The following is a 57,519-nucleotide window of genomic DNA, read 5'->3' as shown; positions in this document are numbered from 1 at the left end:
TGAAGTCATCCCATTGCTGAGAGTATAACCCCAATGCCAGGACCATCAGACCAGAGCCAAGCGTACCTGCCTTAGACGCTGCGTGCATGCGCGTGTAGACATCCGGCAAGCGGTTTATGCCAAGAGCCGCACCTGCAGCAAAGATTGCACCAATGATCAACATGATCCCTGTCAGGATGGAGATAACTGCTGACATCATTCCTGCTCCTCCAGCCTTTCAGAATCTTTGATCTCTTGCATAATGATGAAGTCCTTGGCTTGTCCGCGGTTCAGAATGAAGCGCGCGAACGCGACAGTTGCCAGGAAGCCAACGAGGCCAAGAGCCAGTGAAATGTCGATGTAAAGCGTGTAGGTGGATCCTACCCCCACAGTCGCAATCAGCCCGATTGCGACGACGACCAGCAGATCTAGCCCCACGATGCGGTCAGGCAGCGTAGGCCCTTTGATAATACGATACACGATTAGCAGAAACGTCAGGCCCAGTATAAAGAGCGCGATGCTCACACAGGCGTAAAGAAAGTCTGCTGCAAAAGCTTCAAATCCGCTCATCGAAACGCCTCCAGAATCTGACGTTCAAAACCGTTCTTAATGCCATCAATCGTTTCTTCCGGGTCCGGCACATTGAGGCAATGTACAAACAGGACTTTACGATCTTCGGAGACATCAACCGAGAGTGTGCCCGGGGTCAGCGTGACCATGTTTGCCAGCAGAGTAATCTCAAAGTCCTCTGTAACTGATAGCGGTACAGCGATGATGCCCGGATGTAGTTTTATCTTCGGGCGGATGACGATCATCAGTACACGCCATGAAGACAGCACCAGTTCCTTGAAGAAACTGCCGGCGAGAATGACGACCTTCCCACCGCGCTGGAAGTAATCCCTGAATGCAATCTGCTCTCGGATCAGGAACAAGGCGATACTAGAGAGCACAAAACCGAAGATCAGGTTGAGCGGCGTAAATGAGCCTGTGACGGCACCCCATGCTGCAGCGAGCAGCAGGTTCATCAGAAAGACCCTGTTGTTCATCGGGAACCTCCAAATACGGAACCGATATAGGCTGTCGGATCAATCAGCGTTTTTGCTCCATAGTCTGCTACAGACATCATGCTTTCCGGAAGTATTCCAATCAGAACAATAAGTGTCGTCAGAAGGATCAACGGTAGCCAGATGCTCCAGGAGATTTCTGAGGCTTCTGCACTTCCTACGATTGGAAGGGCCTGAATACCGTCAACGGTATGTTCGTTCCCTCCCCGCCAGAAAGCGAAGATCCAGAGGCGACCAACTGCGATTGTGGTGAGCAGGCCGGACACCAGAATACCGGCAGCAACCCAGCCACGATCTGCTTCTAAAGCACCTGCTACGAGCAACAGTTTCGCCCAAAAGCCTGAGAACGGCGGCAAACCTGCGACTGCCAGCAGAAGGATCAAACCAATGACGGCTCCTAGCGGTGTGCGGACGTATAGCCCTCCGATTTCGCGCAGGGAGAACGTACCACTCATCTGGAACATAAATGCGACCAGAAGATACAGCGCAGTCATGATCAACACGGAGTGCATGGAATAGAAGATCGCACCAGATACAGCTACTTCGTTACCAACTGCGATACCAGCCAACATTGCACCGATACCCGCGATCACGAGGTATGCCATCAAACGGCGAATATCCGTTTGAGCCAGTGCGCCAAGAGAGCCTGTCAGCATGGTAGCGATTGCGACCAGACCAATCAGGGTAGCAAGCCAATCACGGCCTTCCGGCATCAGGAGCACCATCACTCTGAGCAATGCGTAAACACCGACCTTTGTGAGAAGGCCAGCGAAGATCGCTGCCACTACTAGACGCGGTGTGTGGTAAGACGCAGGAAGCCAGAAGTTGACCGGGAATGCTGCTGCCTTCATTGCGAATGCAAGGAAGTAGAGAGCAGCAAGGCCAAGAACAGGTCCTGAGCCATCAAAGGCTTTCAGCTTGCCTGCGATGTCCGCCATGTTCAGCGTGCCGACCAAGCCGTATAGCAAGCCAGTTGAGGCAAGGAACAGGGTGGTGGCAATCAGGTTCAGGACGGCATATTTAACAGCACCGTCGATCTGGACTTTTTCATTGCCTAGGATCTGCATACCGAAGGATGAGATCAACAGCACCTCGAACCAGACATAGAGGTTGAAGATATCACCTGTCAGGAATGAGCCGGTGACACCACACAGAAGCATCATCAAAAACGGATAGAAACCGTATCGGCGTTCACTCTCTGCAATGGAGTTCATCGCGAAGACGGCAACACACAGCGTTGCGATAGACGCTGTCAGAGCAAGCAGAGCTCCGAGAGGATCAGCCGTAAACGCGATACCGAATGGCGGCAACCAGCTGCCCATGACCATGGTGACAACACCATTGTTCAGAACATGGGTCAGCAGGCCAATATTCGAGAGGATAACCAGCGAAATGATCGAGATCGCGATCCAGGGCTGGGTCTGAGGTTTCTTGCGGAAGATGATAGAAATCGCACCGCCTGCCATGGTCAGCAGGACTGGCGCAACCAGAAGCCAATCTGCAAGCGGCACTGCCTCGGTCACCATCGCCGCTGTAATATCAACTGTAGTTTTCGTTGCAGCCATCTACTTAGTACCCCAGCGGCGGTTCATTGTGTTCTTTTGGTTCCGCGACGCGCATTTCCAGCAGATCATCTGTTCCCAACTCTTGATAGGCCCGATACCCGAGGACCAGAAAAAACGCGAGGAAAGAGAAGGAAATCACAATCGCAGTGAGCACCAATGCCTGAGGCAATGGGTTCGCCGTTGCTTCTACGGGGAGATAGCTATGGACCGGGATGATTGGCGGCACATCTCGTGTCAGTCGACCTGCGGTGAAAATCAACAGGTTCACTGCATTACCGAGAATAGCGATGCCCAGCAGGATTCTGACCAGCTTGCGAGAGAGCAGCAGATAGATTGAACCTGCGAAGAGTACGCCTACAAGTACAGCAAAAAGCGTTTCCATTAGTCTGCCCTTTCTTCCAGAGAAAGAGCGATAGAGGAGATCGCTCCTACAACAACCAGATACACGCCAATATCAAAGAACAGCGGCGTCGACAGATCGATCACCGTGCCCAGGAATGGTAGTGCCAACCATTGGCTGGTCATGGCTGGCTGACCGAAGAAGATGCTCGGCAACACAGACAGGACTGCCAGAAACAGGCCGGATGCCGCAATGGACATTGGATGGAACTTCATAGCGCGACGCACAGCCGACACGCCACAAGCGATACCGTAAATGGCGAATGCGGAAACTGCGATGAGGCCACCGATGAAACCACCGCCAGGCTCGTTATGGCCCCGCAGCAGCACAAAGACGGAGAACAACAGCATCAGTGCTGAAAGGTACGGAGCGACCGTTCTGAATATGAGCGTATTCATTAGCGATTTTTCTCCGAATTCGAGTTTCCATTTGATTTAGGACGAACTCTGATAAGTGCAAGCACTGCAAGGCCAGTTACCATCACAACGGAGATTTCACCAATGGTATCAAAACCACGGAAATCAACGAGAATGACGTTCACGATGTTGCGGCCATGCGCAATCGTGCGGCTGTACTGGGTGAAGAACTCAGAGAGTGTCGGATCAAATGGCAGCTGAACAATAGACATGAGAAGCATGCTGATGCCAGCACCGCACAACACAGCAATGCTGATGTCAAAGGCCTTGCCGCGGGACGAACGGGCATCCGTAGGCTTAAGATTCAGTCGTGTCATGACCAGTGCGAGGATGACCACCGAGAGCGTTTCAACCATGAACTGGGTGAAAGATAGATCTGGCGCGCCAAACAGCAGATAGATCAACGCAACTGCAAACCCCTGAATACCAAGCAGGACGATCGCGGTTACCCGATAGCGTGCGGTCAACACTGCGTAGACACCAATAACGGCTATGGCTGCGATGAACCACTCATAAACGTGGAGACTTCCTAAACCTTCTAGTTTTGGCCAGTTGCCTGTGAAGATCATTGGCACAAACAGCATCAACGCGATCACAGTGAACGTGGCTCGCATGTAGGTGACCATGCTCCCGGTCTGTACCATTTGTGTCAGTGTCGTTGCGAAGCGGATGATTGCTTCCAGAACTTGATCGAAGCCTTTGTCTGGTCCCCATCCGATTGTGCGCAGAACATCAGCAACGATGATACGGAGACGATCCATGTACATGAAGATGATAATACCCAAGCCGATGGTCGCCACAGACAAGTACAATGCTGGAGATAGGTAGGTTGGGAACAGATGCAGTTCCTTGTCAAACGGTTGGCCAAGGATTGCTGAGGTCATCGGCGATAAGAGCTGATGCCCCACAGAAGCCACAAAGGCACCCGCCACCAAGCCCAGAACAGCCAGAGTGATTGAACCGGCAATCAGCAGAACTGTCCCTTCATGAGCAGCTTTGGGGGTTTTCAACTTAGCGCCGAAGAACGGTTTGATAGCAACGGTGGCGGCCAATGCAAACATCATGGCGTTACCCAGCACAGCGAAGGCTGTCCATAACCCGCCATTGGTGGTGTACCAGGTGCCGTCGTAAAGGACTTCCTTGGCAACAAAGCCGATGAGTGGGGGCAGACCAGCCATAGAAAGGGCCGATAGAACTGCAGCAGTACCTGTGATCGGCATCGCAGAGAACAGTCCCCCTACTCTGTGCAGGTCTCGCGTGCCAGATTCATGGTCCACCGTACCAACGACCATGAAGAGCGAACCTTTGAAGAGAGAGTGCGCAAACAGATAGAGAACCGCACCCTGAATTGCGATCTGATCAGACGTGCCAGTCAGCATCACCAGAAGACCAAGAGACGCAACGGTGGTGTAGGCCAACACAAGCTTGAGGTCTGTCTGGCGAATACCGAGGATGGTACCAACCAGCAATGTGATACCGCCAAAGACTGGCAAAACTGTCATCCAAAGTTCGGTTCCTCCCAGAACCGGATGCATGCGCATCAGCAGGTAAACGCCAGCTTTCACCATGGTCGCGGAGTGCAAGTACGCGGAAACAGGCGTTGGCGCTTCCATTGCGTTAGGAAGCCAGAAATGGAATGGGAACTGAGCGGATTTCGTGAAGGCACCGAGTACGACCAGAATAAAGATCGCGGTGTAATATGGGCTCTCGCGCAGCACATCACCTGAGTTGAGCAGTTCGCTCATCTCGAAGCTGCCGCCTTGATAGCCTGCAAGAATAAGACCTGCCATCAGGGCAAGACCACCGCCGCCAGTCACAACAAGCGCCTGTACAGCAGAACGACGCGAAGCACGGCGCAGATGGTCAAAACCGATCAGCAGGAACGACGTGATAGACGTCAGCTCCCAATAGACGAACAGCGTGATGACGTTATCGGCCACGACAACACCAAGCATAGCACCCATAAACAGGAACAAGTAGGACAGGAACTGCCCAAGATTTTCATGCCCTTTCAGGTAACCACCGGCGTATAACGTAATGAATGTGCCGATACCTGAAATCAGAAGCGCGAAAACGACTGACAGGCCATCCAGATAAATCGAGAAGTTTACGTTAAAGGTGGGAACCCATTCCAAGCTTGCCTTGTAGGTTTGCCCTTCAGCAAGACCCGGCACGAATGAGAGAAACTGTAAGAAAGCCAATGCAGGGATAATAGCCAGAAGCCATGATGCATTGTGTTTCAGAGTCTTTGCCAGAATGGGACTAAGCGCAGCGGCAACAAACGGGCCTAATAACGCCCAGAACGTTGCCTCGACACCGAATAAAGGCATGTAGCACTCCGTGAATTATTTTCGTGGTTGAACCTATAAGACCGAGTCGAATTTGCCAAACACGCTCCCCCGACCACTCCAAAGACATAATCTGCCCACCCATGCGGGGCAAGTTCATCACATTCTAGTTTTGTCAGGTTTCAATAAACTCTAACCTCACCTATTTGTAACTTGCCTTTTAGACATCTGCTGTTTGTTTATGTCTTGGTAAACTTAACATGGCCCTACCATTGAGCCCGTTGAATAAGGATTTCTATCATGTTTAACAAAAAATCACCTAAGGACATGACCGAGGCGGAATGGCGGGAAAAACTGACCCCAGAGCAGTTTCGAATCTTACGCGAGAAAGGAACTGAACGCGCGTTTACCGGTCCTTATTGGAACACCTTTGAAACCGGCACTTACAGCTGCTCCGCATGTGGGTCTAAGTTATTCAAATCAGACACGAAATTTGATGCAGGTTGCGGCTGGCCAAGCTTCTTTGAAGCAGTCGCTCCTGACGTTGTAACCGAGCATAAAGACACGACCCTGGGCATGGTGCGTACGGAGATCTGCTGCGCAAGTTGTGGAGGACATCTCGGACACGTTTTCCCAGATGGTCCGCCACCAACAGGACTTCGCTACTGCATGAATGGTACTTCGATGACATTCACACCTGACGAGTAGTTTTGATAAAATCTAAGATAGGTGTTGTCGCGGAGCGAAAGAGCGACGTTTTGAAGCTGTGGAAGAACAACTGAATTTACACTGAAACAATATTATCAGCTCCACATCGATAGACATATGAGCATAAAAATAATCAGTGTAAAAAGCTTCGCCTTCAAATTTATACCTTCGATACGGCACATATCTTCTGATGGATAAGTTTTAATCGGGAACTGGCTTTATGTCAGTTCTCACTTAAAATGCAGAGCCAACAGAGCTTAGATCTCAAAATCATTTGCGAAAACTCAGTCAGGTATAATGAATAAACTAGTTCCACCACGCGCTCAGATGCGCACTCACGAAACCAGCCATCACGGTTTTACCCGCAACGAGCCTTATGCCTGGCTGCGCGCTGACAACTGGCAAGAGGTTATGCGCGATCCTGAGGTACTTGATCCAGAGATCCGCGCGTATCTGGAAGCCGAGAACGCTTACACAACAAGCGAAATGGCAGATACTGAAGAGCTGCAAAAAGCTCTGTTTGCAGAAATGAAGGGACGCATCAAGGAAGACGACAGCTCTGTTCCTTCCCCTGATGGCGAGTACGCCTATGCCACAAAGTTTGTTGAAGGCGGGCAGCATCCCAAGTTCGTCCGCAGCAAGCGCGATGGCAGCGACCCTATCGTGCTGGTAGACGGAGACCTTGAGGCAGAAGGAAAAGCTTACTTCAAGTTTGGCGGCGCGTCTCACAGCGACGACCACAAATACCTAGCCTGGGCTTATGACGATAAAGGCTCTGAATACTACACCCTCAAGATCCGCGATACCGCAACTGGCGAAGATCTGGAAGACACCATTCCAGATACCGGCGCTGGTGGTGTCTGGTCCAAAGACGGCCAGTATCTGTTTTATGTTGAGGTAGATGCAAACCACCGCCCATCGAAGCTCTTCCGCCACAAGCTTGGTACACCACGCTCCGAAGATGCGCTGGTTTATGAAGAGAAGGATACAAGCTTCTTCGTTGGGCTTGGCCGAACACAGTCTGGCCGCTTCATTTGCATTGGGTCAGGTGACCATGAGACTACCGAGGTCTGGCTGATCCCTGCTGATGATCCATTGGCAAAACCTACCCTGGTGGCTGAGCGTGAGACCGGTGTTGAGTACTCCGTTGAAGACAATGGTGATCGCCTGTTGATCCTCACCAACGCTGGTGAGGCGGAAGATTTCAAAATCGTGAGTGTGCCTCTTGTGGCGCAACTCGCAATGCCGGGCAAATCACATTGGGTAGATCTGATCGCCCATAAGCCGGGCCGTCTGATCCTGTCTCATGACGTATACAAAGACTACATGGTCTGGCTGGAGCGTGTTGATGGCTTGCCGCGTATTGTGGTACATCGCTTCATCGATGGCATTTCTCATGTGATCGAGTTTGATGAGGAAGCTTACAGCCTTGGTATGGCAAGCGGTTTTGAGTACGACACCAGCACCATTCGCTTTACCTACTCTTCTATGACCACACCAAGCGAGGTTTATGATTATGACCTTGCAACACGTGATCGCATTCTGCGCAAACGTCAGGAAGTGCCTTCCGGCCATGATGCTTCTGAGTACATCACCCGCCGCCTGATGGCTCCGTCCCACGATGGAACGTTAGTTCCGGTGTCCCTGCTTTATAAGCGATCTACAGTTCTGGATGGCAGCGCGCCTTGCCTGCTTTACGGGTATGGCTCCTACGGCATTTCCATTCCGGCCAGCTTCTCAACCAATGCGTTGTCTCTGGTAGATCGCGGCTTTGTGTATGCTATCGCTCACATCCGTGGTGGCAAAGACAAGGGTTATGCCTGGTACAAGAATGGTCGCCGTGAGTTCAAGAAGAACACCTTCTATGATTTCATTGCCTCCGCCAAGTTCCTTGCCAGTGAAGGCTTCACATCACATGATCGAATCGTTGCTCATGGTGGGTCTGCTGGTGGTATGCTGATGGGCGCCTGTGCGAACATGGCGCCAGAAGCTTTTGCTGCGATGATCGCTGAAGTGCCGTTCGTGGATGTGCTCACAACCATGCTGGACGATACTCTGCCATTGACCCCGATTGAGTGGCCGGAATGGGGTGACCCAATTCGCGATAAGAGTGCTTATGGCTATATCGCGTCCTACTCACCGATCGACAACGTGGACGCCAAAGACTATCCAGCCATCTTCGCGCTTGGCGGTTTGACTGACCCACGCGTGACTTATTGGGAGCCAGCCAAGTGGGTCGCGACTTTGCGCGAAAAGAAGACCAACGACAGCCTCACCATGCTGCGCACCAACATGGACGCTGGCCACGGCGGTGCTTCCGGTCGGTTTGATCGTCTGAAGGAGGTCGCACTGGTTTATGCCTTTGCCCTGAAACAGACCGGCAAAGCTTAAGAACAGCATGTTTTTCAGCAAAAAGGTGCCTCACTGCGAGGCGTCTTTTTTCTATTTAATAACGCTGCAAGTTTACCTTAACCTTGTTCTCAGTTCGAAAAGCTCTGTTAGGAATGCCGGAACCAAGAAAGAGCTAGAATTTGCAGGTCTAATGGGGAGTGAAAGCTCCTCTTGGCGCTCAATGTTAAAGACATAAACAACAATAAAAGTCTGGAACATCCTGTGCGTGCCGTTCTTGTCGTTCTACTCTTATTCGCCTTCCTACCTGCGCAAACATCCGCTCAGGTCAACAACAAGCTGTATCCTTTCAATCATTTGATCCCGAATGATCTGCGGTCGGCGCCGCGGATTTATGGGTCGCAGTATGACTGTCGGATACGGGTGAAGGAGGATGGGGCTGAAAATGTTTATCAGGCGTTTGTGACAGGATACTTCAGCGATCCGAGCCGGAACATTTCCAGCGTGGCGTGCTTCAGGACGATGGAGAAGTGTCAGGCTTATCTGAATTTTATGCGTGGCTATTTGGAGCTCACGCGCAGTGCCAGTTGCCAGCATGGCTATTACAAAGGACTTTTCAGCTGGTTTTAAAACAACATTGACAGAAGAGGCCGTTAAGGCCCGAAAGCGTTGAGTACATGAAGACGATTGCCCCCCTCGCCTGCTTTGCTGCAGCGTCTCTCTTTCTTGTAAGCTGCAGCCAACCACCCAGCACCAACTATCTGGAACGCCAGCTTATTCCTCGCACTGGACCGATCATGCCGCGCGTAAAGGGCACGCAATATGACTGCTCGATCGCCACTGCTGAGCATGGCGCTGCCAATGTTTGGCAGGCAAATGTAGGTGGGCGTGTTTTGAGTGACAACCAGCCTTACAACGTTTCGACAGAGGCTTGCTTCACAACTCAAAACGAGTGCGAAGCTTTCCTCTATCTGATGAACGGGGTTCTGGATCAGATCATCACCTCTCGTTGCCAAATGGGCTACGAGAAAAGCTTCTTTGATAAGCTCTTCGGTTCCTGACCTATCTGAAACTGACAGATAACTCTGGCGTTGTCGCATATGACTGACAGGTCAGGATTGCACCTTTGGCGACCTCAGCGTCTTCCAATGCCATTCTGGCCTGCATGTGCACGGACCCGCTCTTGATCTGTGCCTTACATGCGCCACAGATGCCGGACTGGCAGGAGTATGGTGGTTCCAAACCTGCAGCGCGAACTGCGTTCATTATGGACTGGCCTTCCGCGACTTCCAGCTCAATAGCCTCTCCATAATAATCGAGCTTGAGCAGTGCCGGAACACTCACAACCTCTGTTTGAGCTCCCGTTTCACCACCAAAGCTTTCTGCGTGGATGCGATCAGCCGGGACATCACAGTTCTGTAGAGCACCACGGACGTCGTTGTTCATCGAGCCCGGACCGCAAATGAAATACTGTGCGTCTTGAGCAATCGGGCGGCATTCAGAAAGGTACTCCAGAATAACATCCTTTGAGATCCGGCCTGATTTCCAGGGCGAGAACATGGACCACATGGACGGTTTTGAGAGAATATGCCTGACTTCAAGCTGAGATGGATAGCGCTCAGTCAACTTCTCCAGATGCTCTTTAAAGATGATGTCGTCAGCGGAGCGGTTTGCGTAGAGCAAGTATAGTTTTGAACGGGGCTCGTCTTCCAATGCAGCTTCAATCATTGCCATCACAGGCGTGATCCCACTGCCACCAGCAAAGAAGTAGAGCGTGCGCTGATGGTCTGAACGCGGCTCAAGCGTAAAGCCTCCAAACGGTGGCATCACATTGAGCTGCTGACCAGCCTTTACTGCAGAGCATAGGTGCTTGGAGACGATACCATCCGGATTTGGCTTCACTGTAATTTGCAGTGCCCTGCCATTGCCTTGTGCTGCTGAGATCGTGAAAGGGCGGCGTAGCTTCTCACCGTTTGCTTCCAGCTCAATGGTGATGTGCTGACCGGGTTGCCAATGAAACTCATCTCTCAGCTCAGTCGGCACGTCAAACCTGATGGTTTTCGCCTGTTTGGTTTCTGAGATAATCTCAGAAACCCTTAGCGGATAGACAACATTTCTCATTGATCGCTCTCCATCCACTTGGCGACCACGGACTGATGGTCTCTCACTGGCTTCTCGCCGTGCTTAGAGGACGGGCCATGCTCAAAGTATGGGCTTTGCAATGACTTTTGCTGTTGTTCGCAAGCATAGATATCTTCCAACATGAAGTCCCCGGAGGACATCGGGTCCACCTTCGGGTCACCATTGTATTTGGCTCCCAGATGTTTATCCCAGAACGATGCAGAGGCCATGGCCGCCTTCGTGAAGGCCCAAGTTGACTCATTTGCGAAACGCGTGCGGATCTCGACGATGGATCTGTCTGGGGCTACTGGTGTGATGTGGAAGGTAGACCAAGAGTTCTCAGATTCGCCCAGCCCAATGCCGGGAAACAGCATTGGCACCCAAGCACCCAACCTGTCTTTCGGGATGCCCGGGATAAGGGGCATCGGGGTTACCTTTTCCACCTCAGCTGCATAGAAGTCAGCCAGTGGCTCCCAGAAGGCAAAGTGCGGACCGATGAACTCACACTCGATCTTAGAATGATCGTACATATTGAGGGTGTGAGAATGGAGGTGAGCCAGATGATAGCCGTCGATGTAGTTCTCGACGATGATCTTCCAGTTGGCCTTAATCTCGTGTTTTGAGTATCCCTCCTCCGTCTCAATCAGACTTGCAGGATCATAAGGCGCAAGGTATGGCTCCACGTCACCAAACCAGTTGACGATGGACGGTGCATTTTCATCTGGATGGACCCAGAGCATGCCGCGCCAGATATCGACCGAAGCTTTCTTCAGGCCGTTGCACGACAGATCAATTCCGGGGAACTCTTTTTCCTGCTCCGGCACTGAGATCAGGTTGCCTTCGAGGTCATAAGTCCAGTCGTGGTAAGGACAAGTTATCGCCTTTTGCGCTTTTCCTTCTGCTCGCAGAAGCTGCGTGCCCCTGTGGCGGCAGATGTTGTGAAACGCGCGCAGGCGGTGGTCTCTGCCCATCACGATGAAGATGTTGTTCAGGCCTGCCTGAGTTGAAATGTATTGACCCGGCTCTGTGATATCTTCCTGAAACCCAGCAAGTGCCCAGGTTTTAGAGAAGATCAGTGCTTGCTCACGATCAAACCACTCCTGTGAGGTGTATGCCTCCTTCGGGAGGACTGGCATACCGTTGCTATGAGTAGACATGGGGAACGCCTCCTAGCATCATTATTAGATCTGCGAAGATGAGGTAGAGCGATAGCGTCGCCCACAGGATGATGATGATCCAGAACAGGAACGGATGGTCATCACGTGCGAGGGTCTCGACGACATAGACGGAATTGGTCCGCCACGCTCTAAACGTCCAGAGAAGGAAAAGCGCACCCCAGACCCATTGCCAGCCATAGTAAAGTGAGGCGGCAATCAGGATCAGAGCGAAAATGGTTCGCCACTTGCTGTAGCTGATTATCGTTCTAAGTAGCTCTTTGAGTGCTTGCATTCGTTTCCAAGGACCTCAGAAGCAGCAATGCTGCATTTTTTGCATATCGCCTCCACTCATGTGGCGGCTTTAATGGGGCCAAGGAATCAACGTTGAAGTAGATCGCCACGATGCCATGGGCAACGGTTTCGGCGGCTTCAGTTTCTACTTCAGGAAAGTCTCGTTTAATTGCCTCGACTATAACTGCTGTAAAGTCGCCCACCCATTTCAGGAGAGCCTCTGATTCCGCCGGAAACCTGTCTGCAGCTGCCACGATGGATTGGAACACCATCATCTCAGCTGGATCAGAATAGCCATGATCATCAAACAGATGATCAACAGCGGCGTAAGAGCCACGTTTTTCAGGCAATGCTTTGGCGAACATGGTTGTCACTTCGGCAAAGCCTGCAAGAACATGGGTTACAACAGCGTTTATTATCTCTTCCCGATTACCCGCATGGTGGCGGATAAGCGGTCGTTTCAGTCCTGTTTCTTCAGCAATGCGTTCCAACGTCACGCCTTCCAAACCATATTGAGCAACGCATTTTGCTGCTGCTTGTACGATCTCATTAAGTCTGGCGGATTGAACACTCGGACGCGGCATGGGTATGTGCTTTCACTCAACGGACGTGAATAGAGATAGGCAACGATCAATAAACTGTCAATAGTGACAATTTAAAAAATCGAAGCAGTCGAAACAAAAAAGGCGGCACGAGGCCGCCTTAATTATAATCTGTCTTTGGGATTAAACAGCTGCAGAGTACAGCTCTTCCACGTATTCCCAATTGATCAGGTTATCAACGAACGCTTCCAGGTACTTAGGACGCGCGTTACGGTAATCAATGTAGTAAGAATGTTCCCATACGTCGCAGCCAAGGATTGGGGTTGCGCCGTGTACGATTGGGTTTTCGCCGTTAGGGGTTTTCATCACTACGAGCTTGCCGTCTTTAACTGCAAGCCATGCCCAACCGGAACCGAACTGGGTTACACCAGCGTTGATGAAGTCAGCGCGGAACTTGTCGAAACCACCGAGATCTTCGTCAACTTTCTTTGCCAGAACGCCTGGGAGAGAAGAACCGCCACCATTTGGCTTCATCCACTTCCAGAAGTGAAGGTGGTTGAGGTGCTGACCAGCGTTATTGAACAGACCAGCGTTGGTGCCGTAGCTTTCTTTAACGATCTCTTCGAGGCTTTTGCCTTCAAGACCTGAACCTTCGAGCAACTTGTTGCCGTTGGTTACATAAGCCATATGGTGTTTGTCGTGGTGGAACTCGAGAGTTTCAGCAGACATGTAAGGGGCCAGAGCGTCGTATGCGTATGGCAGGTCTTCAAGAGCAAAAGACATGGTATACCTCCATGGGAAAGGAAACTTTAGGCGCAGTGCTTTTCAGTTTTACAACCAACCAGCGCTGCAACTCATGGTGCAAAATAGTGATGTTTTTGCGTATGAGCAACGGGGGAAGAGCATAATTTGCAAATATTTTTCTTGTTTTTTTGTAAGTAGAACTTCTAAGTTGAGAATTGCAGGAGCTTTTTCGCCTTATAAACGGCTGTTTTCTGCGGGTTATAAGGAATCAATTTGTGACAGATACCTCCGAAAAACTCATGAAAGCATCCACCAGTCCTGAAAAAGACCAGTTTGCGTTCCTTTCAGCGGTGGGCGGCTGCCTTGCCATGGCGGCCGTCATGGGCATCGGAAGATTTGTCTATACGCCAGTGCTCCCGTTTATGTTGCAGGACGGCACTTTGAACGAGGTGAATGCGGGGTTCGTAGCGTCCTCCAATTATCTCGGTTACTTGCTTGGCGCTTTGATGGCCGCACGCGCTCCCCTGCCCGGTGGTCCCTACCGGATCTTCATGGTGGCGTTGATCACCAGCACTGTTGTCACGTTCCTTATGGCGTTCAGCCTTGGTGTGTACTGGTTTGTTGTGATCCGCTTTCTGGCGGGTCTGGCAAGTGCCTATGCGTTTGTTCTGGTCGCGAATATTGTTATGCAGCGTCTTGCTGAGAAACACAGTCTGCATCTCTTCCCGATCCATTTCACCGGCGTCGGGATTGGCATTGCAGGCTCTTCGCTCATGATTGAGTGGCTTGGAACGAACTTAGAGACATCCTCTCAGCTTTGGATTGCCAGTGGGGTTTTAAGTCTGGTTCTTTCGCTCTGCATTCCCTTTCTGCTGCCGCCTCGCAAAGAGGTGCCACCACAAGCTTCGATGCAGTCCGTTCAAACTAAAAGAAAAACCAAACCGTTAAACTTGAGCGCTTGGCGGCTGATCTTTGCATATGGCTGTTTCGGTTTCGGTTATGTCATCACGGCAACGTTCCTTGGGGCATTGGCCAGCCTGACGCCAGAGCTTGCTCCCATGAAGTCACTTGGTTGGCTGCTGGTTGGTCTGGCAGTGATCCCATCCGTCTTCTTTTGGGAAAAGCTGGGTGTGCGCATCGGCTATGGCAGAGCGATTGCGGTAGCGTGTACGCTGGAAGCTGTTGGTGTAGCACTCAGTGTGTTGATGCCTACGATCGCAGGTCTTTCTGCTGCTGCAATTCTGCTGGGGGGAACCTTTGTCGGGATTACATCCATTGGATTGGTCGAGGCACGCCGGATTGCCAGCTCTAACCCACGCCAGATTGTTGGCTTGATGACAGCTGCTTTTGGTCTTGGGCAAATGTTCGGACCAAGTTTCGCAGGCTACCTTTACGAGCTCAACGGCGATTTCATGCTCGCCTCTCTCGTTGCAGCTGGTGCTCTTATCCTCGCAACGCTGCTGACCATCAAGCGCTTTACACCCGCATAAAAAAGGGAGGCGATTGCCTCCCTTCAAAAAGTGCTCTTGGGCTCTGGTTTAAGCAGGCACTTTGACGTGTGCGAACTCCCAGTAAAGCTCTCTCGCTTTGGCAGCTACCGGACCGTGATCCATAGTGCGATCATCCAGTTTATGGACTGGAACCACTTTACCGTAGTTACCGGTCGAGAAGATCTCGTCCGCCTCATAGAAGTCTTTATAGGTCAGCGTGGTTTCATGGACATTGTAGCCCGCACTGCTGAGCAGCTTGATGATACGCTGACGAGTAATGCCATTCAGGAAGGTGCCATTCCAGTAAGGAGTGAGCACTTCACCATCTTTGACCATGAAAATGTTCGCAGAGGTCAGTTCAGCAACATTGCCGAGGGCATCCAGCATGATCGCATTATCAAAACCGCGAGACTTTGCTTCGCGTGATGCACGAGCATTGTTTGGATAGAGACAACCTGCTTTTGCATTGACTGGCATGGACTCCATTGTTGGCCGACGGAATGGAGATAATGTCAGACTGTTGGACGCACCTTTTGGTGGCATCGGCGCTTCGAACAGGCACATGCAAAAACGGGTAGACTCTGGATCGCCATCAATGATGCCCGGACCATCATTTTCAGCCCAGTACATCGGACGAATGTAAACAGCTTCATCCGCTTCAAACTTCTTCATGCCCTCTGTGGCGAGCTCAACCATCTCTTCAAAGCGCATGGTTGGCTTCATGCCGAGGTTTACAGCAGAACGGTTCAAGCGGGCGCAGTGCAAATCAAGGTCAGGCATGACGCCTTCAAAACCGCGGGCTCCATCAAATACATTTGAGCCCAACCAAAAAGAATGCGTACGAGGACCGATCAGTGGCGGATTTCCCTCGTACCATTTGCCTTCAACCCATGTACGAGTCTTCGACATTTCGGCCATAATAAATCTCTCCTCAAAAGTCGGCTTATGAGCCAAACAGGCCCCGCCCTATTATCTTTTGTCAGTCGACCTGAGAATTCAAATGGGGTCAACCATACTCTCGACAAAGAAGACAAAGCACCTGAGTGCAGACATCATGCCCAATACGGAAGTCCTAAGAGTTATCGTGGGCGGCAAAATTAAGCTTGAAACGCAACTAAATGTCGTTGTAACCAGATATCAGGCAAGAATACGCAATTACATTGCGAGCCGGGACAAGCTTGTATTTTGCGGGCGTGAGGCCTCTTCATTGTTCTTTTGCACAGTTTTAACGCATTAACGTTTCAAGGACTTTTGAGATTGCCGCAACCTTCTGCAGAGCTGGCTAAAGATTCTGGAATTGTTTTGTGCGTGAACATGGGTTTTGAGAGTGAAATGTTGTTTTCAGGAGACAATTGTTAAATTTATGCACCCAAAGCATAGGGAACACGTATTTCCCATGCCTTGACGAAACCTTATCACATCGCTTTCTTAGGGGTATTGGAATTTGCCAATCTTGACGCTTGGTGTGGAGCCGGAGAGCAGAGATGAGCCACTCAGTTTATGTTTTTGATGCCTATGGAACCCTTTTTGACGTGCATGCCGCCGCCAGAAAGCATATGGGTGCCGTGGGTCCTGAAGGCAAAAAACTCTCATCCATCTGGCGTGAGAAGCAACTGGAGTATTCCTGGGTCCGCTCTTTGATGGGGCAATACGTTGATTTCTGGGAGTTGACTGTTCAGGCACTGGACACTGCATTTGCGCTGGTTCCTGAAGCCAACAAAGGTGCTCGCGACGAGCTTCTGGCTGCTTACTGGGAGTTGGATTGCTATCCGGAAGTTCCACAGTTGCTGAAGGATCTGCGTGAGCGCGGTTCCAAGCTGGCGATCCTTTCCAACGCACCTATGAAGATGATGGACGGTGCGCTTAAGAATGCAGGCATTACGGATTGTTTTGACGAGGTTTTCTCCGTTGATCCAGTACAGACCTACAAGCCACACCCTGACGTCTATGATCTGGTGACAACACATTTCCGTTTATATCCGGAAGCGATCTCCTTCCAGTCCAGCAACCGCTGGGATATTGCCGGTGCCACCAAGTATGGCATGCGTACAGTCTGGATCAATCGCTCACAGATGCCTGATGAGTATGCTGACCTTTCTCCATCAGCAGTTCTGAAAGATCTGAGCGGGTTGCCTGCTCTGGGGTAAACCTTGAGTGCAACTGACTTCCAGCTAGCATAATCAAGCATGCCATGCGGTTTTCTGTGGCCATCTGAACTCAAACACTGTTGGTCTGGCAAATAAACTTGCTCTTAGCTGCCTCAGGTTTCATATTTGTGGCGGCTTTAAGGCCAGCAGTTTTGAAAAAGCAGAAGCAGTCGACGTTACTTACACTTCATGTTTCATGGATTTAAAAGTGGAGGCACTGGCCACAGAGTTGTGAGCCTGATTGCTTTGGGTCTGGGCGCGGTTTGCTTTGGCAGCATTCCCTACTTTGCCAAGATCGGCTTTTCTGCTGGCATTTCTCCCGGTGCTGCTGTTCTTCTGCGTTATATTCTCCCTGCAGTATTGCTGGCTCCATATCTGCCTCAAGCGCTCAAATCCGGCCCAAGCAGCCGGCAGTATGTGCTTTTTGGGATGATCATGGGACTGGGAGCATGGAGTTACTTTTATGCTCTGAGTGTTCTGCCGATTTATCTCGCAGCAAGTCTATTCTTCTCCTACCCTGCTCTGCTCGTGATCTTGCGGGCTATTGGAGGGGCAAAACTGCGTGGCAGTGACAAGCTGACACTCGGATTGGTGTTTGGTGCACTGCTGATCATCATCGCTTCGACACCTTTGCCTGACGTAGACTTTGTTGCAGTGGCAATCGGACTGGTTGGGCCGCTGTGTTATGGCGGCCTGCAACTGGTTAGCCGCAAAACCCCAAGCTATCTGCCGTCCCTTTCCATCGCCGCCTGCATCTTTGCCGGGGCTGTTGTGACGGCTGTTCCATTCGCGCTGGTGGAATTGAAGCTTTGGCGGAGCGTGAGCACTGCTCCGAGTACATTGCCGATTTTGGGATTGGCGTTGATTGCGGGTTTGTTGCCGCAGCTTTTGCTTGCTTATGGAAGCTCAGATCGTTCTGGACGCAAGACAGCCTACACCACTGGCTTTATCGAGTTCGGCCTTGCCATTTTGACTGGCTACTTGCTGTTTTCAGAGCCACTGGGCATAGGGCAAGCCGTCGGCTTTGCATTCTTGTTGGGTGCTCTTTATCTGACCAACGAACCTTCACGCTTGCCAAGATATTTGCAGGACTAACGCTCGAAGATCAGCCCTGCAATCACTGTGCTTTTAGGTCTCAGCGCGGGTGATCCACTTGTGACTAACCGGAGCCTGATAGTTTTCAATCTGATCAAGAAGTTGCGTTGGATTGTCGCCAACCAACAACATATCGCGGTGGGCTTTCTTCATGAAAGCTTCTTCCTCCATGAAGTCTAGGAATGCCAGCATGCGTCCATAAAAACCGTTTGCGTTGTATAGACCGCACGGTTTGTTGTGATAACCCAGCTGCCCCCATGTCCAGACCTCAAAGAGTTCTTCCATGGTACCAATGCCACCAGGCAGCGCGACGAATGCGTCTGACAGGTCTGCCATCATGGCCTTGCGTTCATGCATGGAGCCGACGATGTGAAGGTCTGTTAGGGATCTGTGCGCCAGTTCTTTAGCAGCCAATGCTTCGGGCAGAACACCAACTACTTCTCCGCCCGCCTCCAGCGCTGCGTTTGCAACAACGCCCATCAAGCCAACTTCCGCACCACCATAGACCAAACGGTTGCCACGCTTAGCAATTTCGGTACCCAGCAGGCGCGCTGCTGCTTCATATTCCGGGCGTTTCCCGATTGATGATCCGCAAAATACGCAGATAGATGCCATTTCAATTCTCCAGTCGGCCGAGCCCAAAACACATATTCAATTATGAGGTATCAGCCCCGAACAGAGGATGTCCGGAGCTGAAAATGGTCAAAAGCAGATTACTTGGCCAGCTCTTCCAGAACGCGCGCCCAGGAACGGATGCCTTTGTGGAAGCTCTTCAGCTCATACTTCTCATTTGGTGAGTGGATCTGATCTTCGTCCAGACCAAAGCCGATGAGCAGGCTGTCCATATCCAAAGTGCGTTTGAAGCTGCCCACGATTGGAATGGAACCACCACAGCCAACCAGTGCTGCTGGTTTATCCCATTCAGCTGACAGAGCCGCACGGCCTTTTGCCAGAGCAGGTGCATCAAAATCCATGCGCAGAGCACGATCGCCGCCGTGTGGGTGCAGTTCCAGCTCAAAGTCTGCTGGTGTTTTGGACTTCAGATAAGAACGGAATGCTTCTCTGATTTTCTCAGGATCCTGATCACCAACAAGACGGAAAGACACTTTTGCGTGTGCTTCAGCAGGAATAACTGTTTTGAAGCCAGCGCCAGTGTAACCGCCCCAAAGGCCGTTTACTTCGCAAGTTGGACGCGCCCAGATCTGCTCCAGACCGGAGCGATCTTTTTCGCCGCCCAGATCCTTCAGACCGATACCGCCGAGGAACTCTTCGGTTGAGAAGCCGAGGTTCTGCCACATCTCTTTGACATCTTCCGGCAGTTCAGGAACATCATCATAAAAGCCTGGCAGTGTGATGCTGCCGTTTTCATCACGAAGGCCAGCAATCATATCAGACAGTACATGAAGCGGGTTGCGTGCAGCACCGCCGTACATGCCGGAGTGCAGGTCTTTGCTTGGGCCTTTAAGAGTGATTTCTTCGCCAACCAGACCACGCAGCATAACGGAGATCGCTGGTGTGTCCTTGTCCCACATGGAGGTGTCACACACGAGGGCCAGATCTTTGGACAGCTCTTCCTTGTTTGCGTCCAAGAATGGCTGCAAAGATGGGGAGCCGCTCTCTTCCTCGCCTTCCAGCAGAACGGAGATGTTGATAGGAACATCACCGGTTTCTTCAACCCAGGCACGGACAGCTTCCACAAAGGTCATCAACTGGCCTTTGTCATCGTTTGCTCCGCGGGCAACGATCATTTTGGAGCCGTCTTCGCGGGTCACGATCTGCGGATCAAAAGGGTCAGCGTTCCAGAGTTCAATCGGATCAACCGGCTGCACATCATAGTGGCCATAGAACAAAACGTGTGGTCCCGGCTTGCCATCTGCTACGCGGTGACCAACGACCATTGGATGGCCTGTGGTGTCTCTGACCTCAGAAGGAATGCCAATTGCAGTCAGCTCACGCGCCATCCACTCAGCTGCTTCGCGGCAGTCCCCCTTATATTCAAGATCGGTAGAAATGCTCTTGATGCGCAGGAGTTCAAACAACCGATCGAGACTTTGATCCAAATTTTGATCAATACGATCAAGGACTTTGTCGAGATTCGACATGATTCATTCCTTTGTAGTGCAGGCTCGTGTTTATCACCTGTAGGATGGGATAGTACGCAGGTCACTGCGTAGATATGAGGCTGTAAGAAGCTCTAACATAGTTTCCAAAGTCAAAGCTATGGCTTTGCCCTGGTAACCACTTGTAATTCGGCAGACTGTTTAAACAGGTCGGTTAAACTCTTTTAAGGTGCGTGGGCGATACTTTGAAGAACAAAGGCACGCAAGAGGCCAAGCAACGCAGAATCTTTTTGGAAACACACGGGATTAGGCCCGGATTTCGAACTTATGAAATCACCCAATGCTAACGAGCCTGTTCCGTTGTCCCTAACATTGGACCCAATCGTCACTATATTAGATTTATTGGGGGACTGGAGATCACGATGCATATACTTGTTGATCGCATTACCGAAAAAACCGGGTTAGATCCCGAAAAGGTAGAACCTGCTGTAGGGATCATGCTGAACTTCATTGCTAAGAACAGCACCAGAGAAGAAGTCGAGACCTTACTGGAAGCCTTTCCAGCTGCAGAAGGTTTTCTGGCCATCGACGAAGCCACCGAAAACAAAGGTCTCTTTGGCGGTCTGGCCAGTAAGATGAATGCCAGTGTTGGTGTGCTTGCTGCCTTGAACGAAATGACCAGCCTTGGGCTCACTGTTGAGGATATTCAGAAAGTCGCTAAAGAGACTGTTGAGTATACTCGCGAAAAGGCCGGACCGGAGTTCACGGATGAAATCGTTGCCCGTGTGCCGGGGCTTGCTGAAATCACCTAGCAAGGTGGTTACTGTTACTATTGGATCAAGATTTTGGGTGCTCGATAGTTGAGTGCCTAAAACGCAAAGAAGCAGGCCCATCGGGAATGAGCCTGCTTTTCTTATGCTTACGATAAGCTTTGTCAGATTTTGATCTGACCGTACCGCAACGCTTCAACCACCGTATGGGTTTTGTTGGATGCGTTGAGCTTGGCGCTTGCGTTCTGTAAGTGCGCGTGAACTGTTCTTTGAGAAATCTCCAGAAGCTCAGCGATTTCATGGGCTGTCTTGCCCAGCGCTGTCAGTTCTAGAACACGACGCTCACGGGCTGATAAATCGCCCGGTCTTTGATCCGAGATTACACCCAGCTCAAACAGACGGCGGAAAGCTGCGGAGCAGACTATTTCCAATGATGCCAGATCGTAAGGTTCAGCAGCGATCTGATGCCCAGCGCCGACTACCATTGCCTGGAATGGATGAAGCGCATCTACCGGGATCACCATGACCCGAGCGCCCTCGCCTATTGCGGCAAAAAGCTCAGAGTTACCGGTATCTGTGCCGGAAACTGACCAGACAACCGGACGGTTGCCGGACAGGCCGAGCATGAGAGCGCTATCACCAGCGCTCAGGGTTGTCCGCTCAACACCGCCATTTCTCTCATCCGGCCAACGGAACCTATGAACCAAACTGTCAATTGTTCGGTTTGGCATAGGAAGACCTGTGATGAGGATATGGGATGCACCCAATCGTCTTAGATAGGACTCCACAATGTCCAGAACGGGTTTCGCTGCCCGTGCTTCTGAAATCGCTTTTACCTTTGCTTCGATATCTGAAGTATCGTTCATTTGCCCTGCCTTCCCGTTTCTATCCGCGCAGCACTCGCTCTTGTGTCGCCGGATTGAAGACGCACTTGCCCACCTGACATACCGGAGGCATGCCAACTCACTTTCGCAAACCCATTGTTTGCGCAGGTAAATTCGAAAACTCTCAGTCTTGAATGGCGGCTCAGCGCAGGAGGGCGACTTTACGGAGCATGGCCTTGGCCAGTTCTCTCGTATTGAGTAGTTGTTCGCACGCCTGTTAAACGCTGTCTTTGTTCGTCGCGGGCAATTCTTAGAGTTGCCTCGCGCTGACAAGATGTCACCATCTCATGTATGCTTGTATTACTCTCAGACCACTTGTTCTTACAGCAATCTCGGCAATACCGTCATTCTCATTTTCGGAGGTAGATCAACTAACCTCTAAGTATTCAGAGCACCTGTAAATAGTGCCCCCACTGTTGCCCCATAAAACTCACTACTCCAACAGTTTTACCTAGGAGCTAATTGGCAGTAATTCCGAAAAATCTATAGTAAGAGTACGAAACTACTGCTTAGCTCTCGGCAATAGTAACAGCGTTACATGCCCTAGGGTCAATTGCGACAAGTTTAGGATAAATTAAGCTAATGCGAAATCTATCCAGCCTTTGTCACATCAGTAGTTCTGCAATTTACGCAGTGTTTGAGGCAGTTGTTTTCCAATCTCGTCCTAACGCATAGCTTGAAACCATCAAAGGTTCCTTCGTATAAAGTTACCAGAAGGACATGGGATGGACATGCAAAACATTGATTTTCCAAGCGATTTCCTAGAAGCAACACAAAGTGACTGGGAAGCATCTGCTCTGCGTGCCCTTAAAGGCGCCGCTCTGGATGCACTAAACACACCAATTGCAGGTGGCCTTGAGAACAAGCCGCTATACCAAGGACGCACCGACAGCGCTCCATTGCAATTGAGGGAGAGCTCTCGCCCTTGGAAGATCATTCAACGCAGTGATCATCCCGTCATTTCCGAGGCCAACACCCAGATGCTGGAAGACCTGGAAGGCGGGGCTGATGGCATCGAGCTGGTTTTGCCTGCTTCTCCGCGTATTCTTGGCGGTGGACTGAGCGTTCAGCGTATTGATGACATGCTGAAGCTGCTTGATGGTGTAAAGCCTGATCTCATCGATTTCCGCCTTGAATGTGGCTATGAAGGCAGCGCGACCCTTGCTTTGCTGGTTGAAACCTGCAAGCAGCTGGGCGTTCCTTCTGACCAACTGACTGTTCAAGGTGTCTCTGATCCTCTCAGTGTATTTGTCAGCTCCGGTCGGGTTCGCAACTCCTTTGAGCGCCTTGAGCAGCGCGCTCAGGACCTTGCGGGATACGCTCGCAACAACGGTATTCAGGGCAGCCTGCTTCGCGGTGATGGCCGTTGCTATCACGACACGGGCGCCAATAGCGTTCAGGAGCTGGGCCTAACCCTTTCCAGCCTGCTTTACTACATGCGCATACTGGAAAAGGGCGGCATTCCTGCAGAAGACCTGCCCAAACACGTTTCTGCCTGCCTGAGTGCGAGTGCGGACCAGTTTGGTACCATCGTTAAAGCGCGTGCAATGCGTCAGCTGTGGGCCCGACTGCTGGATGCTGCGCAGATGCCATCCCAAAAGCTGCACCTTCATATGGAGACCAGCTGGCGTATGATGAGCAAGCGTGATCCATGGGTGAACATGCTGCGCACCACAGTAGCTGCGTTTGCAGCCGGTATTGGCGGCGCTGACAGTGTGAGCGTGCTGCCATTCACCAGCGCTCTTGGTCTGCCAAATGCGTTTGCGCGTCGTATTGCCCGTAACACTCAGCTTATTCTGGTGGAAGAAAGCAATCTGGCGCAGGTGAGTGACCCAGCTGCCGGTAGCGGTCTTGTTGAAGAGCGCACAGAAGAGCTGGCCAATGCGGCCTGGGGTTACTTCCAGAAGATTGAGAAAGAAGGCGGTGTTCTTGAAGCTCTGCAATCTGGTTTGATCTATGCTGATGTTACCGCAGCGCGTGCGGAAGAGGATAAGTTGGTCGCCACTGGACGCCACCCTCTGACGGGCACAAGCGCCTTCCCGAACCTTGGCGAGGCAGATGTGGAAGTTCTGAAGGCAGATATGGATCAGATCGGTGAGATCGCGACCCGTAAGGACCTTCCGGAACCAAGCCCTGATGGACAGTTGATAGAAGCTGTTGCCAAAGCGCTGAGTGATGGTGCTGGGCTGGTCGATATTCAGGCAAGCCGTAAGCAGCTGGGTGACAATGATTGCCATGCCCTGAAGCTGACACGGCTGGCGACACCGTTTGAAAGCCTCCGGGACAAGGCAGAGGCCTTCAAGGAAACTCAGGGGAACTCACCAAAGGTGTTCTTGGCAACGTTGGGCCCTGTGGCTCAACATACCGCCCGTTCAACATTCACCAGCAACTTTTATGCTGCTGGCGGGTTCATCAGCGGTGGTGGCAAGCACTTTGAGAGCCTTGATGATCTGATCTCCTGTTTCCGCATCAGCGATGCGAAGATTGCGTGTATCTGTTCCTCTGACAAAGTTTACGAAGAACAGGCTGTTGCTGTTTTGAAAGAGCTTAAAGCAGCTGGCGCCAAGCGTGTGACACTGGCGGGTCGCCCGAAGGAGCTGATGGCGGAACTGACCGAGAATGGCCTTGATGGGACCATATACCAAGGCTGTGATATGCTTGCTGAACTGAAGACATGTTTTGAAGTGGTTGGCGTTTCGCTGGCTGATGAAGTGGAGGCAATTTGATGAGCTTGTTTCCTGACTACACCCAGGTTGATTACAAAGACAGCGCGGCCACCGCTTCCACTGACACGCAAGCGACTTGGGACACGCCGGAAGGCATTGCGGTGAAGCCAGCGTATGGTCCGCAGGATCTTGATGGCCTGACGTATCTGGACACTTGGCCGGGTTTGCCGCCTTTCATGCGCGGGCCGTATCCAACCATGTATGTTCAGCAGCCATGGACCGTGCGCCAGTACGCTGGTTTCTCGACTGCTGAAGATTCCAATGCTTTCTACCGCCGCAATCTGGCTGCCGGTCAAAAGGGTCTTTCCATCGCGTTCGATCTGGCAACCCACCGTGGGTATGATAGTGATCATCCGCGTGTTGCCGGTGATGTGGGCATGGCCGGTGTTGCCATTGACTCCATCTATGATATGCGCACGCTGTTCTCCGGCATTCCGCTGGACAAGATGAGCGTATCCATGACCATGAACGGCGCAGTGCTGCCGGTGATGGCGCTCTATATCGTGGCAGCAGAAGAGCAAGGTGTTTCTTCCGAGAAGCTTTCCGGAACCATTCAGAATGACATTCTGAAAGAGTTCATGGTTCGCAACACCTATATCTACCCACCTGCCCCATCCATGCGGATCATCTCGGATATCTTCGATTACACCTCGAAGAACATGCCGAAGTTCAACTCCATCTCCATTTCCGGCTACCACATGCAGGAAGCGGGTGCGACGGCGGATCTGGAGCTGGCATTCACGATTGCTGACGGCATTGAGTACGCTCGTGCAGGTGTGGCGGCTGGCCTTGATATTGATGCGTTTGCCCCTCGCCTTTCCTTCTTCTGGGCGATTGGCATGAACTTCTTTATGGAAGTTGCCAAGCTGCGGGCTGCTCGCCTGATCTGGGCGAAGCTGATGCAGGAGAACTTCCAGCCGAAGAACCCAAAGAGTCTGTCTCTGCGCACGCACTCGCAGACTTCCGGCTGGTCGTTGACTGCGCAGGATGTGTTCAACAATGTCATCCGCACCACTGTTGAGGCGATGGCAGCGACACAGGGGCACACGCAGTCTCTGCATACCAACGCATTGGATGAAGCGCTGGCGCTGCCGACTGACTTTTCTGCGCGCATTGCACGTAACACGCAGCTGTTCCTGCAGCAGGAAAGTGGGACGACGAAAACCATCGATCCATGGGGCGGTTCCTACTACGTTGAGCGCCTGACTGCGGATCTGGCAGCCAAGGCCCTAAAGCATATCGAAGAAATCGAAAGCCTTGGCGGTATGGCGAAGGCCATTGAAAAAGGTATTCCGAAGCTTCGTATTGAAGAAGCTGCTGCAAAAACACAGGCCCGCATCGATAGCAGACACCAGACAGTTGTAGGCGTGAACAAGTTCCGTCCTGATCGTGAAGATGAGCTTGAAGTGCTCAAGGTGGACAACGAAGAGGTTCGCGACAAGCAGATCAAGAAGCTGAAACGCCTGCGTGAAGAACGCAATGAAGACGAGACACAAGCAGCTTTGAAAGCTCTTGAAGATGCTGCTCGTTCTGGTGAAGGCAACTTGCTGGACCTTTGCGTGAAAGCAGCCCGCGTGAAGGCTTCTGTTGGCGAAATGTCTTTGGCCATGGAAAATGCGTTTGGTCGCCATAAGGCAGAAATCAAGTCCATTGCTGGCGTTTATAAGCGCGAGGTTGGTGAAATGTCTGAGAGCATCTCCAAAATTGAGCAACTGGTTGACACGTTTGAAGAAAACGATGGTCGCCGCCCGCGTATTCTTGTTGCCAAGATGGGACAGGATGGTCACGACCGCGGCCAGAAGGTGATCGCCTCAGCCTTCGCTGACCTTGGCTTTGACGTGGACATTGGACCGCTGTTTGCGACGCCTGAGGAAGCTGCTCGTCAGGCGGTTGAAAACGATGTGCACATCGTTGGCGTTTCCTCCCTTGCTGCAGGTCACCTGACCCTTGTGCCTGCGCTTAAGAAGGCGCTGGCAGATGAAGGCCGTGAGGACATCATGATCGTTGTGGGCGGTGTTGTGCCTCCGCAAGACTATGATGAGCTTTATGCGTCCGGCGCTTCTGCGATCTTCCCTCCGGGGACCGTGATCTCAGAAGCTGCTGAAGGGTTGATCCACGAACTGAACGAAAAGCTGGGCTACGAGCCGCAGCAGGCTGCTGAGTAATCACCTCTGCAGTTGATGATTGCGTTTAGCGAAGGCGGGATGCTTGTTCTCGCCTTCGCTTTTTTATTTCCGCGCTACTCGACAGGAGGATGGGCAAGACAGATTTGCTGCTCTCTCCTTCATCATTCGCTGGTCTCACGATGTTAGGCGGCTGTCTCTGACCAGCTGGCAAATGCCTGCAATCTAAGCTGCAATGAACCCTTAATGTTTCAAGCTCATATAGGTGAGGTGAAGGAAACAGGTCTCCTTCCATATCAGAACTCCCAGTCATCAGGCGAATAACAATGTTTAAAGAAGCTCTTGAACTCGGTGGTTTGGCAGTCGTTACAGGTGCGGCAAGTGGGGTGGGCAAAGTTGCCGCCCTTCGGTTTGCTCAGCGTGGGCTCGGCGTGATGCTTGCAGATCTTCCCGGTGCACGACTTGACGCGGCAGTTGATGAGGTTCGTTCTCTTGCGTCTGAGGGTGCCACTGTGATTGGCGTTCCGACGGATGTTTCCAATGAGAGCCAAGTGAACGCTTTGGCGGACAAAGCCTTTGAGACTGGTGAGATCGCCGTTCTCATGAACAATGCCGGGATCGAGATACCTTCTTCAAGCTGGGGGGAGATGGAGAACTGGAAGAAGCTCCTCTCCGTGAACCTGTTTGGCGTGATTTATGGTGTTCATGCTTTTCTACCGCGTATGTTGGAGGCAAATCGTCCAGCTGTTGTGATCAACACCGGCTCCAAACAAGGGATCACAACACCTCCCGGTAATCCAGCTTACAACACGACCAAGGCCGGGGTGAAAGTCATCAGTGAACAGCTCAGCCATGAGCTGCGAGAGGCGAATGCCCCGATCTCAGTTCACCTGTTCGTGCCGGGCTTTACTCATACAGGCATCAATATCGCCCAGTATCCGGAAAAACCAGCAGATGCATGGACCAGTGAGCAGACGGTTGATTACTTCCTTGAGCGTATGGCTGAGGGCGACTTTTACGTTCTGTGTCCTGACAACGCCGTAGATTCAAAGACCGATCACCTCCGGGTCTCCTGGGCAGCCGGTGATATCATCGGAAACCGCCCTGCTCTCTCCCGCTGGCATCCAGACTATGCCGAGCAGTTTATCAGCTATCAGAAAGCCGGGAAGATCTCTTAGTTTTGGGAAGTTATCTGGAGAAACGAGCATTGCAAACTCTGGTATTCTCCTAATCCATTCCTACATGAGTTAAGCGCTCATAAGTTTATGAGCTCGGGCACTTCGATCTAGGCTTGTTGCTGCGGATCGGGATTTTTGGCGTGTGTTCTGCGCAAGGGTGGAGCGCACATTTGAGGATGAAATATGCTTACTACGACCACGAACACCATCGAGGGCAAAGAGATTTCCGACTACAAGGGCATTGTTCACGGTGAAGCAATCCTGGGTGCGAACGTTTTTAAAGACCTGTTCGCTGGTATTCGCGATATTGTCGGTGGTCGTTCCGGCGCCTATGAGGATGAGCTGAAGAAAGCCCGTCAGATTGCATTGCATGAGATGACCGAGGAAGCGGCCCGTTATGGTGCAAACGCTGTGATCGGTATCGACATTGATTATGAGACTGTTGGCAGCAATGGTTCCATGCTGATGGTGACTGCGACCGGTACAGCAGTTACCTATCGCTAACGCGTTTTTCTCTGCGTTTTCTTTTCCTAAAACCGGAAACTCCTTTTCGGGAACACGCACTAAAGTGTGAGCAGGGTTCAGCCCTGCCCCACAACTTCTCCAAGTCGCTGACTTGCAAAGGGGCGCCATCTGTTCAAGGTTGGCAGAAGAGATTCTTCTGACCGGACTTATTTGAATGAATGCACGCCTTGCTTCTTCCAGAGACAACATTGATGATCTTGCCGAGCGGCTGCTGAATGGGCAGCGCGCAGCGCTTGCACGCGGCATTACGCTTGTTGAATCCAAGAAGCCTGCCCACCGGGAGCAAGCAGAAGCCCTGCTGACCAAGGTCATGGGCTCCACCGGAAATGCATTTCGTATTGGCGTGACCGGCGTTCCGGGCGTTGGTAAGTCCACCACCATCGATACGTTTGGCTCCAACCTGACAGCTGCCGGGCACAAAGTGGCTGTACTGGCAGTTGATCCTTCCTCCACGCGTACTGGCGGCTCCATTTTGGGTGACAAGACCCGGATGGCGCAGTTGGCTGTTGATCGTAATGCATACATCCGTCCTTCCCCGTCTGCTGGCACGCTGGGTGGTGTTGCTGCCAAAACCCGTGAAAGCATGCTTTTGTGTGAAGCTGCCGGATTTGATGTGATCCTCGTTGAGACTGTGGGCATCGGGCAATCTGAGACGACCGTTGCGCAGATGGTTGATTTCTTTCTCGTTCTGATGTTGCCGGGTGCTGGCGATGAGCTGCAGGGCATCAAGAAAGGCGTGCTGGAGATTGCGGACCTGATTGCCGTGAACAAGGCGGAAGGCGATGGGTTGATACGAGCACGTTCGGCAGCCTCCGAGTATCGGGCTGCTCTTAACATTCTGGCACCGCGTTCCAAGCACTGGTCACCTCCCGTTCTGACTATCTCCGGCCTTGCCAATGAGGGGCTGGATGATTTGTGGGGCCAGTTAGGTATTTTTAAAGAACGGATGCAGGCCAGTGGTGACTGGGAGAGCAAGCGCGCAGAACAGCAACTGGCGTGGATGTGGGGCCTGCTCAATGAGAAGCTACAGACTGCCCTGAAAGCGAACCCGGAAATCAAAGCAGCACTGCCGGACGTTGAGAGCGCAGTGAAGTCCGGCAATCTGCCAGCCACGGCTGCGGCGAGTAAATTGGCGGCCCTGTTCGGGATCTGATCAAGCACTGGGGGACGTGATGGCAGAAGATCAAGAGAAGCTTTCAAGACGTGCCCTGCTTGGTGCTGGCGTTGTGGCTAGTGCCGGAACGCTCGTTGCGGCACAGGAGGCGCAGGCTGCCGCTCCCATAAAGCCAGCTGTTGTTGAGTTCCCCGCTCCTTCTTTTCAACACGATGTGTCAGAAGAGCTGCAAGCGGCGATGACTGATGCTGCTGCTCAAGGGCATATCCTTCAACTGGGTGCTGGCGACTATCAGGTCTCCGGGCTTTCGCTGCCCAGTGGTTTGAACTTACACGGTGTATCCGGTCATACACGTCTGGTGTTCAATGGGCACGGCTTGCTGCTGCAAGGTGTGCAGGCAGATGACATTACTCTCAAAGACCTCATATTTGATGGCGGTGATCAGCCGCTTTCTGACGAGGCCTCCTCTCTGTTGTGGTTCTCTCAGTGTGCACGGCTCAGCCTGACGTCCTGTGAGATAACCAAGAGCAGCAAGTCGGGTGTGGTGCTGGAGCAGTGCTCTGGGTCCATCATCGGGAACCATATTCATACGCACAGCGATGTTGCTCTTCTCAGCTATAATGCTAGCGCACTGCACATCGAGGGGAACATCGTTTCGGATTGTGGCAATGGCGGCATACTGGTGCATCGGTGGTCCGAGGGACATGATGGGTCGATCATATCGGGCAACCAAGTCTCCAACATCCGTGCCAGTGGCGGTGGGACTGGGCAGAACGGCAACGGCATCAATGTGTTCCGCGCGGATAATGTCACCCTCTCCGGCAACAAGGTGAGTGACTGCACGTTCTCTGCAATCCGGGCTAATACTGCGTCTAATGTCCAGATCCTTGGCAACACCTGTCACCGCTCAGGCGAAGTGGCCTTATTTGTGGAATTCGGCTTCCAGGGGGCTATTGTCAGCAATAATCTGATTGAGACAGCCGCCAATGGGATTTCCATAACCAACTTCCGCGAGGGTGGGCGTTTGGCCGTGTGTTCCAACAATGTGCTGCGGGACATCACTGGTGCGGGACCTTATGAGAAGGACAATCCGACCTTTGGTGTTGGCATTGCGGTTGAGGCCGATACCAGTGTAACCAGCAACGTGGTGGAGGGTGCGCGGATTATTGGCATTAATCTGGGCTGGGGGCCGTATATGCGTAACCTGATTGCTGCTCAGAACACTATTCGCTCAGCTCCTATCGGCATTGCAATCAGCCTTGCAGCGGATGATCAGAGTGCTCTCATTTCCCAGAATATCATTGCAGGTTGCCCCGTGAATATCGCAGGCTTTAAATGGGATGAGCAGGCCAGTGGTGATCTAGCGTTTTCTGCGGAGGATCTGCCATGCTCCATTCGCGTGACAGACAATCTTGTAAGCCCAGTTTAGGGAGCTGGCAGGAAGAAACCTCCCTGCCCTTACCAAATCAAATGGTGTTCAGCAGACGTTTGAAGTCAGCAACCGGGCGGACTTCACCGACGAGGATATCGCGGCGGTTCTTCAGCTGCTGATGTTCCCAGGTGCGCAGGCCTTTTTCTTCTTCCTCGGAGAGGCCCAGCAGTGATCTGATGGTGGCTGCCATCATGACTTCCGCACCACGTACAGAACCGTCTTCACACTTCAGGGTCACACCAAAGCCGAGTTCCGGCAGGGCTGCACAGAAGACCCCTTCTGCGCCCACTTTCACGAAGACGCGGCCTTTGAAGATGTCCATGATCTCCGTGCAGAAGCGGTTCTTACCGGCGACCATGTAAGGCTCGTTTACGCAGGCCTCATACAGCACTTCCGCTGCATTGGCGCGGATCGGGTCAAGGCCAACACCGGTTGCGAAGCGGGCGAATGCCAGAGCGGTTTTCTGCTGGTCCATAGCGTAGGTCGGGATAGAGCAACCGTCTGTTCCGCAGACATCCAGGGCCAGAACTCCACCGCTCATCTGCTCCAGCACATTGCGGATTTCTGCCTGGACCGGGTGATCGAAGTCGATGTAGTTTTCGGTTGGGATGCCAAGGGTTTTGGCCATTGCCAGGAAGCCAGCGTGCTTACCAGAGCAGTTGTTGTGCAGCTGACATGGGCTGTCATCGGTTTTGACGATCTCGACACAATCATCCATGTGCTTTGGCCATTGCGGGCCGCACATGAGGTCTTGTTCAGTCAGACCAGCTTTGAACAGCATCATGCGGGCAGACTTGGCGTGGACGTCTTCGCCGTTGTGGGAGGCGCACGCCAGAGCCAGTTCGGCATCGTCAAAATTCAAAGCTTCTGCGGCACCGGATTCCACCATTGGGATTGCCTGAAGGGCTTTGATGGCGGAGCGCGCAAAGATGCCCTGCTCTACATCACCTGCACCAAACGCCAGTTTGCCATCAGCATCAACGATGGCGATTGAGCCACGGTGGCGGCTCTCGACAGTGTTGCCTCGCGTCACTTCGACGAGTACGGGATTATCCATTCACTCAAACTTCCAAGGATTGGCTCTCAGGCCCTATGATTGATCGCAGTAGCGGGCTGTCGTCCTTGCGTGGCAGGTCCGCTCCGGCTCTTTATGTCTGCATACTCTATTTTTCAGGGTAGAGCTACATTTGTGATTTTGCCCTTGTTGCACAGGTCGTTAACCGGGCATTCGCTGGTGTTGCCCAGTTTCAAAGCCTCAAGAGACGGCCATTTCGCCCATCCATACCTGCAGACGGCCGAGGGCTTCGTTCAGCACCTCATCTTTTTTGCAGAAGCAGAAACGAACGAAGGTTTGCGGGCCTTTAGTGCCGTAAAAGGCGGAGATCGGAACGGCGGCGACACCGGCTTCCTCAACCATCTTCTGGCAGAACTCGACGTCATTCCCTTTGAAACCAAGCGGCGCAAAATCGCAGGTGACGAAATATGTGCCTTCGCATGGAAGAACGCGGAAGCCCATGTCTTCCAGTGGTCCTGAAATCAGGTCGCGTTTGGCTTTCAGCTCGCTTTCAAGAGAGACGTAGTAGTCGTCATCCTTGTTCAGTCCGTAGGCCACTGCCTTTTGCAGGTTTGGTGGGGTGGTGAAGGTGACGAACTGGTGGGCTTTGGCGATTGGTTCCAGCAGGTTTGGAGCAGCAGTGATGTAACCGACTTTCCAGCCTGTCAGAGAAAACGTTTTGCCTGCGGAGCCAATGCGGATGCAGCGATCACGCATTCCCGGAAAGGTCATAAGCGGTGTGTGCTTCTCATCAGAAAACACGATGTGTTCATAAACTTCGTCGCAAATGGCGTAGCAGTCAAACTCAAGGCACAGGTCTGCAATCAGTTGCAGCTCGTCTTTGCTGAAGACCTTGGCGCTTGGGTTCATAGGGTTGTTGAGCAGGATGGCTTTGGTCTTGCTGGAGAAGGCCTTGCGCAGCTCGTCTTCGCGCAGCTCCCAGCTTGGCGGGGTGACTTCGACAAAAACCGGTGTGGCGCCTGCCCGTTTAACCAGTGAGAGATAACAGTCGTAGAGCGGCTCGATGAGGATGACTTCGTCGCCCGGCTCAACCAATGCGAAGATGCTGTCAGCGAGCGCTTCGGTGGCGCCGGAGGTGACGAGCACTTCGGTCTGCCAGTCCACATCCAGATCGTAAAAGCGCTTGTTGTTCTCAGCGACGGCCTGTCTCAGAGCTGGCACACCTAGCATAGGCGGGTACTGGTTTGGCCCTTCCAGAAGTGTATCGGCTGCAACCTGCCGAACATCCTGAGGGCCATCGACATCAGGAAACCCCTGGCCAAGATTGATGGCCTTATGCTCCATTGCCAGACGGGACATACGCTCAAAGACGGTCGTTTCCAGTCCCGTAAATATGGAGTTTGTTGGTTTCATCAGGTCTCTCCCTCACATGCCGCGGATCGCATCACGCCAAGCTAACGGCCCGGCTGCATCCTGCAAAGTCTGCAATAGATGCATTTTCTGCGTATTTCCACATAAAGGCACCGGCAATTCAGCTAAAATAGATGAACTGGCTGAACCCATGAGGCTGGTATGCCTGAGAAAACACCAGTAGCACCGCTCGGATTTTTCCGGCAGTGTTGAAGCTGGAGTTCCCGAGTTAATCGGGGTGAGCAAGGCGGCAGGCAATACCTGCGCTACTTGTTAGATATGTTTCTTCGGCATTGGCTACTCGCCTTGCCCGGGCTTTCTTTGGATGAACAACGTCGCCTCTTTTGCCTATAAGGCACGATAGCCGGTTTCCCGGAAAGACAATGGCTTGTCCAGTCAGGTTTCCCTGCCCAAACAGTTCCTCCGTCTTTGACAGACACATCAGCAAAAGCAGGTTGCCCTGCCGGTGCATCAACACCCGTCACCGCGTGATACCCTATATTCCCGGGCCCTTCCCCTCAAACCATGCGGCCACGTTTGAAGTTCGGTTCACCGGACCACCGAAAGCTGCGTTACCTCTTCCGATAGCCCCGCCCAGCCTACGACACACTGACGGTCGCTCCGCCAGCAGCCCGTTACGTAGGCATAGGTTTAGTATGGGCATGGTTTTGAGAGAGGGGGATAAGTTTTTTGAGCAACCCGCCATTCGCGCCGGTGTCATCCCGGCCATCGAGCCGGGATCCATACCCCCTTGTCTCGCTGTTTAACTAAGGCCTTAGCCAATCTCTGATACTGGGGTTATAGGTCCCGGGTCTACGCTGCGCTTCGCCCGGGATGACGGCGGGTGGAAGCTGCAATGGCTAAGATGGTTTCCAAAGCTGGTTAATCCGTCCCATCAAGTTCCGTCGAGAATCACTAAGCTGTTATTTTCAAAGGAAAATTGCTCTACCTCGCAGGGAGGTTATCAGCAAATAGCAAGAGATGTCCCGATCGCAAACTCCCACCTCGCGCATAGCTATTATGTGTGGGGGGACTGGTGTTTTTGGCGGGTTTCGCTTATAAGCGCGTCAAAAGGGAGACAAAAGCCGCTCAAATTTTAGCGGTGTCCTAGCTTGTAAGCTCTTGTCCTTGACCGAAAACACTTGGTTTCACACGGACTTCACAGTGCGTGCCTAGGATTCGCCCCGTATTCAAAAAAGTACCGATAACCCCATTGGAGGTGCTCCTTGCATTCGTCCACGGAGGCGCTCGCGCCCGCAAAGCCCGGCTTTTCAGCCAATACTGTCAAAGTAGAACTGCTTTCTGGTCTTACCGTTGCTCTTGCTCTGGTGCCGGAAGCGGTTGCATTCGCATTTGTTGCAAAGGTTGAGCCGCTTGTTGGTCTCTATGCAGCGTTTATTGTTGGCATCATCACCGCTGTGTTCGGAGGCCGTCCGGGCATGATTTCCGGCGCGACCGGCGCACTTGCTGTTGTGATGGTTTCTCTTGTTGTGCAGCACGGTGTTGAGTACCTGTTTGCCGCTGTTGTGCTGATGGGCATTCTGCAGGTTTTCTTTGGCATTATGCGCTGGGGTAAGTTTATCCGCATGGTGCCGCATCCGGTGATGCTAGGCTTTGTGAACGGTCTTGCGATCGTGATTTTCCTTGCCCAGATGGGTCAGTTCCAGACTGTTGATGCGACAACCGGCGCAACCAGCTGGCTGGCTGGCATGGATATGGCGCTGATGCTTGGCCTTGTGGTTCTGACCATGGCAGTGATCTGGTTCCTGCCAAAGATCACCAACGTCATTCCTGCACCTCTGGCTGGTATTTTGGTGGTTTCTGCTATTGTGATCGGCCTTGGTCTGAATGTGCAGACCGTGGGTGATCTGGCTCCTATCGCCGGTGGCCTGCCTGAGTTTCACATTCCAATGGTTCCGCTGACCATGGAAACTTTCATGATCATCCTGCCATACTCCGTTATTCTGGCAGCGATTGGTCTGATTGAGAGCCTTCTGACGCTGAACCTTGTTGCTGACATGACTGGTACACGTGGCGGTGCTTCCAAAGAGTGTGTGGCACAGGGTGCTGCAAACGTTGTGACCGGCTTCTTCGGCGGCATGGGTGGCTGTGCGATGATCGGTCAGTCCATGATCAACGTGAAGTCCGGTGGTCGTACCCGTCTTGCAGGTATTGCTGCAGCGCTTTTCCTGCTGAGCTTCATTCTGTTCGCTGCTCCGCTGATTGAGCAGATCCCACTGGCTGCGCTGGTTGGTGTGATGTTCATGGTGGTGATCGGCACCTTTGCATGGAACACCTTCAAGATCCTGCACAAGATCCCACGGACCGACGCCATCGTGATTGCGCTGGTGACCGGCGTGACCGTGTACTCTGACCTTGCTGTGGCAGTTGTGGTTGGCGTGATTGTTTCTGCGCTGGCTTATGCGTGGAACGCATCCAAGCGTATTGATGCACAGACAACAACCAACTCTGATGGCTGGAAGATCTACAAGCTGGAAGGCCCGCTGTTCTTCGGTTCTGCGGCTGGTTTCCAGGAAATCTTTGATCCTCAGTCTGATCCGGATGATGTGATTGTCGACTTCATCAACTCCCGCGTGGTGGACCATTCCGGTCTGGCAGCGATTGATGCACTGGCGACCCGTTATGAGCAGGCAGGCAAAACGCTGCATCTGCGTCACCTGTCTCCAGACTGTAAGGACCTGCTGCACAAGGCTGGCAGCATGGTTGAAGTCGCTGTTCTGGAAGATCCGCATTACGGTGTTGCGGTAGACTATGATGCTGAGATGCAAGAGACCAAACCAGCGACCAGCTGATCTTGCTGATACATGTTGAAAAAGAAAAGGCGGAGCTGTTGGCTCCGCCTTTTTTATTGGTCAACTGCGGGTGGACTTAACCGCGCTGACCATGACCGTGACCGTAGCCACCTTTGCGGTCCTTCTGACCTTTGCGCCAATCCTTCTTCATCTTTTTGAAGTCAGCTGATGTGATGACGCCGTCGTTGTTGCGGTCCATGCGTTTCATCATGGTTGCTGTTGGTGCGAAAAACTCTTCCTGAGTGACTTTCAGATCGCCATCAGCATCCAGACGCTGGAAGGAGCGGACGTACATTGGTTCTTTGAACTCAGCGGCAATTGTTCTGAAGCCTGCCAGATCAACCGGTCCGTTTGCGAAGAGCTTGTCGGCTAGTTTGCCCAGTTCTTCAGATGAGATCTTGCCGTTCTTGTCCAGATCCACCTTGGCGAACATTGCGCGCATCATTTCACCGCGCATGCCTTTGCCACCGTGCTTGCCAAAGCCCATCATGCCCTGCTCGCGTGGGCCATCGCCCCAGCTGCCTTTGCCTTGCATGCCGTCGCCCTGCTTGCCATCACGTGGACCTTTCTGCCAGCCATCCTTGCCTGGTTTGCCGTCACGAGGGCCATCGCCCCAGCCGCCTTTACCGCCTTTGCCGTCCTGCATCTTGGCCATGCGGTCGCCCATGCGCTTTTTCATCTTGTCCATGCGCGCGGTCATGCGTTCAGCCTGCGCGAGGAACTCTTCGCGGGTGACCTGACCATCGCCATTGACGTCAAAGCGCTGGAAGATGCGGACGGAGCGGTCTTTGCTGCGCTCAGCTGCACGATCTGCTGCGAAGACTTTCCATTCTTCCAGGGTGATCACGCCGTCGCCAGCGGTGTCTGCTTTTGCAAAGTCAGCTTTGCGCTTGGTTTCAATTTCGGCAGCAGTGACAGAGCCATCTTTGTTTGCATCAAAATTTGTAAAGAACTGGGAAGACATTTTCTTGCCGAAGCCACCACCGAAACCCGGAGCAGCCATGGCAGGAGACAGAGCGGTACCAGCAATGATTGCAGCTACAGAACCAGCCAAAATAGTTTTAAAATTCATCATGTCGTGTTCTCCTAATCATCAAAGCCTAAAACGAGGGGAAGGTTTGTGTGAGTGTGCTTCGATGAACACAACGTAGGAGGCATCTGTCGCAAAACTACACCAGAAAACACGTTGTTTTGTCACAGGATTTACCAGAGTATCGGGTTGTGACAGTTTGATACATTTTTGAGTGCCAAGCCACTTTCGCTGGCTTTGGGATTGCGGCATAAGTTAGGCATCCCATAGTCTATTGTTTCTCACCGCGCATGAGAGGCGGGGCACAAAGCGAGGACGCATGTCTCAAAGTACAGCACATATTCTTATCGTCGACGATCATCGTGATATCCGGGAGAGCCTTGCCCGGTATCTGACGAAGAATAATATGCGTACCACTGTGGCTGAAAGCGCTGCTGCTGCCCGCAAGGTGCTCAAGAACTCTTCCATAGATCTGGTGGTGCTGGACATCATGATGCCGGGTGAAGACGGGCTTTCCCTGTGCCGCCATCTGGTGGAGACCAATCAGGCCCCAGTTATTCTGCTAACCGCCATGGCTGAGGACACGGACCGTGTTGTCGGCCTTGAGATTGGGGCAGATGACTATGTGACCAAGCCTTTCAACCCGCGTGAGCTGCTGGCCCGTATCCGCGCTGTTTTGCGCCGTGCAAGCAGTGTGCCGCGGGAACGTGATCCAATTGAGACTGAAAAACTGGCGTTCAACGGCTGGATGCTGGACACAGCACGCCGTGAGCTCATTGACCCGGAACAGGTTGCTGTGCCGCTGTCTTCCGGTGAGTTCCAATTGTTGCTGGCGTTTTTGAAGCGGCCTCGTGTGGTTCTTTCCCGCGAGCAGCTGCTGGACCTGACCTCAGGCCGTTCTCTGGGCGTGTTTGACCGGTCCATCGACAATCAGGTTTCTCGCTTGCGCCGCAAGATCGAGATTGATCCTAAGAATCCGGAATTGATCAAGACTGTCTGGGGGGGCGGTTACACCTTTACGGGTGAAGTCAAAGAAGTCACCGCATGAAGTTTTTGAAATACCTTATCCCTCGCCGCCTTGCACCTCAGCTGATCCTGCTGCTGCTGGCTGCGCTGATCTTTTCGCAGGTTGTCAGCTTTGTGCTGCTTGGCCGGGAACGTCAGTTCGCACTGGCTAATCTGGCCCGTGACAATGCACTGTGGCGGACGGCCAATGTGGTCAAGCTGCTGGAGGCGACCCCTCCCCGTTTGCAAAAGCAGATTTTGCGTACTGTTTCCAACACACGGACCCGCTTCAGCATAGGTGATACGCCCGTTGTGGCGGATACCGGTGGTGACGAGCGTATGGAAGAGTTGCTTGCCAACTATCTGAAACGCCGGCTGGACCATGACAGGCAGACCCGCGTTGCGGTGGTCTACAATGACCGTGCGCAGCCGGACTTCAAGGATAAGTTTCGTGATAACGGGCGTCCTCCTCCACCGGAAGGACGGGAGCGATCGCCGCATGGCAGTATGCAGGCGATGCATGACCGGCGGGATGACTTCTTCAAGAAGTATCGCTGGTTCTCGCTCAAAGGCGTGCAGCTGTTTGCTGCTATTGAGCTGATGAACGGCAAGTGGCTGAACATCGAGAGCAACTTCCGTCTGCCGAAAGCTTCCATTGTGCCGATCATGCTACCGATCTTTATCATGGCAGCGCTGACCATTCTGATCGTCTGGGTCTCTGTCTATCGCCTGACCAAGCCGCTCAGGACGCTGGAAACTGCGGCTAATGATCTGGGGCGTGGTGCGGATGCCAAACCGCTGAAAGAGGCTGGCCCTGCGGAGGTGCGGGCTGTGACCCGCTCCTTCAATCAGATGCAGGAGCGACTGACACGCTTCATCTCTGACCGGACCCGTATGCTGGCGGCGATCAGTCATGACTTGCGCACACCGATCACCTCTTTGCGGATCCGTGCTGAGTTCATTGAGGATGATGAAGACCGCGAGCGCATGATCGCCACGCTGGATGAAATGCAGGCGATGGTGGAAGAAACGCTTGCCTTTACTCGCGAAGATTCCAAACAGGAAGAACTGCGCTCTGTTGATCTGGGTGGTTTGCTGGAAAGCATCGCCAATGATCAGGAGGACATGGGCAACCATGTGAATGTGGAAGCGCAGAGCCGCGTAGTGCTGAAGTGTCGTCCGATAGCCTTGAAGCGTGCATTCCAGAACCTGATCGGCAATGCGATCCGGTATGGTGAAGAAGCTGAGGTGAGCTTCCGCGTTGATGAAGCTCATGCTGAGATCCGGATCTCTGACAGAGGCCCAGGCATTCCGCAGAACCGGCTAGAAGATGTGTTTGAGCCATTCGTGCGCCTTGAAGAATCCCGCAATGAGGAAACCGGCGGTATCGGGCTTGGCCTTGCGATCACCCGTAGCATCATCCATGCTCAGGGTGGTACCATTCGTCTTGAAAACGGCGAAGAAAAAGGTCTCATTGCTATTGTGAGACTTCCGCTTTAAGGGCTCTGTCCCCCAATACATTGTAAGTGAGATTAAAGCTTCTGTTACTCTAGCAGAACGCTTTGTCTCACATGTCTGCTGGCCGCTTCGTCACTGCTCTGCATAACAACAAAAAGCAGAGCACATGACAGATAAAATCTCCCCCAAACTCTTAGTCCCAGCACTTGATACAGCCTCAAATGCCGGTACTTCCGCCACAACACTGGCACAAGCCGGATACAAAGCCGTTGGGCGTTATTACTCCCGGTACAGCTGGAAACAACTGACCAGATCCGAAGCTTCAGAGCTCTTCACCGCAGATATGGACATCTTTGTAGTCTACGAAGACAACAATGATGCTCCCTCTTATTTCTCAGCTGACATTGGAAACCAGCAAGCGTTGCGGGCGCTTTATCAGGCAGATGCAGTTATCCAACAGCCCCGGCAAACCGGCATCTATTTTGCTGTCGATTATGATGCCTCAAGTTACGACTACACGCATTACATCAGGCCATATCTGAGAGCGATCAACGAGGTGTTTGCCTCCTTTGGTTACCCATATCATGTCGGTATTTATGGCAATGGAATCGTTTGCTCCTGTGCCAAAGATGATGGCCTTGCGAAGCTGACGTGGCTTTCTCAATCAACCGGTTACTATGGCTATCAGGAATACAAAGAGTCTGGTGACTGGAACATCCTGCAAGGTCCCTATGTGACAATTGCCGGTACTCAGTACGATCAGGACACGCTTAATCTAAATCGAGGCTCCTATGGTGGCTTTGGCAGTTTTGCAACTCCCTCCTGCTCCAACTGAGGCGTAAACCACCTCTCCGCCCATCCTTTCATGCGCAGCGTATAACTTCGCTAACCATTGGAACTGATGGGCTTTCACGGCCCTTCTCTCACGTTCGTCATCACTCTGCATAACAATAAGAAGCAGAGAAGCCATGACTGACGATAAAGGCATCAAGACCGAACCTGCCGTTGATACAGCTACAATTGTGGAAGTGCTGGCGAATGCAATCGCCAAGAAAGGGTATAAGGCCGTTGGGCGTTACTACTCCTTTTCCAAATGGAAGCAACTGAAACCAACTGAGGCCCAGCAGCTGATTGCTGCGGGCCTTTCTATCATCACCGTTTACGAGGATAGCAACGACAGGCCCTCGTCCTTCACCGGAGCGACGGGCTCACAGCAGGCACATCAGGCGCTGCATCTTGCGCAGGAGGTGATCAGACAGCCCAAAGGCTCCGGCATCTACTTTGCCGTCGATTACGATGCCTCTTATTACGACTATGTCCACTACATCAAACCCTATTTTCAGGCGATCCAGTCCGTCTTTAAGGAGGCAGGCGATCCTTATCGAATAGGTGTTTATGGGAATGGGTTGGTCAGCGACCATGCACTGAAAGATGGTCTTGTTGAGCTGACGTGGCTCAGTCAATCCACAGGCTTTCGGGATTATGAGAAATTTCGCAAGAGCAGGAAGTGGAACATCCTGCAAGGCGATAGTGTCAAGATCAATGGCACTGACTTTGACAGTGACACGATCAATCTGAGCAATGGAGACTTTGGCGGCTTCACAAACCTTACGCCCAAGGCTGACAGCTAATCTCTGCCAATATAGGGAAGAAGCCTGCGCAGCCTTACAGAACTGCGCAGGTGGTGTTTATCAGGCTGATGCGGCGAACTTCGCCTTGGCTTCAAGGCGGCGTTTATGCAGCACTGGTTCTGTGTAACCGCTTGGCTGGATGCGGCCTTTGAAGACCAGATCACATGCAGCCTGGAAGGCGACGGAGTTGTCAAAGTCAGGCGCCATGTTGTGATAGGCCGGGTCGCCTGCATTCTGCTCATCCACCACAGCAGCCATGCGCTTCATGATCTCCAGCACCTGCTCTTCAGAGCAGACATTGTGGTGCAGCCAGTTGGCGATGTGCTGCGAGGAGATGCGGCAGGTTGCGCGGTCTTCCATCAAAGCCACATTATGGATGTCCGGCACTTTGGAGCAGCCGACACCGTGCTCTACCCAGCGCACAACGTATCCAAGGATGCCTTGCGCGTTGTTCTCAACTTCTGCCTGAATGTCTTCCGGTGTCCAGTTTGGATTGGTGGCAACCGGAATGGACAGGATATCATCCAGCTTTGCAGGTTCACGGGTCGACAGTTCTTCCTGAACGGCTGGTACACAGACCTGATGGTAGTGCATGGCATGCAGGGTTGCTGCGGTTGGCGATGGCACCCATGCGGTGTTAGCGCCCGCTTTTGGATGGCTGATCTTCTGCTCCAGCATGGTGTGCATCAGGTCTGGCATGGCCCACATGCCTTTGCCGATTTGCGCATGCTCACGCAGACCACAGGCAAGGCCGGTGTCTACATTGTGGTTCTCATAAGCGCTGATCCATGTGGCCTGCTTCATGTCCGCCTTGCGGATCATTGGGCCAGCTTCCATGGAGGTGTGGATCTCGTCACCAGTGCGGTCAAGGAAGCCGGTGTTGATGAAGCATACACGAGACTTGGCGGCACGGATGCACTCTTTGAGGTTGACCGTGGTGCGGCGTTCCTCATCCATGATACCCATTTTCAAGGTGTTGCGTGGCAGCTCCAAAACATGTTCCACGCGGCCAAACAGCTCGTCCGCGAAAGCAACTTCTTCCGGGCCGTGCATCTTTGGCTTCACGATGTAAACGGAGCCGGTTACGGAGTTCATGTTGCGGGCAGTTGCACCTTCACGCAGGCCGATATCGTGGATCGCGCAGAGGGAGGTCACCATAGCGTCCATGATGCCTTCAAAGACCTCATTGCCATCCTCATCAAGGATCGCCGGGTTGGTCATGAGATGACCGACGTTCCGCACCAGCATGAGGGAGCGGCCCTTCAGCGCCAGAGCATCGCCCTGCGCATCGGTGTAGTGACGGTCACCATTCAAGGCACGGGTGAAGGTTTTGCCGCCTTTGCTAACTTCTTCTTTCAGGTCGCCATTCATCAGGCCCAGCCAGTTACAGTAGGCCAGTGCTTTGTCTTCACCGTCTACAGCTGCAACAGAGTCTTCGCAGTCCATGATGGTGGAGATGGCAGATTCCAGAATGATATCGCTGATGCCTGCTTTATCAGCTGCACCGATCGGGCTGGAGCGGTCAAACAGTACATCAAAATGCAGGCCGTTTTTCTGCAGCAGGATGGACTTTGGCTCGTCCTTGTTACCAGCATAGCCAACAAACCCGAGTGGGTCCTGCAGGCCTGCCATGTCGCCGTTTTCCAGCGTCAGAGCCAGTGAGCCACCCATAATGGCAAACTCGGTGACGTCAGCCCAGCTGCCCTCATCCAGAGGCAGAGCCTCATCCAGCTTCTTGCGGGCATAGGCGATGACTTCTGCGCCGCGCGCTTCGTCGTATCCGCCTGCCTGAGGGGTGGAGCCCATGGCGTCGGTGCCGTAAAGCGCATCATACAGGGAACCCCAACGCGCATTGGCAGCGTTGAGGGCGTAGCGCGCATTCATGACAGGCACAACGAGCTGAGGACCGGCGATCTCTGCGATTTCCGGGTCGACGTTGGCTGTATCAACGTCGAAGCTTTCACCTTCAGGCAGCAGGTAGCCAAGTTCTTTGAGGAAGGTTTTGTAGGTTTCCAGATCAATCGTGTCCGGGTTGGCTTTGTGCCAGTCGTCGATCTTGGTCTGGATGTCTTCACGGATCTGGAGCAGTTCGCGGTTGCGTGGTGTCAGATCCTTGATGATCTGCGCGAAGCCTTCCCAAAACTGGTCGGATGTCACTCCGGTGCCCGGAAGAGCCTCCTTCTCTACGAAATTGTAGAGTTCCGGTGAAACCTGAAGTGATGCAACACTTACTCTTTGCGACATGGGTCCCCCTCGTTTTGTCATTTTTAGCAGGATATGCCGTCACTTCCTGCCGCTGAGTTTTCCAGACCAGACCCTTGCAAATTCAATCTCAAGTTTCAATGCATCAATTCGTTACCGTACTGCTCAAAACACAGGTGATTGATTGGGTTGGCTGAGATTTCATAGGTAAGGCTTTGATTTTGGTGGTATTTCGGCTGGTTTTGCAAGCAGCTATGGAAGGCTGGTACATACTTGACGAAACCTCTACAGCCCTTGCGGAAAATAGCCTTGCATTTATTTGGGGCAAGGTGAAGTCTGTTTGTACCTTTCCTGCGGGTACTCCCACCCGCCTTTTGACAGTGAGTTTACATGCCTATCCTTAGCTCCCTCTACAGCAGACCGATGCTGCTTCTGGTGTTGACCACTCTCATGTGGAGCGGCAACGCAGTGGCGGGTCAGCTTGCGGTGGGACACGTGTCACCCATGGTGATCGTGTTTTTAAGATGGGCGATTGTGGCCGGGCTGATGAGCATGATTGCTTGGCGTGATCTTGTGGCTTCATGGGCGCAGATCCGCCCTCACCTGATCAGCATTGCCCTGATGGCTGCCTTCGGCTTTTCCGGTTTTAATGGCTTGTTCTATCTGGCTGCTCACAACACCACCGCGGTGAACATGGGTATTTTGCAGGGTTCTATTCCGATGATCGTTGTGGTGGGGGCTTACTTCCTGTTTGGGTCGAAAGTGACGCTGATCCAGTTCATCGGTATTTTGCTGACCTTGCTGGGCGTTTTTGTTGTGGCCAGTCAGGGAAGTCTTGAGGTTCTGTTGAACCTGCACATCAATCCGGGTGACGCTCTGATGCTGGTGGCTGCCGTGTTTTATGCTGGCTATACGCTTGCACTGCGCAACAGACCCAAGGTGCCTGCACTCGCCTTTTTTGCGGTGATGGCGTTTGTTGCGGCTTTGGTTTCCGTGCCGATGCTGGCGATTGAGTACAGTCAGGAGACGCTGGCGTGGCCAACATTCCAAGGCTGGCTGGTTATTCTTTACATCTCCTTCTGTCCGTCCTTCCTCGCACAGATTTTCTATATGCGGGGCGTGGAATTGATTGGGCCAAACCGGGCGGGCGTGTTCGTCAATCTAGTGCCTGTGTTTGCCTCTGTGATGGCGATTATTCTGCTGGGCGAAGTGTTTGCATTCTACAACGGTGCGGCTTTGGCACTGGTGCTGGGTGGCATCTGGATTGCGGAGAAGTTCGCCTGGGAGAAACGGTTCACAAAAGCCAAAGCCTGATCCTCGACAAGAGGATCGTTACAACATAACAGGTGCATTACTCACAGACTGCAAAGTCTACTGTTTTAGTAGACTTTGTTTTTGTGCTAAGTAACGCAAAAGTGTTGTTGTGTCGTGTTCAGCCACCTGTCAGCCAGACATGCACGCCTCGTAACTAAAAGTTCCATCGCGCTCTTTGCCTAAATCCGATTTTTCCGGTGCCTCAAAAGCGCAATTGTACATCCAGAGGTTTGCGTTGGCTGTGTCTACCGGTCTTCCACCTACAGATATTCCTGCCTCCGAGCATGCGGGCATCCCTGCGCGCTTTGCTGGGCTGATTGCTGCGGCCCATCCTGATGGGGGCAAGCTGGTTTCAGCGCGGGCAATCACTGCGCCAACCGAGCATGTGGTGGCAGCGGAACTGCGAGAGTTTTCTGGATTTGACAGCAACTTTGCTCTGGTTGCCAAGCATATGATCGACTTCATCAAGGAAGATCGTGGTGCACCAACCACCAAAATTGCAGCCAGTCTTGCGCTGAAGACCATGTGTCAGACACTGCTCAACCGGATCTCGGTGACCTATCTGCTGACCGGGCGAGCTCCACGCATTGATGAGCTGCGGTTTGTACTGCATGGCAAAGGGCCGTGGGTTGAGGTGTTCTTTGATCCGCGTCTTTCAGAAGAAGATTTTGAGCTGAACCCGGATCAGGGGCCTGCGGAGCTGTTTGCGCTTTCCATCTGCCTTGAGGAGATCATTCAGGTCTTCCACCGCGAGCTAGGGCGGCGGAAAGTGGCACCATCAGTGTTCTATTCCACCGTTGCCATCTCGATCACCTCTCCGTTTCTGGTGCTGCGTCGCCATGGGGCCAAGCCGACTGAGGTGGCCAGCCTCATGCGGGCTTATCTGGCGAGCCTTGGGAAGAAGATCAATGGCGGGGTTGTCTGGCGGCAACGTGAGCATGAAGGGCGGATAGAATATGCGCCCCGACGCAAGGCGTGCTGCCTGAAGTATGTTCTCCCCTCCAAACCGCATTTGTGCTCAACATGCTCGCGCAGCACTGAGACCACGTTCTTTGATGAGGTCGAAGGCCCGGTGGGCGGCCATTCCTTGCCGGATGGCCGCTAGACCCAGCTTACTTCGTTGCGGTTTGCTTGCCGATATCCGGCAGTGTCACAATACGGTTTCCGCGCAGATCACTTGCACAGATGATAAAGCCCTGCTCTTCCATATGGGTGAGCAGCCAACGGGCGCGGCCCGGTGATCGGGTGCCGTAGGCTTTTGCAATCTCCAGATCTTCCGGGCATGGCTCATCTGCGAACGCGGCTTTTGCCAGCAGAAGGTATACACCGCGCATTTCTTCAGGCAGCTGTCCTGCAATCACTTCTGCCTGCTGCCAATCCCCTTCCTCGACTTCCTTCTTATCGACACCTGCGCGGGCCACGGAAAGGAGTTTGCGGAACTTGGCGAGATCCTGCGACTTTAAGCGCTCAATACGGCAACGGACCTGGAAGTCCTGATAGAGCTGGGAAACTGGCGCGAAAGCAGCTTCAGGGTCTTCGAGGATTTTGCCGATGATTTCCTGATATTGCTGGTTCTTCTCTTCCAGATTGAAGAGATCTTCTGGCTCGGCTTCAACCACTTCCTTATGCTGCGCCTGCATGTTGCTGGCAGCGGTTTGGGAGAGCTGCAACATCACATCCTTTGCGGAAGGCGCAGCCACGCGGTTGTTGTGCAGCACCGGATCGTTTTCTGTCGCTGTGAAGATCAGTTCAGCCGCTGTTTCAACGGGCTGGTTCGGCATTGGCATCAGCTTTGGAGAACCACCACGGCTGCCGGTGACAACTTCACCGATCACCACTTTTTGCGGTCGGCGGGTCATGGCAGGGCCGAGGGAGATGAACTGTCCACGTTCCAAATTTCGGAACTGTTCTGCCTGACGGCGGTCCATACCTAACAAATCAGATGCGCGGGCCATGTCGATATCGAGGAAGGTACGACCCATCAGGAAGTTGGAGGCTTCCGCAGCCACGTTCTTGGCCAACTTCGCCAGACGCTGGGTTGCGATGATGCCTGCCAGACCACGCTTACGGCCACGACACATGAGGTTGGTCATGGCCATCAGGGACAGGCGGCGTGCTTCTTCTCCGTAATCACCTGACGCAGAAGGCGCGAAGAGCTGCGCTTCATCCACCACGACGAGGACAGGATACCAGTACTGGCGATCGGAATCGAACAGGCCGTTCATGAAAGCAGCGGCGGCTTTGAGCTGTTTGTCCGGCTCCAGATGTTCCAGATTAAGCACTACAGAGATGCGGTGCTGGCGCACGCGGGCCGCGATCATGGTGAGTTCGCGATCGTTCATGGTCGCTTCAATCACCACATGCCCGAACTCATCAGCCAGCGATACGAAATCCCCTTCCGGGTCGATCACAACCTGCTGAACCCAAGGCGCGCTCTGTTCCATAAGGCGACGCAGCAAGTGCGATTTACCCGATCCGGAGTTCCCCTGGACGAGCAGTCGCGTGGCAAGCAATTCTTCAAGATCGACAACACTGGAGGTACCATGGGGGGTGACACCCATTTCGATGCTGACCGTCATTCAAAATCTCTTGTTGTGCCGTTTCAAGGCAGTGATTAACCGTGGTTCCGGCAATATCGGAGTGCTGGGAGGCGCACCAAAATCCATGATTCTTGCGGAAATAGCAAAGCCCGCAGTAGCGTTCTTTTGCTTTCCCACAAGTGGTCGGTGCGGCCATCAGACCAGCGCAATATTGGCAGTAAAGTCCTGAGAGCCAATGCCACATCTGAAGGATGGAGGCAATTGGATATGCCCGATTTCCAAGGGGCAACCCGCCCTGCTCTGTCAAATGCCCATATATTGACCAGTTTGCACAGTAGTTTCAGTTGAGTTGAGATGCTAAGGGCGGCATTATGTAGTTCAACATAGTTCGGGTGCATTCGGGGGGACAGCCTGCGCATGAGAATAGAGACCTACGCGGAAAAAGTGGCTGATGGCGTGATCCATGTTTTGGGAATTGCCTTTGGCGCAGCTGCTACCACTGCCTTTGTGATGGTTTTGTGGGCGGCTGACGACTATGCCCGCCAGATCAGCATTTACGTTTACACAGCCACACTGCTGGCCATGCTGATCTGTTCTGCGACCTACAACATCCTTGAAAAAGACAACAAGCTGGGTCTGCTCCGCCGCCTGGACCACTCTGCGATTTACTTCCTGATTGCAGGGACTTACACGCCGCTGTGCCTGATGGTGCTGGGTGGGTGGCTTGGTATCTCCATGCTGATAGGTATCTGGGTCTGCGCCATTGCGGGAGCCGCCATCAAGATCCTGCATATGCGGCAGTTGGATAAGCTTGCGGTGCCGATCTATCTGGCGATGGGCTGGGTTGGCTTCTTTGCTGTTGTGCCGATTTACAACGAGCTTTCCGTTGCAGGCTTTACGCTGCTGGTGACCGGTGGTGGTCTCTACACTGTTGGGACGCTGTTTTACATTTGGAAGAACCTGCCATTCCAGAACGCCATCTGGCATGGTTTCGTGCTTTCAGCTGCGGCCTGTCACTTTGCCATGATCATGGTGGATGTGGCCCTGCCCGGACTGGCTTAACACCCAGTGATCCTTTGCGGGAGGGGCCATGCCCCTTCCCTGTCTGCTGGTTCAGACACTTCCCTCCGTCTCCACCACCAGCACACGCGCTTCGCCTTGCGGATGGGCGACATGTTCGGTGCCGATAGCGGCAAAAAAGATATCTCCCGGCTGCATCATTGCAGAGAGTTCTTCTCCCTCTTGCCGGTACTTCATCTCAACTGTACCATCCAGAACCACGAAGACCTCTTCCCCATCATTGATATGCCATTTGTATGGTTTATCGGTCCAATGCAGGCGCGTTGTAATGCCGTTCATGTTGGCGATGAGCTGTGCACTCCACGCCTTGTCTGCCGTAAAGTCAGAGCCTCTGATAATTGTCGCCATTGCGCCTTCCCCTCTCAACACCACTCAGAAAGTTGGAGTGATCCTATTGATTTTAAGGGTTTAATATTTAACAGTGTAGTTTCAAATTCCGCCAATGTGACCTAGCTTTCTGCCAGAAGCCCTGGGTTTGCGTAGATCCCAGCTGTGTTTCAGCATTGGTATTTTTCATAATGATATTTCATTTTCCCGGAGTTCTTCATGACAGATACTGCCCCGAACCTTGTTCCGGTCTTTGACGGCCACAACGATACGCTCCTCTCACTGGAGCGCCGGTCTCAGACGCCGAAGGAACGCAGTTTCTTTGAGGAGGCCAGCTACGATCACATTGATCTTCCGCGCGCGCGTAAAGGCGGGTTTGCCGGTGGTTTGTTTGCCATGTTCACCCCATCTGTCAGAGCCAAGCCGAAGGAAGGTGAAGAGGTCGACTTTAAGAGCCCTGAACACTTCAAAACGGTGCCGCAGAAGGATGCGCTGGACTATACGCTGAAGCTTTTGGATATCGCCGAAGACCTTGAAGCCAAGGGCGACGGTGCGGTGAAGATCTGCCGGTCTACCGGTGCTATCAAAGAGGCTATGGATGCAGATCAACTGGCCATGGTGCTTCATGTTGAAGGGGCTGAGTGCATCGATAAGGACTTTGAGGCTCTTGAGCTGCTTTACGAGCGTGGGCTTCGCTCTATTGGTCCTATGTGGAGCCGTGAGACGATATTCGGTTACGGCGTGCCGATGGAGTTTGAGCATAGCCCAGACATTGGTCCAGGCCTGACTGAAGTTGGCAAGGAGCTGGTGCGTCAGTGTAATCAGCGCGGCATTCAGCTGGACGTTTCTCACCTGAACGAAAAAGGCTTCTGGGATCTGGCGAAGATCACTGACAAGCCTATCGTGGCGAGCCACTCTAACGTGTTCAAGATCTGTCCGATGAGCCGTAACCTGACAGACAAGCAGCTGGATGCGATTGCGGAATCCAAAGGTCTGGTGGGGATCAACTTCGCCGTATTCTTCCTGCGTCCTGACGGTCAGCTCAATCCTGATATGCCACTGGATGTGATCCTGCGCCATGCGGACTATCTGATCAACAAACTGGGCGAAGACGGGGTTGCTCTTGGCTCTGATTATGACGGCTGTCTGGTTGCCAAGGACATTAAGGATGTGGCTGGCCTGCCCAACCTGATCAACACATTCCGTAAGGCTGATTTTGGTGAAGAGCTCATCGCCAAGATTGCTCACAAGAACTGGATCAGTGTGCTGGAGCGCGCTGGGATTTAAGCAAAACTCATAGTGGATGGCCTTTCTGACAAGCATGCGCTTAGATTGGCCATCCGGTGAGCGGTTTTAGTTCCTTCAGCACAAAGTTACTTTCCATAGCTTTGATGCCAGGCAAGCGCCGCAGAGTATTCATGGAGAACTCTGCATAAGCGTCCAGGTCCTCACAGACAACCTGAAGCACGAAGTCCACTCCGCCGCCGACAGAATAGCAGGCGATGACCTGCTCAAGCTTCAGCACTGCTTCTTCAAACTCGACGGCTTGTTCCACATTGTGTGCATCAATCTGGATGGTGACAATGACAAGCACACCAAAGCCGAGGGTTCGGCGATCCAACCGAGCTGAGTAGTCGCTGATCACCCCTTCCTGTTCCAGCCGTCTGACACGCCTCCAGCACGGCGATGTGGACATACCAACCTTTTCGGCGAGCTCTGTGTTGGAGAGACGCCCTTCCTTCTGAAGAACCCGCAGGATCTTCTTATCTGCGGCATCTAATTGAACAGCTTGCTTTTGCATTTCGCTCTTCGCCAACAACATTCCCCATTTCAGGTAAACCCTACCCAATTAGGCGCCAGTACTGGTAGACTCTACCCACTTGAAACTCATTACCGGTCAAAATAGATCAGATCGCCTCTGCTCGTCCAGATACTATCCTCTGAACAGGAGGTAGTATGTTTATGAGTCAAATCGAAAAGCAGCCATTGCGAGGTGAGCAGGATTTGCGGCTGGCTGTTGTGGTAGATCCAGATTTGCCAGTTGGCTTACTTGCCAACACTGTAGGTGCCATATCTATCGGGATCGGAACTGAGAATGCAGGACTTGGTGGTGTCACTCTCACAGACGGTGATGGTGCGTCTTTCAAGAGCAGTGCAGATCGGCCTGTCCCCATTCTACAGGCCAATAGTGATCAGATGCGCGTCGTCCTGGAGAAGTCTGCTGCACGCCTTGATCAGATGACACTGGTTGTCTTTCCTGCCTTTGCAAGATCCATTCATACATTCGCGGACTATGAAGCGCTGGTACCGACACAGGCCCTTAAGAGCGAGAAGATCGATGGGATAGGGCTTTGCGGTCCCAGCAAACTAGTGCGCTCTCTGGTGGGGTCTTTGAAGCTGCTGAGGTAGTCCTCAGAGCATCAAAGCAAAAAACCCCGGCGCATAACACCGGGGTTTTCTCATTTCAGAAGATCTGATTGCCTGGCTTATGCTGGCTTCAGAGCCGCCGCTGCAAGCAGTTCTTTGGTGTAGTCTTCTTTCGGGCTGGAGAAGATCTCTTCTGCCAATCCCTTTTCAACCACTTCACCTTTCTGCATCACCATCACGGTATCGGACATGGCGCGAACCACTGCCAGATCGTGTGAGATGAAGAGATAGGTCAGACCATGTTCTTTCTGCAGGTTACGCAGCAGCTCCACCACCTGCTTCTGTACGGTACGGTCCAACGCGGAGGTTGGTTCGTCCAGCACAACAAGCTTCGGATTAAGGATCATGGTGCGTGCAATCGCAATACGCTGACGCTGACCACCAGAGAACTCGTGTGGATAGCGGTTGCGCATTGCCGGATCCATAGACACTTCTTCAAGCGCCTGGATCGCCCGCTGATCACGCTCTTTCGCTGAGAGCTGAGGCTCATGCACCAGCAGACCTTCGGTGATGATCTGGCCCACGGTCATACGTGGAGACAGAGAACCGAATGGATCCTGGAAGATCAGCTGCATTTCTTTACGAAGCGGCTGCATCTTCTTTTTGGTTGCACCGGTGATGTCGTTACCGAGGTAAACCACACGACCACCTGCGGTTGGCAGAAGCTGAAGGACTGCACGGCCCAGAGTGGACTTACCGGAACCGGATTCACCCACGATGCCGAGGGTCTGGCCTTCACGCACTTCCATGGAAATGTCGTTTACAGCGCGCAGAACGTGGTTTGGCTTGAGGAAACCTGTTTCGGTTTCAAACTCAACCCGCACGTCCTTTGCATCCAGAACAATCGGGTTGCTGTCAGGTACAACAGCTTTAGAACCGGTTGGCTCTGCGTCCAACAGCATCTTGGTGTAGTCGTGTTGCGGGTTACCAAAGATCTCTTTGGTGTTGCCCTCTTCAACTACTTCACCAGACTTCATCACGTACACACGGTCAGAGATGCGCTCAACGATACCCAGATCGTGGGTGATGAACACAACTGCCATGCCGAGGCGTTTTTGAAGATCTGCCATCAGCTCAAGGATCTGAGCCTGCGTGGTCACGTCGAGCGCAGTGGTTGGCTCATCCGCGATCAGGATGTCCGGATCGTTTGCGAGCGCCATTGCGATCATGACACGCTGACGCTGACCGCCAGACATCTCGTAAGGGTATGCTTTCACCTTACGAGCTGGCTCAGGGATGCCAACGAGTTCGAGCAGTTCAACCGCGCGTTTCTTCGCAGTTGCCCAGGTGTACTCACCGTGCTCAACCATTGGCTCACAGAGCTGACGCTCGATGGTGTAAAGCGGATCCAGAGACGTCATCGGCTCCTGGAAGATCATGGTGACTTTCGCACCACGGATCTTGTTGAGCTTGCGAATGGAAGAGCCGAGGATGTTGTTGCCACGGTAACGGACTTCACCATGAGTGATACCGTTGCCTGCCAACAGACCCATGGCTGCCATCATGGTCTGGGATTTACCAGAACCAGACTCACCCACAATTGCGACTGTCTCGCCGGCATCCACGTGGATGTTCACGCCTTTAACCGCGTGAACCATGCCGGTGTTGGTTTCGAAATCGACTTTCAGGTTGTCGATTTCGAGAACAGTGTTTTCGTTAATCTTGCTCATTCTGCCCTCTTATCGATCCTTAGGGTCAAGCGCATCGCGCAGACCGTCGCCGATGAAGTTCAGCGCGAACAATGTGGAGGTGAGGAAGATTGCCGGGAACACCAGCATCCATGCTGCACCTTGCAGGTTACGCGCACCTTCGGAGATCAACACACCCCAAGAGGTCATTGGTTCCTGAACACCAAGGCCCAGGAAGGACAGGAAGCTTTCCAGCAGGATCACTTTTGGTACCAGCAGGGTCATGTAAACAACCACTGGGCCAAGAGTGTTTGGAATGATGTGACGCTTCAGAATACCGCCACCTTCAACACCCATAGCTTCTGCTGCCTGAACGTATTCCTGACGTTTGATGGACAGGGTCTGGCCGCGAACAATACGCGCCATATCCAGCCATTCCACCGCGCCCACGGCAATGAACATCAAGATGAAGTTACGTCCAAAGAACACAACAAGCATGATCACGAAGAAGATGAATGGCAGTGAGTAAAGGATGTCTACCACACGCATCATCACCAGATCGACTTTGCCGCCGAAGTAACCGGAAGCTGCACCCCAGAATACGCCGATGCTGATCGCAACGAAGGTTGCCAGCAGACCGATGGTCAGGGACACACGACCTGCAATCAACGTACGGGTGAGCATGTCACGACCGTTTGCATCGGTGCCGAAGTAGAAGTGCATGTACTGAATATCAGCAGTTACAGTTGCGCTCTTCTTGTCAGCGGAGATGTTGGTGATTGCTGCACTTTCGAACAGGTCAGAGCGGTCAAAGTAACGTGCGTACCGTTCATCCAGTTTACGGCGGGATGTTACGGTTGCAGTCACCTTGCCATCGGTCAGCTCATAGCTTTCGACGGTCATACGAGCACGCTTTACGATCTTCTCAAAAGCTGGCTGGATCTCATCCTGTTTCGGATAGGCTTCCAGGCTCGCAGGTGTCTTCACGTAGTCGCGATAAACCTGATCATATGGGTGCGGAGACAACATTGGGCCAATAATGGACAGCAGTGTGATCACTGCCAGCACGATCAAAGAGGTCACTGCTGCTTTGTTTGCGAGAAGACGATCACGGGCGTCATCCCACAGCGAGCGGCCCATTTTTGGGGCTTCTGTCAGCTGGTCGGAGGTAACACTCATAAACTACGTCCTCAGTCAAAACGCACGCGAGGATCAAGCATTGCGTAAAGCAGATCCACGATGAGGTTGAAGATAATGACGAAACAGGCGACGACCACAACAGTACCCATAACGAGTGTGTAGTCACGGTTCAGAGCGCCCTGTACGAAGTAACGTCCAATGCCCGGAATGCCGAAGATGGTTTCGATCACCACGGAACCAGTCAGCAGAGCTGCAGCTGCAGGGCCGAGGTAGGAAACAACCGGCAGGATCGCGCCACGCAGAGCGTGAACGACAACGACGGTGTATCCGGACAGGCCATAGGCGCGTGCAGTACGGACGTGGTTGGAACGCAGTGCTTCGATCATGGAACCACGGGTCAGGCGTGCAACAACAGCAATCTGCGGAAGAGCCAGTGTTACGACAGGCAGAACCATGTTGACGAAGGCGCCCCCGCCCCAGCCCCCAACAGGAAGCCAGCCATAATGAACACCCAGTATGAGTGTCAGAATTGGTGCCACAACAAAGTTCGGGATGGTCACCCCGAGTGTCGCAACGGCCATCACAGAGTAGTCGACGCCTTTATTCTGGCGCAGTGCTGCGATAACCCCCAAAAACCCACCAACAGCCAAGGCAAGAGCCAGTGCGGAAAGACCGAGCTGCATGGAGATTGGAAGACTTTGGGCGAAAAGTTCATTGATCGAGAAATCTCGGAAGAAGAAACTTGGACCAAAATCACCGGACAATACGCTCTTGAGATAAATGAGGTACTGTTCCCAAAGAGGTTTGTCCAAATTGTAAATCTTGTTCAGGTTCTCCATGACCTTTGCTTCCAGTGGACGTTCCAGATCGAACGGACCACCTGGCGCTACGCGCATAAGGAAGAAGGAAATGGTAATGATCAAGAACAAGGTCGGTATCGCGCTGAGCAATCTGCTCAGGACATAGCGTAACATGGGCCTTGCTTCTCCAGTTGTTTATCGTTTTTATTTACCGATAGTTCACAAAAATGCCAGCCATGAGCTATCCTGCATGACTGGCATTTTCTGTCGCGTTAAAGATTACTTGTTAATCTTGACGAAGCGGCTTGGATGCACGTCCAACAGGTTGGATTCGAAACCAGAAACCTTATCGGAAACAAGGTTCTTGGAGCCGTAGTACATCAAAGGCAGGAATGGCAGGTCACGCATGAAGATAGTTTCAGCTTTCTTCAGGATTTCTGCGCGCTTTTCAAGGTCAACAGTTACTGCTGCTTCGTCCATGAGTGCATCGTACTCAGGGTTTTCGTAGCGAGCGTAGTTGAAGCCGGTGTTGTCGCTTTCAGTCATGAACAGGAAGTTCTGTGGGTCGGAGTAGTCACCGATCCAACCTGCACGAGCAACGTCGAAATCACCACGGTCACGCAGGTGTGCGTAGTGGGTCTTGGTGTCAGTGTTCAGCATGGACACTTCAACGCCAAGAGGCTTCCACATGTCTGCGATCGCAACAGCAGTGTTCTTGTGGTTCTCAGAGGTGTTGTAACGGATTTCAACCTTCAGAGGGTTGCTCTCGTTGTAACCTTTGGACTCAAGAATTTTCTTAGCTTCTTCTTCACGGTCGAGCAGATCAGTTTCTGCCCAGGAAGAGTATGCTGGGTCGCCGTAGTTGTCGATTCCTGGAGGCACGAGGGAGTATGCAGCAACCATGGTGCCGCCCCAGATGTCTTCTGCCAGGAACTCACGGTCGATTGCCATGGACAGAGCCTGACGTACATCAGGGTCTTTCATAGCTTCGGATTCGTGGTTCAGCGCGTAGTAGTAGGTGCCCAGGTAAGGCGCTACTTTGAACTGGTCGCCCAGCTCGCTACGGATGAACTCGATCTGCTCCAGTGGAGCGTCGTTGTTGGTGTCCAGTTCGCCAGCCTGGAAGCGACGAAGAGCTGCACCACGGTCTTCAGTTGGGTAGAACTTAACTTTGTCCAGAGCAACGTTTGCTGCATCATGGAAGTGTGGGTTCTTAACTGCGGTCACTGCATCGTTAGGAACGAAGCTGGACAGTACGAATGCGCCGTTGGTTACGATGTTTTCTGGCTTAACGAAGTCAGAACCATACTTTTCAACGGATGCAGGGTGTACTGGGAGACCGGACTGGTGCGCCAGAAGCTGGATGAAGTAAGGTGTTGGAGCGTGCAGCTTGATTTCAAGGGTTTTGTCATCAATTGCTTTAACGCCGAGCTTCTCACCTTCCATGTCGCCTTTGTTAACGGCTTCGGAATTCAGGATTGGGTAGAGAACGTTTGCGTATTTCGCACCGGTCATTGGGTTCATGATGCGGCGCAGAGAGTAAACGAAGTCACCAGCAAGAACTGGGTCGCCGTTTGACCATTTCGCGTCGTCACGCATCTTGAATGTGTATGTCAGACCATCGTCAGAAACAGTCCAGCTTGCCGCCGCGCCAGGGATGATTTCGCCCTTCGCGTTGTAAGCAACAAGACCTTCGTAAAGATCACGCAGGATGTGAGCTTCGTAGGTAGTAGATGTCTTATGCTGGTCAAGAGTTTCCGGGTCAGCGGAGTTACCACGGTTGTAAACGGTTTCAGCCGCAGCAGATAGCGAAGTAGCAGCTACAAGAGCTGCAGCTAGCGCTGACATACGAATGGACTTGATCATACAGATCTCCCCTCTCCTCAAGTTACATTCCGCCAGATTTGGAGACTGGCAGTTCGCAGCAACATTTCACTGTTGCGTTATTATAGCAAGTGTCGAGGGATCAAAATTTCCTCGCAATCGGAGATTATTTTAATCTCTTATTTGAATAATAAACGTTTATGGAAGTATTATTTCTAAACTTAGCTCAAATGCGAACTTTTATTTCAAGTTCCGTTGCTGAATCTTTTCCAATCGCGTCACTATGACGCTCGAGGTTTGTCGCCCCCATTTTTTCACAGGCGTGGCAAAAAACTTTAACCTCGGCTCATTTGTGGTAGAGCACTACCAACAAATCTACTCCTAGCGTTGAAATGCGCTGCTTCAGGAATCTGGAAAGACTGGCTTAATGGCACCACCGCTTCTTCATGTGCGAGACATACACCTTAACTTTGGGACGACCCCTCTTCTTTCGGGTGCAGAGCTGCAAGTCGGGGAAGGCGAGCGGATCTGCTTAGTTGGTCGGAACGGGTCTGGCAAGTCGACACTGCTGAAAATTGCCGCCGGGCTCACAGAGCCGGATAAGGGGGAGTACTTTTTGCAGCCAGGGAGGACAATTCGCTACCTGCCGCAAGAGCCTGACCTTTCGGGGTACCCAACCGTGCTTGCCTACGCTGAAGGTGGACTGG

The 57,519-nt window shown here is 52.7% G+C and carries 52 protein-coding genes (2 of these 52 cut by a window edge); 25 read left to right on the top strand and 27 right to left on the bottom strand.

The genetic code is table 11. From position 1 onward, the window contains the following. The 7 genes in view from mnhG to PSE_RS11870 are tightly spaced (at most 4 nt apart) and all read right to left on the bottom strand, a layout consistent with a single transcriptional unit that may run on beyond the window. Nucleotides 1-199 carry the 5' portion of a monovalent cation/H(+) antiporter subunit G gene (gene mnhG, locus PSE_RS11900; RefSeq protein ID WP_014285097.1) on the bottom strand. It extends 164 nt beyond the left edge of the window, so 199 of the gene's 363 nt are visible here — the first part of the coding sequence; the start codon lies at nt 197-199; its stop codon lies off the left edge, out of view. After that, entirely contained in the window at nt 196-549 is a 354-nt protein-coding gene (locus PSE_RS11895; protein ID WP_008549505.1) for a cation:proton antiporter, read from the bottom strand. Before PSE_RS11895 ends, mnhG begins: the two co-directional genes overlap by 4 nt. Further along, nucleotides 546-1,025, bottom strand: a complete 480-nt coding sequence (locus tag PSE_RS11890) for a Na+/H+ antiporter subunit E (protein ID WP_014285096.1) — start codon at nt 1,023-1,025, stop codon at nt 546-548. Before PSE_RS11890 ends, PSE_RS11895 begins: the two co-directional genes overlap by 4 nt. Then, a complete protein-coding gene (locus tag PSE_RS11885) occupies nt 1,022-2,608 on the bottom strand; it encodes a Na+/H+ antiporter subunit D (protein WP_014285095.1) in 1,587 nt (528 codons plus the stop codon). Before PSE_RS11885 ends, PSE_RS11890 begins: the two co-directional genes overlap by 4 nt. A 4-nt stretch (nt 2,609-2,612) precedes the next feature. Continuing rightward, nucleotides 2,613-2,990, bottom strand: coding sequence for a Na+/H+ antiporter subunit C (locus PSE_RS11880; protein ID WP_008549842.1), 378 nt, complete (start codon nt 2,988-2,990; stop codon nt 2,613-2,615). Continuing rightward, a complete protein-coding gene (locus PSE_RS11875) occupies nt 2,990-3,406 on the bottom strand; it encodes a Na+/H+ antiporter subunit B (RefSeq protein WP_008549641.1) in 417 nt (138 codons plus the stop codon). The genes PSE_RS11880 and PSE_RS11875 overlap by 1 nt, the downstream gene beginning before the upstream one ends. Beyond that, nucleotides 3,406-5,754 (bottom strand): putative monovalent cation/H+ antiporter subunit A, encoded by a 2,349-nt coding sequence (locus PSE_RS11870; RefSeq protein WP_014285093.1) that lies wholly within the window; start codon nt 5,752-5,754, stop codon nt 3,406-3,408. The genes PSE_RS11875 and PSE_RS11870 overlap by 1 nt, the downstream gene beginning before the upstream one ends. Nucleotides 5,755-6,012: 258 nt before the next feature. Between PSE_RS11870 and msrB the strand changes: the two genes are divergently transcribed. The 4 genes from msrB (at nt 6,013) to PSE_RS11850 (ending at nt 9,830) form a co-directional block, all read left to right on the top strand. Beyond that, entirely contained in the window at nt 6,013-6,420 is a 408-nt protein-coding gene (gene msrB / locus PSE_RS11865; RefSeq protein ID WP_014285092.1) for a peptide-methionine (R)-S-oxide reductase MsrB, read from the top strand. A 297-nt stretch (nt 6,421-6,717) separates the two neighbouring features. After that, nucleotides 6,718-8,811 carry a S9 family peptidase gene (locus PSE_RS11860; protein WP_014285091.1) on the top strand — a complete coding sequence of 698 codons (2,094 nt, stop codon included), beginning with the start codon at nt 6,718-6,720 and terminating at the stop codon, nt 8,809-8,811. 171 nt (nt 8,812-8,982) lie between these two features. After that, nucleotides 8,983-9,399 carry a hypothetical protein gene (locus tag PSE_RS27450; RefSeq protein ID WP_208998159.1) on the top strand — a complete coding sequence of 139 codons (417 nt, stop codon included), beginning with the start codon at nt 8,983-8,985 and terminating at the stop codon, nt 9,397-9,399. 47 nt (nt 9,400-9,446) lie between these two features. Continuing rightward, complete coding sequence (locus PSE_RS11850) at nt 9,447-9,830, top strand: hypothetical protein (protein ID WP_014285089.1); 384 nt, start codon at nt 9,447-9,449, stop codon at nt 9,828-9,830. A 1-nt stretch (nt 9,831) separates the two neighbouring features. Here PSE_RS11850 and PSE_RS11845 read toward each other — a convergent pair whose 3' ends face one another. The 5 genes from PSE_RS11845 to PSE_RS11825 form a co-directional block, all read right to left on the bottom strand. Further along, complete coding sequence (locus PSE_RS11845) at nt 9,832-10,890, bottom strand: ferredoxin--NADP reductase (protein WP_014285088.1); 1,059 nt, start codon at nt 10,888-10,890, stop codon at nt 9,832-9,834. After that, nucleotides 10,887-12,047 carry an aromatic ring-hydroxylating dioxygenase subunit alpha gene (locus PSE_RS11840; protein ID WP_083841565.1) on the bottom strand — a complete coding sequence of 387 codons (1,161 nt, stop codon included), beginning with the start codon at nt 12,045-12,047 and terminating at the stop codon, nt 10,887-10,889. The genes PSE_RS11845 and PSE_RS11840 overlap by 4 nt, the downstream gene beginning before the upstream one ends. After that, complete coding sequence (locus PSE_RS11835) at nt 12,034-12,339, bottom strand: hypothetical protein (protein ID WP_014285086.1); 306 nt, start codon at nt 12,337-12,339, stop codon at nt 12,034-12,036. The genes PSE_RS11840 and PSE_RS11835 overlap by 14 nt, the downstream gene beginning before the upstream one ends. After that, entirely contained in the window at nt 12,314-12,922 is a 609-nt protein-coding gene (locus PSE_RS11830) for a TetR/AcrR family transcriptional regulator (RefSeq protein ID WP_014285085.1), read from the bottom strand. The genes PSE_RS11835 and PSE_RS11830 overlap by 26 nt, the downstream gene beginning before the upstream one ends. Before the next feature lie 141 nt (nt 12,923-13,063). Further along, nucleotides 13,064-13,663 (bottom strand): superoxide dismutase, encoded by a 600-nt coding sequence (locus PSE_RS11825; protein WP_008549597.1) that lies wholly within the window; start codon nt 13,661-13,663, stop codon nt 13,064-13,066. A gap of 236 nt (nt 13,664-13,899) precedes the next feature. On the opposite strand from PSE_RS11825, the gene PSE_RS11820 reads away from it, so the two are divergent. Further along, nucleotides 13,900-15,114 carry a YbfB/YjiJ family MFS transporter gene (locus tag PSE_RS11820; protein WP_014285084.1) on the top strand — a complete coding sequence of 405 codons (1,215 nt, stop codon included), beginning with the start codon at nt 13,900-13,902 and terminating at the stop codon, nt 15,112-15,114. Nucleotides 15,115-15,162: 48 nt separating this feature from the next. On the opposite strand, the gene PSE_RS11815 is transcribed toward PSE_RS11820, so the two are convergent. Further along, nucleotides 15,163-16,032: a branched-chain amino acid aminotransferase gene (locus tag PSE_RS11815; protein ID WP_041768377.1), complete on the bottom strand. Its 870-nt coding sequence runs from the start codon at nt 16,030-16,032 to the stop codon at nt 15,163-15,165. Nucleotides 16,033-16,598: 566 nt separating this feature from the next. Between PSE_RS11815 and PSE_RS11805 the strand changes: the two genes are divergently transcribed. Then, entirely contained in the window at nt 16,599-17,261 is a 663-nt protein-coding gene (locus PSE_RS11805) for a haloacid dehalogenase type II (RefSeq protein WP_041768374.1), read from the top strand. Between the two features lie 231 nt (nt 17,262-17,492). After that, complete coding sequence (locus PSE_RS11800) at nt 17,493-18,356, top strand: DMT family transporter (protein WP_208998158.1); 864 nt, start codon at nt 17,493-17,495, stop codon at nt 18,354-18,356. A 33-nt stretch (nt 18,357-18,389) separates the two neighbouring features. On the opposite strand, the gene PSE_RS11795 is transcribed toward PSE_RS11800, so the two are convergent. Both PSE_RS11795 and PSE_RS11790 read right to left on the bottom strand, forming a co-directional pair. Continuing rightward, nucleotides 18,390-18,971: a TIGR00730 family Rossman fold protein gene (locus tag PSE_RS11795; protein WP_014285080.1), complete on the bottom strand. Its 582-nt coding sequence runs from the start codon at nt 18,969-18,971 to the stop codon at nt 18,390-18,392. Nucleotides 18,972-19,069: 98 nt separating this feature from the next. Then, the gene (locus tag PSE_RS11790; RefSeq protein ID WP_014285079.1) at nt 19,070-20,458 is read right to left on the bottom strand and encodes a dipeptidase; all 1,389 of its coding nucleotides are present in this window, start codon (nt 20,456-20,458) and stop codon (nt 19,070-19,072) included. Nucleotides 20,459-20,838: 380 nt separating this feature from the next. Here PSE_RS11790 and PSE_RS11785 point away from each other — a divergent pair, with 380 nt between their 5' ends. After that, nucleotides 20,839-21,228 (top strand): hypothetical protein, encoded by a 390-nt coding sequence (locus PSE_RS11785; protein WP_008549768.1) that lies wholly within the window; start codon nt 20,839-20,841, stop codon nt 21,226-21,228. 122 nt (nt 21,229-21,350) lie between these two features. On the opposite strand, the gene PSE_RS27660 is transcribed toward PSE_RS11785, so the two are convergent. After that, nucleotides 21,351-22,052 (bottom strand): LuxR C-terminal-related transcriptional regulator, encoded by a 702-nt coding sequence (locus PSE_RS27660; protein ID WP_008549561.1) that lies wholly within the window; start codon nt 22,050-22,052, stop codon nt 21,351-21,353. Between the two features lie 749 nt (nt 22,053-22,801). Here PSE_RS27660 and PSE_RS11775 point away from each other — a divergent pair. From PSE_RS11775 to PSE_RS11750, 6 genes are all read left to right on the top strand, one after another. Then, nucleotides 22,802-24,796 carry a methylmalonyl-CoA mutase family protein gene (locus PSE_RS11775; RefSeq protein WP_148266139.1) on the top strand — a complete coding sequence of 665 codons (1,995 nt, stop codon included), beginning with the start codon at nt 22,802-22,804 and terminating at the stop codon, nt 24,794-24,796. Further along, entirely contained in the window at nt 24,796-26,961 is a 2,166-nt protein-coding gene (gene scpA, locus PSE_RS11770) for a methylmalonyl-CoA mutase (protein WP_014285076.1), read from the top strand. The genes PSE_RS11775 and scpA overlap by 1 nt, the downstream gene beginning before the upstream one ends. A 284-nt stretch (nt 26,962-27,245) precedes the next feature. Continuing rightward, nucleotides 27,246-28,097, top strand: coding sequence for an SDR family NAD(P)-dependent oxidoreductase (locus PSE_RS11765; RefSeq protein ID WP_014285075.1), 852 nt, complete (start codon nt 27,246-27,248; stop codon nt 28,095-28,097). 183 nt (nt 28,098-28,280) lie between these two features. Next, entirely contained in the window at nt 28,281-28,601 is a 321-nt protein-coding gene (locus tag PSE_RS11760) for a heavy metal-binding domain-containing protein (protein WP_008549564.1), read from the top strand. A 175-nt stretch (nt 28,602-28,776) separates the two neighbouring features. Then, nucleotides 28,777-29,775, top strand: coding sequence for a methylmalonyl Co-A mutase-associated GTPase MeaB (gene meaB, locus PSE_RS11755; protein WP_014285074.1), 999 nt, complete (start codon nt 28,777-28,779; stop codon nt 29,773-29,775). 19 nt (nt 29,776-29,794) lie between these two features. Continuing rightward, nucleotides 29,795-31,165 (top strand): TIGR03808 family TAT-translocated repetitive protein, encoded by a 1,371-nt coding sequence (locus tag PSE_RS11750; RefSeq protein WP_014285073.1) that lies wholly within the window; start codon nt 29,795-29,797, stop codon nt 31,163-31,165. A 37-nt stretch (nt 31,166-31,202) separates the two neighbouring features. On the opposite strand, the gene PSE_RS11745 is transcribed toward PSE_RS11750, so the two are convergent. Together PSE_RS11745 and PSE_RS11740 are read right to left on the bottom strand one after the other, a co-directional pair. Then, complete coding sequence (locus PSE_RS11745) at nt 31,203-32,225, bottom strand: asparaginase (protein WP_014285072.1); 1,023 nt, start codon at nt 32,223-32,225, stop codon at nt 31,203-31,205. Between the two features lie 198 nt (nt 32,226-32,423). Continuing rightward, nucleotides 32,424-33,596: an aminotransferase gene (locus tag PSE_RS11740; RefSeq protein ID WP_014285071.1), complete on the bottom strand. Its 1,173-nt coding sequence runs from the start codon at nt 33,594-33,596 to the stop codon at nt 32,424-32,426. Between the two features lie 1,223 nt (nt 33,597-34,819). Here PSE_RS11740 and PSE_RS11735 point away from each other — a divergent pair. Further along, the gene (locus PSE_RS11735) at nt 34,820-36,406 is read left to right on the top strand and encodes a SulP family inorganic anion transporter (protein ID WP_014285068.1); all 1,587 of its coding nucleotides are present in this window, start codon (nt 34,820-34,822) and stop codon (nt 36,404-36,406) included. Nucleotides 36,407-36,482: 76 nt separating this feature from the next. On the opposite strand, the gene PSE_RS11730 is transcribed toward PSE_RS11735, so the two are convergent. Then, entirely contained in the window at nt 36,483-37,481 is a 999-nt protein-coding gene (locus PSE_RS11730; RefSeq protein WP_014285067.1) for an EF-hand domain-containing protein, read from the bottom strand. 274 nt (nt 37,482-37,755) lie between these two features. On the opposite strand from PSE_RS11730, the gene PSE_RS11725 reads away from it, so the two are divergent. From PSE_RS11725 to PSE_RS11710, 4 genes are all read left to right on the top strand, one after another. After that, the gene (locus PSE_RS11725; protein WP_014285066.1) at nt 37,756-38,484 is read left to right on the top strand and encodes a response regulator; all 729 of its coding nucleotides are present in this window, start codon (nt 37,756-37,758) and stop codon (nt 38,482-38,484) included. Beyond that, nucleotides 38,481-39,941: an ATP-binding protein gene (locus PSE_RS11720; protein WP_014285065.1), complete on the top strand. Its 1,461-nt coding sequence runs from the start codon at nt 38,481-38,483 to the stop codon at nt 39,939-39,941. Before PSE_RS11725 ends, PSE_RS11720 begins: the two co-directional genes overlap by 4 nt. 124 nt (nt 39,942-40,065) lie before the next feature. Then, complete coding sequence (locus PSE_RS11715) at nt 40,066-40,734, top strand: DUF1906 domain-containing protein (protein ID WP_014285064.1); 669 nt, start codon at nt 40,066-40,068, stop codon at nt 40,732-40,734. Nucleotides 40,735-40,867: 133 nt separating this feature from the next. After that, the gene (locus tag PSE_RS11710) at nt 40,868-41,530 is read left to right on the top strand and encodes a DUF1906 domain-containing protein (protein WP_014285063.1); all 663 of its coding nucleotides are present in this window, start codon (nt 40,868-40,870) and stop codon (nt 41,528-41,530) included. 60 nt (nt 41,531-41,590) lie between these two features. Here PSE_RS11710 and PSE_RS11705 read toward each other — a convergent pair whose 3' ends face one another. Beyond that, nucleotides 41,591-43,774 (bottom strand): malate synthase G, encoded by a 2,184-nt coding sequence (locus PSE_RS11705; RefSeq protein WP_014285062.1) that lies wholly within the window; start codon nt 43,772-43,774, stop codon nt 41,591-41,593. Between the two features lie 381 nt (nt 43,775-44,155). Between PSE_RS11705 and PSE_RS11700 the strand changes: the two genes are divergently transcribed. Both PSE_RS11700 and PSE_RS11695 read left to right on the top strand, forming a co-directional pair. Continuing rightward, a complete protein-coding gene (locus tag PSE_RS11700) occupies nt 44,156-45,046 on the top strand; it encodes a DMT family transporter (protein ID WP_014285060.1) in 891 nt (296 codons plus the stop codon). Nucleotides 45,047-45,287: 241 nt separating this feature from the next. After that, a complete protein-coding gene (locus PSE_RS11695; RefSeq protein WP_014285059.1) occupies nt 45,288-46,151 on the top strand; it encodes a hypothetical protein in 864 nt (287 codons plus the stop codon). A 7-nt stretch (nt 46,152-46,158) separates the two neighbouring features. Here PSE_RS11695 and PSE_RS11690 read toward each other — a convergent pair whose 3' ends face one another. Continuing rightward, a complete protein-coding gene (locus PSE_RS11690) occupies nt 46,159-47,625 on the bottom strand; it encodes an ATP-binding protein (protein WP_014285058.1) in 1,467 nt (488 codons plus the stop codon). A 378-nt stretch (nt 47,626-48,003) separates the two neighbouring features. Between PSE_RS11690 and PSE_RS11685 the strand changes: the two genes are divergently transcribed. Further along, nucleotides 48,004-48,648 carry a hemolysin III family protein gene (locus PSE_RS11685; RefSeq protein WP_014285057.1) on the top strand — a complete coding sequence of 215 codons (645 nt, stop codon included), beginning with the start codon at nt 48,004-48,006 and terminating at the stop codon, nt 48,646-48,648. A gap of 51 nt (nt 48,649-48,699) precedes the next feature. Here PSE_RS11685 and PSE_RS11680 read toward each other — a convergent pair whose 3' ends face one another. Continuing rightward, nucleotides 48,700-49,014: a cupin domain-containing protein gene (locus PSE_RS11680; protein ID WP_041768371.1), complete on the bottom strand. Its 315-nt coding sequence runs from the start codon at nt 49,012-49,014 to the stop codon at nt 48,700-48,702. A 198-nt stretch (nt 49,015-49,212) separates the two neighbouring features. Here PSE_RS11680 and PSE_RS11675 point away from each other — a divergent pair, with 198 nt between their 5' ends. Then, nucleotides 49,213-50,280, top strand: a complete 1,068-nt coding sequence (locus PSE_RS11675; protein ID WP_014285055.1) for a dipeptidase — start codon at nt 49,213-49,215, stop codon at nt 50,278-50,280. A 40-nt stretch (nt 50,281-50,320) separates the two neighbouring features. On the opposite strand, the gene PSE_RS11670 is transcribed toward PSE_RS11675, so the two are convergent. Further along, nucleotides 50,321-50,794 (bottom strand): Lrp/AsnC family transcriptional regulator, encoded by a 474-nt coding sequence (locus PSE_RS11670; protein WP_041768973.1) that lies wholly within the window; start codon nt 50,792-50,794, stop codon nt 50,321-50,323. Nucleotides 50,795-50,955: 161 nt separating this feature from the next. On the opposite strand from PSE_RS11670, the gene PSE_RS11665 reads away from it, so the two are divergent. Further along, nucleotides 50,956-51,402, top strand: coding sequence for a DUF2000 domain-containing protein (locus tag PSE_RS11665; protein WP_014285053.1), 447 nt, complete (start codon nt 50,956-50,958; stop codon nt 51,400-51,402). A gap of 77 nt (nt 51,403-51,479) precedes the next feature. On the opposite strand, the gene PSE_RS11660 is transcribed toward PSE_RS11665, so the two are convergent. From PSE_RS11660 to PSE_RS11645, 4 genes are all read right to left on the bottom strand, one after another. Continuing rightward, nucleotides 51,480-53,090 carry an ABC transporter ATP-binding protein gene (locus PSE_RS11660; RefSeq protein ID WP_014285052.1) on the bottom strand — a complete coding sequence of 537 codons (1,611 nt, stop codon included), beginning with the start codon at nt 53,088-53,090 and terminating at the stop codon, nt 51,480-51,482. Nucleotides 53,091-53,099: 9 nt separating this feature from the next. Then, nucleotides 53,100-54,227 (bottom strand): ABC transporter permease subunit, encoded by a 1,128-nt coding sequence (locus PSE_RS11655; RefSeq protein WP_014285051.1) that lies wholly within the window; start codon nt 54,225-54,227, stop codon nt 53,100-53,102. Nucleotides 54,228-54,238: 11 nt separating this feature from the next. After that, nucleotides 54,239-55,162 (bottom strand): oligopeptide ABC transporter permease OppB, encoded by a 924-nt coding sequence (gene oppB, locus PSE_RS11650; RefSeq protein WP_008549535.1) that lies wholly within the window; start codon nt 55,160-55,162, stop codon nt 54,239-54,241. A 105-nt stretch (nt 55,163-55,267) separates the two neighbouring features. After that, nucleotides 55,268-56,854, bottom strand: coding sequence for a peptide ABC transporter substrate-binding protein (locus PSE_RS11645; protein WP_014285049.1), 1,587 nt, complete (start codon nt 56,852-56,854; stop codon nt 55,268-55,270). Between the two features lie 385 nt (nt 56,855-57,239). Between PSE_RS11645 and PSE_RS11640 the strand changes: the two genes are divergently transcribed. Then, nucleotides 57,240-57,519 carry the beginning of an ABC-F family ATP-binding cassette domain-containing protein gene (locus PSE_RS11640; RefSeq protein WP_193384392.1) on the top strand. It continues 1,535 nt past the right edge of the window, so 280 of the gene's 1,815 nt are visible here — the first part of the coding sequence; the start codon lies at nt 57,240-57,242; the stop codon falls past the right edge of the window.

Source organism: Pseudovibrio sp. FO-BEG1 (genome assembly GCF_000236645.1).
In the GTDB taxonomy this organism is placed as follows: Bacteria; Pseudomonadota; Alphaproteobacteria; order Rhizobiales; family Stappiaceae; genus Pseudovibrio.
Note: the sequence above shows the minus strand (reverse complement) of the source record. Positions and strands in the feature narration are given on the sequence as shown.

What these genes read in the sequence shown, in the direction of transcription:
- PSE_RS11700 (WP_014285060.1), top strand. Translation starts at nt 44,156, where the DNA reads ATGCTGCTTCTGGTGTTGACCACTCTCATGTGGAGCGGCAACGCAGTG.
- PSE_RS11680 (WP_041768371.1), bottom strand. Translation starts at nt 49,014, where the DNA reads ATGGCGACAATTATCAGAGGCTCTGACTTTACGGCAGACAAGGCGTGG.
- PSE_RS11685 (WP_014285057.1), top strand. Translation starts at nt 48,004, where the DNA reads ATGAGAATAGAGACCTACGCGGAAAAAGTGGCTGATGGCGTGATCCAT.
- msrB (WP_014285092.1), top strand. Translation starts at nt 6,013, where the DNA reads ATGTTTAACAAAAAATCACCTAAGGACATGACCGAGGCGGAATGGCGG.
- PSE_RS11690 (WP_014285058.1), bottom strand. Translation starts at nt 47,625, where the DNA reads ATGACGGTCAGCATCGAAATGGGTGTCACCCCCCATGGTACCTCCAGT.
- PSE_RS11765 (WP_014285075.1), top strand. Translation starts at nt 27,246, where the DNA reads ATGTTTAAAGAAGCTCTTGAACTCGGTGGTTTGGCAGTCGTTACAGGT.
- scpA (WP_014285076.1), top strand. Translation starts at nt 24,796, where the DNA reads ATGAGCTTGTTTCCTGACTACACCCAGGTTGATTACAAAGACAGCGCG.
- PSE_RS11660 (WP_014285052.1), bottom strand. Translation starts at nt 53,090, where the DNA reads ATGAGCAAGATTAACGAAAACACTGTTCTCGAAATCGACAACCTGAAA.
- PSE_RS11745 (WP_014285072.1), bottom strand. Translation starts at nt 32,225, where the DNA reads ATGGATAATCCCGTACTCGTCGAAGTGACGCGAGGCAACACTGTCGAG.
- PSE_RS27660 (WP_008549561.1), bottom strand. Translation starts at nt 22,052, where the DNA reads ATGAACGATACTTCAGATATCGAAGCAAAGGTAAAAGCGATTTCAGAA.
- PSE_RS11825 (WP_008549597.1), bottom strand. Translation starts at nt 13,663, where the DNA reads ATGTCTTTTGCTCTTGAAGACCTGCCATACGCATACGACGCTCTGGCC.
- PSE_RS11750 (WP_014285073.1), top strand. Translation starts at nt 29,795, where the DNA reads ATGGCAGAAGATCAAGAGAAGCTTTCAAGACGTGCCCTGCTTGGTGCT.
- PSE_RS11790 (WP_014285079.1), bottom strand. Translation starts at nt 20,458, where the DNA reads ATGTCGAATCTCGACAAAGTCCTTGATCGTATTGATCAAAATTTGGAT.
- PSE_RS11645 (WP_014285049.1), bottom strand. Translation starts at nt 56,854, where the DNA reads ATGATCAAGTCCATTCGTATGTCAGCGCTAGCTGCAGCTCTTGTAGCT.
- PSE_RS11725 (WP_014285066.1), top strand. Translation starts at nt 37,756, where the DNA reads ATGTCTCAAAGTACAGCACATATTCTTATCGTCGACGATCATCGTGAT.
- PSE_RS11845 (WP_014285088.1), bottom strand. Translation starts at nt 10,890, where the DNA reads ATGAGAAATGTTGTCTATCCGCTAAGGGTTTCTGAGATTATCTCAGAA.
- PSE_RS11895 (WP_008549505.1), bottom strand. Translation starts at nt 549, where the DNA reads ATGAGCGGATTTGAAGCTTTTGCAGCAGACTTTCTTTACGCCTGTGTG.
- PSE_RS11840 (WP_083841565.1), bottom strand. Translation starts at nt 12,047, where the DNA reads ATGTCTACTCATAGCAACGGTATGCCAGTCCTCCCGAAGGAGGCATAC.
- PSE_RS11850 (WP_014285089.1), top strand. Translation starts at nt 9,447, where the DNA reads ATGAAGACGATTGCCCCCCTCGCCTGCTTTGCTGCAGCGTCTCTCTTT.
- oppB (WP_008549535.1), bottom strand. Translation starts at nt 55,162, where the DNA reads ATGTTACGCTATGTCCTGAGCAGATTGCTCAGCGCGATACCGACCTTG.
- PSE_RS11775 (WP_148266139.1), top strand. Translation starts at nt 22,802, where the DNA reads ATGCAAAACATTGATTTTCCAAGCGATTTCCTAGAAGCAACACAAAGT.
- PSE_RS11705 (WP_014285062.1), bottom strand. Translation starts at nt 43,774, where the DNA reads ATGTCGCAAAGAGTAAGTGTTGCATCACTTCAGGTTTCACCGGAACTC.
- PSE_RS11870 (WP_014285093.1), bottom strand. Translation starts at nt 5,754, where the DNA reads ATGCCTTTATTCGGTGTCGAGGCAACGTTCTGGGCGTTATTAGGCCCG.
- PSE_RS11675 (WP_014285055.1), top strand. Translation starts at nt 49,213, where the DNA reads ATGACAGATACTGCCCCGAACCTTGTTCCGGTCTTTGACGGCCACAAC.
- PSE_RS11665 (WP_014285053.1), top strand. Translation starts at nt 50,956, where the DNA reads ATGAGTCAAATCGAAAAGCAGCCATTGCGAGGTGAGCAGGATTTGCGG.
- PSE_RS11805 (WP_041768374.1), top strand. Translation starts at nt 16,599, where the DNA reads ATGAGCCACTCAGTTTATGTTTTTGATGCCTATGGAACCCTTTTTGAC.
- meaB (WP_014285074.1), top strand. Translation starts at nt 28,777, where the DNA reads ATGAATGCACGCCTTGCTTCTTCCAGAGACAACATTGATGATCTTGCC.
- PSE_RS11890 (WP_014285096.1), bottom strand. Translation starts at nt 1,025, where the DNA reads ATGAACAACAGGGTCTTTCTGATGAACCTGCTGCTCGCTGCAGCATGG.
- PSE_RS11875 (WP_008549641.1), bottom strand. Translation starts at nt 3,406, where the DNA reads ATGAATACGCTCATATTCAGAACGGTCGCTCCGTACCTTTCAGCACTG.
- PSE_RS11860 (WP_014285091.1), top strand. Translation starts at nt 6,718, where the DNA reads ATGAATAAACTAGTTCCACCACGCGCTCAGATGCGCACTCACGAAACC.
- PSE_RS11835 (WP_014285086.1), bottom strand. Translation starts at nt 12,339, where the DNA reads ATGCAAGCACTCAAAGAGCTACTTAGAACGATAATCAGCTACAGCAAG.
- PSE_RS11710 (WP_014285063.1), top strand. Translation starts at nt 40,868, where the DNA reads ATGACTGACGATAAAGGCATCAAGACCGAACCTGCCGTTGATACAGCT.
- PSE_RS11785 (WP_008549768.1), top strand. Translation starts at nt 20,839, where the DNA reads ATGCATATACTTGTTGATCGCATTACCGAAAAAACCGGGTTAGATCCC.
- PSE_RS11815 (WP_041768377.1), bottom strand. Translation starts at nt 16,032, where the DNA reads ATGGCCGAAATGTCGAAGACTCGTACATGGGTTGAAGGCAAATGGTAC.
- PSE_RS11880 (WP_008549842.1), bottom strand. Translation starts at nt 2,990, where the DNA reads ATGGAAACGCTTTTTGCTGTACTTGTAGGCGTACTCTTCGCAGGTTCA.
- PSE_RS11715 (WP_014285064.1), top strand. Translation starts at nt 40,066, where the DNA reads ATGACAGATAAAATCTCCCCCAAACTCTTAGTCCCAGCACTTGATACA.
- PSE_RS11670 (WP_041768973.1), bottom strand. Translation starts at nt 50,794, where the DNA reads ATGCAAAAGCAAGCTGTTCAATTAGATGCCGCAGATAAGAAGATCCTG.
- PSE_RS11830 (WP_014285085.1), bottom strand. Translation starts at nt 12,922, where the DNA reads ATGCCGCGTCCGAGTGTTCAATCCGCCAGACTTAATGAGATCGTACAA.
- PSE_RS11655 (WP_014285051.1), bottom strand. Translation starts at nt 54,227, where the DNA reads ATGAGTGTTACCTCCGACCAGCTGACAGAAGCCCCAAAAATGGGCCGC.
- PSE_RS11795 (WP_014285080.1), bottom strand. Translation starts at nt 18,971, where the DNA reads ATGGCATCTATCTGCGTATTTTGCGGATCATCAATCGGGAAACGCCCG.
- PSE_RS11720 (WP_014285065.1), top strand. Translation starts at nt 38,481, where the DNA reads ATGAAGTTTTTGAAATACCTTATCCCTCGCCGCCTTGCACCTCAGCTG.
- PSE_RS11740 (WP_014285071.1), bottom strand. Translation starts at nt 33,596, where the DNA reads ATGAAACCAACAAACTCCATATTTACGGGACTGGAAACGACCGTCTTT.
- PSE_RS11885 (WP_014285095.1), bottom strand. Translation starts at nt 2,608, where the DNA reads ATGGCTGCAACGAAAACTACAGTTGATATTACAGCGGCGATGGTGACC.
- PSE_RS11760 (WP_008549564.1), top strand. Translation starts at nt 28,281, where the DNA reads ATGCTTACTACGACCACGAACACCATCGAGGGCAAAGAGATTTCCGAC.
- PSE_RS11730 (WP_014285067.1), bottom strand. Translation starts at nt 37,481, where the DNA reads ATGATGAATTTTAAAACTATTTTGGCTGGTTCTGTAGCTGCAATCATT.